Source organism: Pseudovibrio sp. Alg231-02, from assembly GCF_900143565.1.
In the GTDB taxonomy this organism is placed as follows: domain Bacteria; phylum Pseudomonadota; class Alphaproteobacteria; order Rhizobiales; family Stappiaceae; genus Pseudovibrio.
This window is the reverse complement of record NZ_FREX01000002.1, coordinates 1-57,671: the sequence shown is the minus strand read 5'-3', so window position 1 is coordinate 57,671 and position 57,671 is coordinate 1. Positions and strand designations below refer to the sequence as shown.

Sequence of the window (57,671 nt, the reverse complement as noted above, 5' to 3'; positions counted from 1 at the left end):
GTTCCTGCGTGTAAGCTGTCTCCGGTGTAGAGCTTCGCATCGCTTCCACATCCATCACCTCAACAACCTCACCATGCTGCATCACGGCAATCTCATCACACATATGCGCAACGACTGCCAGATCGTGCGTCACCATCACATAGGTAAGGTTATGTTCCTTCCGCAGATCAGCAAACAGGTTCAGAATTTCAGCCTGTACAGATACATCCAACGCTGAAGTTGGCTCATCCAACAATAGAATCTCCGGCTCCAACATCAACGCGCGTGCAACAGCCACACGCTGTCGCTGACCACCGGAAAGTTGGTGCGGATACCGAAAGCGGAAATCTGCCCCAAGCCCTACGTCATCCAGTGCCCGAAGCACACGACCATCAATATCATCAAAGCCATGTAATTTAAGAGGTTCTGACAAAACTCGGTCAACGGTATGGCGGGGATGCAAGGACGCGTAAGGGTCCTGAAAAACCATCTGAATCTTGCGGGCAAAAACCTTGTCACGCTTATGCGAAACAGGGGCGCCGTCAATATCGATCTCACCATCCCAGCTCTCAACCAATCCACACACAGCGCGCAGTACAGTTGACTTACCTGAGCCAGATTCACCGACAATACCAAAACTACCACCTTGCTGAACCTTGACGCTCACGTTTTTGACAGCCTGAAAGCGATCCGGTCCCTCACCGAAATAGACGTTGAGGTCTTTGATCTCGAGGCGAGCGTCTTTTGTTGCTTCCGCAACCCATGGCTTACGTTCCATCACAGCACTATCAGACCCGGGCATCGACACTGACCTCCTGTTTCCAGCTGTCCTGACGTTGCAGTGCTTCAAGGCGCCCCTTGGGCTCCTCAATGCGAGGCAGCGCATTCAGCAACCCACGTGTGTAAGGATGCGTCGCATTGTGCAGCTCGCTGGCCTTACAGGTCTCTACAATACGTCCTGCGTACATAATGATAATTCGGTCACAGAAGGATGAGACAAGATTCAGATCGTGACTGATGAAGATCAGCCCCATTCCGCGCTCCTGCACCAACTTGTCCATGATCGCCAGCACCTTCATCTGCACAGTCACATCCAGAGCAGAGGTCGGCTCATCAGCAATCAGCAGCTTTGGATCAGTGATCAGCATCATCGCGATCATCACACGCTGCCCCATACCGCCTGAAAGCTCATGCGGATAAGAATTGAACACACGCTCAGGGTTGCGGATCTGAACAGCCTCCAACATCTCCAGAGCGCCCTGACGAGCCTCACGGCGAGAAGATTTGGTGTGAAGGCGCAGAGCCTCACAGATCTGTTTGCCAACCGTGTGAACAGGGTTCAGCGAAAACTTCGGATCCTGCATCACCATGGAGATCTGGTGACCACGGATTTTCCGCATCTGCCGTTCCGAATAGTCCAGCAGATTCTCACCATTGAACTTAATCGACTTGGCTTCCATCTGACCCGGAGACCGGATCAGACGCAAAATACTCCGCCCGGTCATAGATTTACCGGAGCCACTTTCGCCCACAATGCCAACGCGCTCACGCCCAACAGAGAACGAAATACCACGAACCGCATCAACGGTACCGCTACGTGTTGGGAAACGAACCCAAAGGTCCTCAACGCTTAAAAGCGTATCACTCATGGTTCTCTCCCCTAGCTCTGGCTCTTTTTCGGATCAAGAATATCGCGCAGACCATCACCCAGCAGGTTGAAGCCTAAGGACACGATAAAGATCGCCATACCCGGCATGGCAGCAACCCACCAATGGTCCAGAATAAACTTGCGACCAGCAGAGATCATTGCGCCCCACTCAGGCTCTGGAGGCTGAGCACCAAGACCAAGGAAACCAAGGCCGGCAGCTGTCAGAATAATCCCCGCCATATCAAGCGTCACACGCACAATGATGGAGGACAGACACAGCGGCCATACATGTCCAATAATGATATGCATGACACCGGCACCCTGCAAACGCACAGCGCTGATGTAATCCGCATTGCGAATAGTCAGAGTTTCCGCGCGAGCAATACGCGCATACGGAGGCCATGCCGTCAGGCTGATCGCGATAATCGCACTCTCGATACCCGCCCCAAGCGCAGCAACGAAGGCAAGCGCCAGAATAAGCTTGGGAAACGCCAGGAAGATATCAACCAGACGCATAAGTGCCTGATCGACCCAGCCGCCCAGATACCCGGCAACAGTTCCAATCAGCAAGCCGAACACTGGTGCTGTGAACGCTACAATGCCTACAATCAGAAGCGTAATGCGGGAACCATAAACGAGGCGGCTCCAGATGTCGCGGCCAAGCTCATCAGTTCCAAGCAGATGACCATCCACCCCCGGCGCGGTCAAACGTTTGGCAAGGTCTTGCGCATTTGGCTCTGTTGTTGCCAGCAGTGGCGCAAAAATCGCCATCAGGACCAGGCTCAGAATAATCAGGAACCCGAGAAACGCGAGCTTGTTTTCATAGAGTTTCATCCACCCCATATAAAACTGCACAGCGCGCGCATGTCCGCGGGAGGTAGGTGCATCAGAGGAGAGCCATGCTTTCAAGCCAGCTCTGTCAGGCACGTTAGATTTTACAGGTGCTGTTGTCATCGTGCCCTCGGATCAACCACTTTGTACATGAAGTCAGAAAAGAGATTGAGGCCCACAAAGATAGCACCAACCACAACTGTTCCACCCAGCACCGCATTCATATCGGCAGAAAGCAGAGCATTGGTGATGTAGTTGCCCAGACCCGGCCATGAGAAGATAATCTCTGTCAGCACAGACCCTTCCAGCAGGTTCGCATAAGAAAGCGCGATCACCGTAATAAGCGGGATCATCACATTGGGCAGCGCATGACGCCAGATCACAGCAGTCTCAGAAACACCCTTCACGCGCGCAGTGGTGATGTACTCCTGAGAGAACTGTTCCAGCATGAACGAGCGGGTCATACGGGAAATGTAAGCAATAGAATAATAGCCAAGAATACTTGCAGGCAGAATGATGTGGCTCACCGCATTCCAGAAGATCTCGATCTCTCCTGCAATCAAGCTATCGATGAGGATCATGCCTGAGACAACAGGAACAATGTCTTCATAATAGATGTCGATACGACCCGGGCCACTAACCCAGCCAAGAATACCGTAGAAAATCAAGAGGCCCATCAAGCCAAACCAGAAGATCGGCATGGAGTAGCCAAACAGGCCAACAAGGCGGATCAGCTGGTCCGGCCAACGGCCTTCATTCACTGCAGCCAAAACCCCCATCGGCACACCAATACCAACACCAGCGATCGTCGCCAGAGTTGCAAGCTCCAATGTAGCCGGGAAAACGCGGGCAATGTCCTCAACAACGGGCCGCGCTGTCAGCGTCGACATCCCGAAGTCGCCCATCGCCACCTGCTTCAAGAACAGCATAAACTGCACGTAAAGCGGCTGATCAAGACCCATGGCCTTGTACGCAGCTTCGTAAATTTCCTGAGAGGCACGCTCACCAACAACCGCGAGGACCGGGTCGACTGGCATAACACGCGCAATAATGAAGGTGACGAAAAGAAGCCCCACCATAGTGATGGCAATGGAGAAAAGGCCAGCGATTAAACCTTTTAAAATCTTGTAGAGCGGCGAGGTAAACCCTCGCCGCGCCACAGTCGCTGTATTTTCAGCGATGCTCATTTATATTTAGCCAATCTATTTTTTTACAGGCCAGTAGTAAACAGCGGTCACAGCGCCTCCAGGATTAAACCCGGTCACGTTTGCACGCATAGAGTTCTGTTCAATCTTCTGGAACATAACTGCAAACGGAGCTTCTTTCTGGAAGGTCTTCTGAGCTTGCACGTACATGCGAGCACGCTTTTCGCGGTCACTTTCCTGTACAGCCAGATCGGTCAGCTTGGTCAGCTCTGTTGCTGGGTAAGCGTTACGCCATGCCAGTTTACCAACATGCTTACCTTCATCGGAATTATCCGGATTGTTTGCGAAGGTATCAGCATTTGTGTGTGGATCTGGGTAATCCGGACCCCATGCACCTACGTAGATCTGGAAGTCACGAGCGCGGTAACGACCAAGGATCTGCTTGCCAGTTCCCTGTGTGATAGAGGCGCGAATGCCAGCCTGAGCAAAGGTGTTCTGCAAGCTCTGAGCAATTTCAACACGCTCAGTTGCATTACGAACGATGAACTCAACATCGAAACCATCGGCATAACCAGCCTGATCGAGCAGCTCTTTAGCTTTCTCAACGTTCAGTGAGAAGGGAGTGTCCTTCAGTTCGCCCATATAGGTCTGCGGAAGGAACGCCTGCTGGATGGTGTACTGGCCCTTCAGGAAGGAACCGGTCATGCCTTTGTAGTCAACGAGATACTTAAGAGCTTCCGCAACCTTTGGATGGGACAGCGCCTTATCCTTCTGGTTGAAGGAGATGTACATCAGACGACCACGGAGCGTGTCTTCAACCTTCAGGTCTTCATTGGTGGAGATCGCAGTAATATCTTCTGGAGACAGGTGACGTGCAACATCAACATCGCCTTTTTCCAGCATCAGGCGCTGAGAAGCAGATTCCATCACGTGACGCACGATAACGCGCTTCATCGCAACTTCACCACGCCAGTAACCTGGAACAGCAGTCAGAGAATAAGACTCATTTGGCTTCCAGTTTTGAAGTTTGAAAGCGCCAGAACCTGCTGAATTTGTTTTCAGCCAGCCGTTACCCCAGTCGCCATCAACTTCGTTAGATTTTACCAACTCACTATCAACAATAGAAGCAATCGCAGCTGTGAAACAGTTCAACACAAAAGAAGGTGCGTACTTCTTATCTGTTGTGATCTGGAAGGTGTTGGCATCAACTGCCTTAATCGTATCTTCCATGTTCTCAGCTGTAAAACCAAACTGAGTAACAATGAAAGATGGCGTCTTTTTCATAGCAACAGCACGACGTAAGCTGAATTCAGCATCCTTCGCAGTTACCGGATTACCTGAGTGGAACTTGATGCCTTCACGCATTTTGAAGGTGAAGGTTCTTCCGTCCTCAGAGATTTCCCAGCTTTCCGCAAGACCTGGCTGATAACCTTTGGAAAGATCGGAAGGATCAAGATCTACGAGTTTGTCATAGATGTTATTTGCCATGTCGGAGCCAGAGAACTCAAACATTTCTTGCGGATCAAGGGAAATGAGGTCATCAATGCGGCCAGCAATGATGAGCATGTTAGGTGGTGTTGCAGCACCAGCCTCAGAGATGATAGCGCCGGAAATTGGCATCGCCACGCTTGCAGCAAGCGCCAGCGAGAGAAGACTACGCTTAAATTGCATTATAAAATGCTCCCCTATTTATAAAATGCCTTCACATCGTTAGTCGCGCGAAGGCGAAAGAATTGTAACCGCATCTAAGTGCAATCACTGATTAAATTCTTTCACTTTTTAAGAATGGGAACAAGTACCCTTGGTTGAGCTCAGCCAAAGAATGCCATGCGCCAGCTCAATCCTTGCTTGATTCTGGACTGCTAACCTTGCGGTTTCTGCCAGTAATCAAACCTCCCCTAACGGACTAGTCAATTGGTATGATCAAGCCTGATTCAGTCTAAAAAAATCAGCTATTTAATCGTTTTAAGAAATGAAGAGGCGTCTCAGAAAAAGTAAACGCTGCACACAAGGTGCAGCGTTGGAACTCTATGCCAAATTGGAGTGAGCCTGTGAGCAATTTTATTTATCACGCACCCTCAAGAGTTGCAGTATTTTCATGTTGACCTAACGTCCCCAATTTAGAAAACGCGAATCCGTCACCGCCAAACACATGCGCATGGCTGCAATCCAGCTTCACTTTGCAGCTCTCACCAGCCTTCGCAGTAGCATCACCCCTGCCCTGAACGGTGATCAAAGAACCGTCGGTCAAGCGCACATGCAGGAAGTGGCTCTCACCAAGTTCCTCAATAACCTCGACCTTCCCGGAAAGCTCGCCTTCCGTTCCGCTGCCCATGTGCTCGGGACGAATACCAAACTCAACCTTATCGCCAACAGCAAGGCCAGTCGGATCAACGACAACCTTCACAGGATCAGAGCCGATAACCGACAGCTCAACACCGTCTTCAGCAACACTTGTCACCTGCGCTTCAATGAAGTTCATCTTCGGCGACCCGATGAAGCCAGCCACGAACTTGTTGCGTGGACGATGGTACAGCTCAAGCGGGCTACCAACCTGCTCAATCCGGCCAGCATTCAGCACCACAATCCGGTCTGCAAGTGTCATTGCCTCCACCTGATCGTGGGTCACGTACACCATGGTGGCGTCCATGTCCTGATGCAGCTTGGCAATCTCAATACGCATCTGCACACGCAGCGCCGCATCAAGATTGGAAAGCGGCTCATCGAATAGGAAGACCTTAGGATTACGAACAATCGCACGGCCAATCGCCACACGCTGCCGCTGACCACCGGACAGTTGCTTCGGCTTGCGTTCCAGCAACGGAGTCAGCTCAAGGATACGAGCCGCCTCCATCACCTTCTCTTTGATATCCTCTTTTGAATGCTTGGAGAGTTCAAGGCCAAATGCCATATTCTCATAAACATTCATATGCGGATAAAGAGCATAGCTCTGGAACACCATGGCTATCTTGCGTTCCTTAGGAGAGCGCTGGTTCACCAGATCTCCATCAATGAACATGTCACCATCAGTGATGTCTTCAAGCCCTGCAATCAGGCGCAATAAAGTCGATTTACCGCAGCCGGATGGCCCGACAAACACGATCAACTCGCGATCTTTGATCTGCAAGTCAACGCCGTGGATGATGCGGGTTGACCCGAAGTCCTTGACGATACCCTTGAGTGTTACATCTGCCATGGTGTTGCCCTCAGCTTAGTTCTTTGAGATTTGCAAGTAAGCCACTTGCCATGCAGGCAGGTTGAGTGCCTCGTCGTCCATTTCCGCACTAAATCCATGCCCCTCCAGCAACGCAGCAGAGCTGTACGCACCCAGAGCAACACGCATATCATCATTTGTCAGATTGAAGACGCAAAGTACTTGTTCACCTTCATGCTCACGCACAAACGCCAGAACGTCTTCTCCCAGATCAGCAAAGTCCAAAGACCCCTTTTGCAGAACCTTCTGGTCTTTACGCCACTGCAGGTATTTCGCTGTCCGGCGAAGTGGAGAAGCCTCATCTCCAGCCTGAACTTCCGCACTGTGATCCAGATGGTCCTGCGCCATCGGCAACCAAGGCTTGCCAGTGGTAAAGCCACCGTCCTTGGTCCATGCAATCGGCGTCCGGCACCCATCACGGCCTTTATATTCAGGCCAGAACTCAATGCCATAAGGATCTTGAAGGTCTTCCAGAGCCACATCAGCTTCTTTAAAGCCCAGTTCCTCACCCTGATAAATGCATGGGCTACCACGCAAGGAAGCGCTCAGCGCCATCAAAGCTGGTGTTGCCACCTGAGGATCAACATCAGCAGGAAGCCGTGATCCCATACGCTTCACATCGTGGTTGGACATCGCCCAGCTCGGCCAGCCCTCAGTCACAATGTTCTGCAGGTTGGTCACCCGCTCACGCACATACTTTGCAGTTGGCGTATTGGAAAGCAGATCAAAGCTGTACGCCATGTGCAGGCGCCCCTCGCCAGAGGTGTACTGCTTCATGATCTCACTGGCTTCATGCCCAGCACCGATTTCACCAACTGTGGTGGTGTTCGGATACTCGTTCATCACAGCCCGTAAGCGCTCAAGGAACGGCAGGTTCTCTGGCTGCGATTTGTCAAACTTGTGATCCTGGAACGCATAAGGGTTCACACCGGTCACATCTGCAAGGCTATCTGGATCCGGATAAGGTGGGTTGTCACGCAGCTGTTTGTCATGAACGTAAAAGTTCACGGTATCCAGACGGAACCCGTCAACACCCAGCTCCAACCAGAACCGACCTGCATCAAGCACGGCCTGCTGCACTTCCTCGCAATGGAAATTCAGATCCGGCTGAGAACGCAGGAAGTTATGCAGGTAGTACTGACAACGGCGACTGTCCCACTGCCAGGCAGAACCACCAAAGATGGAAAGCCAGTTGTTTGGCGGAGAACCATCAGCTTTAGGGTCTGCCCAGACATACCAGTCAGACTTGCTGTTGGTCTTATTGCTCCGGCTTTCCTTAAACCACTCATGTTGCTCAGAGGTGTGTGAAATCACCAGATCGATCAGAACACGAATGCCCTTACCATGCGCTTTAGCCACCAGCTCTTTGAAATCATCCAGAGAGCCGAACATTGGATCAACGTCTTCATAATCAGAAACGTCGTATCCAAAGTCATCCATTGGCGACTTCATGAAAGGCGAAATCCAGATCGCATCAGCACCAAGATCGGAGATGTAGTCCAGCTTCTCTGTAATACCTGGAAGGTCACCAATGCCATCGCCATTGCTATCTGCGAAAGACCGCGGATAGATTTGATAAATGACTGCGCCCCGCCACCAATCCGGATCGTTCGCCAGAACGCGATGGCTTGTATTTTCGTTTATTGGGGTAGAGAGGTTCATTCCAGTTATCCTTTAACCGCACCAGCTGTAAGACCAGCGACGATTTTTCGTTGAAACACCAGGACTAGGACCACGATCGGGACGGTCACTAGTACAGAAGCAGCCATGATATTGCCCCATGGCAGCTCGTATTCAGTTGCGCCGGACATCAGGGCAATCGCCACTGGCACGGTGCGAACTTCGTTGGATAGAGTAAAGGTGAGCGCGAACAGGAACTCGTTCCACGCACCGATAAAGGCAAGCAGACCAGTGGTCACCATCGCTGGCCACATCAGCGGCAGGAAGATCCGGCGCACAATGGTCAGCGGAGAAGCTCCGTCAACAACCGCAGCCTCTTCAAGCTCCTTCGGCAGCTCCTTCATGAAGGTCGTCAGCACCCACACAGTGAACGGCAGGGTCAGCACCGTGTTCGGGATAATCAAACCCGGCAGAGAGTTGTAAAGCCCCATGGAGCGGATCAGCTCATACATGCCTGAAAGGATCGCCACCTGCGGGAACATGGAGACAGACAGGATCGTCATCAACAACAAGCCACGGCCGCGGAAGTGGATACGAGCCAGCGCATAAGACGCCGTCACTGCAATAATCAGCGACAGAACCACAACAGATGTCGCAACAATCACCGAGTTTAGAATATTGAGCCCAAACGGCTGCTCTTTGAAGATGGAGAAATAGTTCCCCATCGTGAAGGATGTTGGGAATACGGACGGATTGAACAGCTCCTGCCCGCTCCGGAAACTCGTGACAATCGCGTAATAGAACGGGAAGACCGAGAAAATCACGACCACAACAACCAGCGAGTAAAACAGAATAGACTTCATCTGCCTGTTCATGATTGTTCTCCTTCACCGGACTTCAGCCCGCCGGCCACCACGGTAATGGTCGTCAGCAAAGCAATAACAATGAACAGCAGCGTTGCAGCGGCAGAGCCGTAGCCAACTTCCTGGAAATCAACCAGTTGCTGCCTCGCATAAACTGACATGGACATGGTCGAGGTGGAGCTGGACGTCAGCACGTAAATCAGATCAAACACACGCAGCGCATCAAGACTGCGGAAAATCACTGCAACAATGATCGCCGGGCGGATCAGCGGCAACGTTACCTTGAAGAACACGCGGATCGGGTTGATGCCATCCACGCGGGCAGCCTCATAGATATCACCCGGAAGCATCTGAAGGGCAGCAAGGGTCAGCAGTGCCATGAACGGTGTTGTCTTCCAGACATCCACCATGATCACAGCCCACATCGCAGTGGAAGGATCAGCCGTCCAGGCAATCGGCTCAGACAGAATGCCGACACTCAGCAGAATTTCGTTGATCACACCAAACTGATCATGAAGCATCCAGCCCCACATCTTGGCGGAAACAATAGTCGGGATCGCCCAGGGGATCAGAACCGCAGCACGCACAAGGCCGCGTCCTTTGAACTCCGCATTCAGGATCAACGCAATGAGAAGCCCGAATAGAGTTTCAAAACCAACAGAGATGACAGAAAACCAGAGAGTATTCCAAACCGCATTCCACCACTCGGCATCAACGAGAACGCCATAGGCCTCTCCGTCATAATACGAGAGATAGTTCTCAAAGCCGATGAATTGAGATTGGCTGAGATCTGTGAGGTTTGCGTCGGTAAAACCCAACCAGATGGTGCGAAGCAACGGCCAGCCTGCAACAGCAGCCAATGCAATCATCATGGGGGCGAGAAAAAGCCACGCGGCGCGCAATCTGGCAGAGCTCAGATTGGAGCGTTTTGCCTTACGAGTGGCTGTACCATCCTGCTGAAGAGCAAGGGTCATCCTCTGATCCTTGGTTTCTTTATTTCAGGGAAACTCCAAGGAACCACCCAGGAGCTCGGTTCAGTGTTGCGGCCATCGGGAGGCCGCAACACAGATCGCAAGTCTAGGGAGGAGACTTACCAGCCTTTACGCTTGATGCGTTTCAGGTTCTTTTCAAGCTTCGCAAGGGATGCCTCTGCTTCGGTTTTACCGGAAAGCACGTCATGCACTGCATTGTAAAATGCATTGGAAACTTTGTTGTAGTTAGAGCCAGTTGCACGAGATGGACGTGCCACAGCATTGGTGAAGGTGTCTTTCAACTGACCCATGAACGGGCTTGCTGCAAGAACATCCGCATCAGAGTACAGCTCAGCAATGGTTGGGTTGTAAGACCCTTCGATAGCACGCTGTTTCTGGCTCTTTTTGCTGGTCAGATGCATAACAAGGCTTGCAGCTGCTTCTGGGTCTTTGGAGTATTTAGAAACAGCAAGCTGCCAACCACCAAGAGTACCGGTCTGCTTTCCGTCTTCACCACCCTTAGGCAAAGCCATCACACCAATTTTGCCTTTGATCGGGGAATCGTCAGCCTGACCGAGAGACCACGCATAAGGCCAGTTACGCATGAACACTGCATTACCGGACTGGAACACACCGCGTGCATCTTCTTCCTGATAGGAAAGAACACCAGAAGGTGCAATTGTACCGGTCCAGCTTGCTGCGAGAGACAGAGCTTTTGCAGCTTTTTCGTTGTTGATGGTGATATCGCCATCAGCATTCACAACATCGCCACCACCAAAGCTGTCGACCCACTCAAGAGCGTCACAGGTCAGACCTTCATAAGCCTTCGCCTGATAAACAAAGCCCCACATTTTATTGTTGCCAGCTGCGCGTTCAGCATCCTGAATTTTTTTCGCGCTTGCGGTCAGATCACCCCAGGTTTCAGGAGCCTTTTCACCATGCTTTTCGAGCAGGTCTTTGCGGTAGAACAGCAGGCCAGCATCAGTGTACCAAGGCATAGCAACCAGCTTGCCCTTGTAGGTGTTGTTCGCAACGATTGGTTGGAAGTGCATGTCTTCTGCGCCATTGGAATATGGCTTCAGATCAGCAAGGTGGCTTCCCAGAATACCCGGCCAGATAACGTCAATCTGGAAAACATCAATATCAGAAGAACCAGAGCTCAGGATCTGCTGGTACAGCGCCAGCTGCTCGGTAGATGATGCAGGTGCAGCGAAAAACTTAACGGTGTTGCCAGTTTCTTTGGCCCACTCGGTTGCAGCACCTTTACAGAGCTTAGCGCCCTGACCAACGCTACCACAAACAACGGTAACTTCAGCAGCCATTGCATAACCCGCAACGCCAGCCATACCAGCAACAGCAACAGCAGAACCTAATAATGTACGACGGATACCCATAATGGGACGCCTCCCTGTTTCGTCCATGGCCCTTGGTTCAACGAATTCCCAATCGTTGTCCGGCCATTAATTACCCCTCCAGAGCGAAGGGCTCCCCAAACACTGGTCATCTTTCAAAAGATTCCCAAAGCGCTTTGAGACAAGCAAAGTTTAGTCACCGGTCTAAGTCAATAGTAAAAATCCGTAGGAACTTTTGTGAGGCTGTCTATCTGGCGTCATATTTTGCAACGCAGCACCCACAAAATAGCTGAATTCTCCTAAGTTTAGAGCCCATCATATGTGGTATTTTACTGCACCTCTGAAAAATATCAGTTTTCCACTGTCTCCGTTACCGTTTCCAAAGCGCTTTGGAAAAGACAAAGGTCCTACTGGATTTTAGGCAGACTTCTGGGCTAGATTTCATCCAAGCATGCGGGAGAAAAAGGGGCTATAAACAAGGCGCACAGCAAGTTTGAGCCATTGAATTATTATGAATCTTAAGAGTTTAGCCAATCACCTCGGTCTTTCACAAACCACAGTCAGCAGAGCTCTGAACGGGTATTCTGACGTGTCTCTCGCCACCCGAAACCGGGTTTCGGAGGCAGCAAAGACCTATGGCTATCGTCCCAATGTCAACGCACGCCGTCTGGCTACCGGACGCTCCTGTGTGATCGGCATCGCCTTCCCCACTGACATGAACATGTTTCTCGACCCGCATTTCATCGAGTTTCTGACAGGTCTTTCAGAGAAGGCATCCGAGCTTGACTACGACATCATGATCTCCTCCTCGCAGAGTGAAGAAGTGGACGTCTACCGCCGCTTTGCAGAAAAAGGCACTGTTGATCTGGTGATCCTGTCCAACGTGGATCTGAGTGAAGAACGCATCCGTCTGCTGCAAGACCTCAACATGCCATTCATCGTGCATGGCCGCACTGCCACCTGTGATAGCTACTCGTACATCGACATCGACAACTACGGCGTCTTCCACGAGCCCACAAAGATGCTGCTGGAAATGGGCCACGACAAGATCGCGATCCTCAACGGCCATCCAAACCGTGTCTACGCCATTGACCGGCTCAACGGCTGGCAGGATGCGTTGAAGGAAAGAGGCGTCATGCCGAACCCGGATTATATGCGTGCAGGCGCCATGTCAGAGGAAAACGGCTACACCTTCGCCATGGAGATCTTGCAGCTCGAAAACCGCCCGACTGCCCTGCTCTGCTCAAGTGTGGTCATGGCAAAAGGCGCGTACAGAGCCTGTAACGAGCTCGGCATCAAGATCGGTTCGGAAGTCTCCATCGTCGCCCACGATGACAACGTGCCCCTCGCACAAGCATCTGACATGAACCCGCCACTGACCGTCACCCGCTCTCCACTGCGCGACGCAGGCCGGGAGATCGCGATCATGGCCATGAATTATCTCAAGGGCACAGACATCAAAGAGCTGCAATGCCTGTGGCACCCGGAACTTATTTTCCGCAAATCTGTAGGCGCACCGCCACGCACGGACATCTAGCCTAGGGAATTTACTCAGTTCCTTGAGTGGGATCATTGCCATACAACTTGAGTCTGAGGCTATAGTGTAACGTAGCTGCACATTCAGGTTGGGGCCCCTATGCCGACGCCAGTATTTATCGCTGAAAACACGACCAAAACCTATGTCACCAACGAGGTTGAGGTGCACGCACTTCGCGGTGTCTCCATGACACTCTTTGAAGGCGAAATGGTTGTGCTGCTTGGACCATCCGGCTCCGGCAAATCCACATTCCTGAACATTCTCGGTGGCCTCGACAATGCCACTTCCGGCACAGTCTCGTTCATGGGCAAGAACCTGACCGATTTCAGCGAAAGCGAACTGACCCGCTATCGGCGCGATTACGTCGGCTTCGTCTTCCAGTTTTACAACCTCATTCCCAGCCTCAACGCATGGGAAAACGTGGCTCTGACAACCGAAATCGCCAGGAACCCAATGGACCCGCAGGAAGCGTTGGAACTGGTCGGCCTCGGCAACCGTTCCTCTCACTTCCCGGCGGAAATGTCCGGCGGTGAACAGCAGCGCGTCGCCATCGCCCGCGCCATCGCCAAACGGCCAGAAGTCCTGCTTTGTGATGAACCCACTGGCGCGCTCGACACCAAAACCGGCACGCTGGTTCTGGAAGCCTTACAGCGCATCAATCTGGAACTTGGCACGACCACCGCAATCATCACCCACAACACGGCAATCCAGCAAATGGCAAACCGTGTTTATGTCTTCAAAGACGGCGCAATCGAGAGCACGCACGAAAACGAGAGGCCCAAGCAACCGTCGGAGGTTGCATGGTAGCTCTGCCCGTCCTTGACCGAAAAGTAATCCGTGACTTGAAACGCCTGTGGGCGCAAGTGCTCGCGATTGCTTTAGTCATGGCGTGCGGAGTGATGACGCTGATTCTCGCGCAAGGCGCCTACCGCTCTCTCAGCCAGACACAGAAAACCTATTACGATCAGTACCGCTTCGGCCACATCTTCGCACAAGCCGTCCGTGCACCTGATCACCTGAAAGACCGCATCGCAGCCATTGATGGCGTAGCAGCCGTCGAAATGCGCATTGTCCGCTCCGCCATCCTCGACATTCCGCAGATGGCAGAACCTGCCGCTGGCATTGCGCTTTCCTTGCCCTCAGGCAGAAAGCCCGCCGTCAACCGCCTCTACTTACGCGCAGGCCGCTTGCCGGAAGGCTCCCGTACCAACCAAGTCGCTCTGGATTCCCGCTTCGCCAAAGCACATGGCCTCAACCCTGGCGACACGTTCAGCGCAATATTGAACGGCAAGAAGCTTAACCTCGAAATCACAGGCATCATCCTCTCCCCCGAGTTCATCTACGCCCTCGGCCCCGGAGATCTGGTCCCCGATGACCGCCGCTTCGCCGTCTTCTTCATGGCCCAATCCGCTATGGAAGGCCTGTTCGACATGAAGAACGCGGCCAACGATATCTCCCTGAGACTGCTCAGGGGCGCCTGCACACCTTGCGTACTGGAGCAACTCGACCGCCTGCTCAAGCCATACGGAGGCACCGGCGCGTATAAACGCAAAGACCAGCAATCCCATGCCTTTCTGGATGCGGAGCTCACCCAACTTTCCGCTATGGCGAAAGTGCTGCCTCCCATATTCCTGCTGGTCTCCGCTTTCCTCGTCAACATGATCCTGTCTCGCCTGATCGCTCTGGAGCGGGAGCAGATCGGCCTCCTGAAAGCCTGCGGATACTCCTCATGGTCCGTCGCAGGTCACTACGCCAAACTGGTCTCTTTCATTGCGCTTCTGGGTGTTGGAATCGGCTCCATTGCTGGCAATTACATGGGCAAGTTGATGACCCAAATGTATGCGCAGTACTTCTCATTCCCATTCCTCGTGTTCGATGAAAGCCCGGACATCTACCTCATCGCCGCCGCCATCTCTTTGTTCGCTGCTTTGGGCGGTGCGCTGTCCTCCATCATGAAAGCTGCCCGCCTGCCACCCGCAGTCGCCATGCGTCCACCTGCACCGCCACGTTTCCGCAGTTTCCTCTCGCTCAAGTCAAAGCGCGTGCGCATCTTGTCCCAGCTCAGCACCATGGGCCTGCGCCATCTCATGCACAATCCGGTGCGCAGCCTGCTCACCAGCATTGGCGTCTCCTTCGCGCTGGCCCTGCTCGTCTCCGCGCTGTTCCTGACCAATTCCATGGACCACATGATCAACGTGGCCTTCAACAAAGCAGAAACCGCAGATGCCCGCCTGACACTGGCAGATGACAAAGCACCAAGCGTGCTCGATGACATCCTGCGCCTGCCCGGCGTTCTCACCGCAGAAGCCTACAGACAAGAACCCGTCATCCTGCGCTTTGGTCCCAAAGAGAAGCGCGTCGCCATCACAGGCCGCCCAACCAACGCCAACCTCTCCCGCATTCTGGACCTTGATGAACGCGTTATTGAAATGCCCCGCACTGGCCTCATGCTGCCAACTCACCTTGCCAATCAGTTGGGTGTAAAGCCGGGCGAGATGGTTACGGTAGAGCTTACCAGGCACAACTCGATCCTGCAGCAAGTGCGTGTCTCCGGCACCGTCACCAGCTACATGGGCATCTCCGCCTCCATGCACATAGACGCGCTGAACGCCCTTGTGCCCACAGGCCCGCGCATCTCTGACTTGGCGATCAACATCGACCGCACACGGCTTGATGATCTCTACGATGCTGTCAAACAAACACCGGGCCTCGGCGGCATCGCCATGCAGATGCTCTCACGCGAAAAGTTCCGCGAACTCATGGACCAGAGCTTCACCTCCATGCTGGTGGCCTACATCACCATCGCCGTCATCGTAGCCTTTGGCGTGGTCTACAACGCCGCCCGCATCCAGCTGTCAGAACGGGGCCGCGAGCTCGCCAGCCTGCGCGTCATCGGCTTCTCTAAGCAGGAAGTGTTCCACGTCATTCTGGTGGAAATGGCGATGATCGTCCTGCTGGCACAGCCCATGGGCTGGCTTATCGGCTATGGCATGGCAGCAGGCATGATACAGGGCTTCGCCAGCGATCTCTTCCGCGTGCCGCTTGTGGTGCTGCCAAGCACCTACGCCATTGCCAGCTTTGTCATTCTCACTGCTGCCCTGGCCTGTGCGCTTATCGTGCGCCGCCGTGTGGGCAAACTTGATCTCATCAAAACCTTAAAAACGAGGGAATAGGAATGAACGATAAATACGTCAAACGAGGCGCATATATTGCTGTCGCCCTGCTCGTTCTTCTCCTCATTGGTTGGGCCTTGCAGGAAAAGCCAATCTCCGTTGAAACAGCCAAAGTCACCCGTGGCGACCTGATTGTCACCGTGGAGGAAGACGGCAAAACCCGCGTCAAAGAGATCTACAAAATCTCCGCCCCAATCGCCGGACGGGTCGACCGTTCCCTGCTGGAAGTCGGCGACAAAGTATCCCGTGGAGAAACCACAGTCGCCACCATCAACCCGCTCACCACTCCGTTCATGAACGCCCGCACCAAGGCAGAAGCCCTCGCCGGAGTTGAAACCGCCAAAGCTGCCATCTCATTGGCAGAAGCTGAGCTCGCCTCCGCCAAGGCAGAACACAAACTGGCCAAGTCAGAACTCATCCGCGCCCAACGCCTCAATCGCTCCAAAACCATCTCCGATGCTCAGCTGGAACGGGTGGAAATAGACGTCACTCTGAAAGCTGCCAAGGTCCAAAGTGCAGAGGCCCAGATCGCACAACGGGGCAGCGACCTGCAAAGCGCCAAAGCCCGCCTGATCGAGCCTCACATCGCACAGGACCCAGAGCGTTCAGAGGAACTTGCCGTACGCATGATCACACCCATCAATGGCGTCGTCCTCAATCTGGCAGTTGAAAGTGAGCAGACCATCCAGTCTGGCGCACTCCTGATGGAACTGGGCGACCCTGCTGATATCGAGGTGGTTGTTGACTTGCTCTCCACCGAAGCCGTGAAAATCACAGAAGGGGCAAAAGCAACGCTGGTCGACTGGGGTGGCAACACCTTGAAGGCGACCGTCCGCCGCATTGATCCCGCAGGTTTCACCAAGGTCTCAGCCCTCGGCATCGAAGAGCAACGCGTCAACGCCATTCTGGATCTGGACACCCCAGCTCTGGAACTCGGCCACGGCTTCCACCTGCGCGCTGCCATCGAAACATGGCACGGCCAAAACGTCCTGCGTATTCCGATGACAGCCCTCTTCAGAGAAGGCAACGACTGGGCCACCTTCAAAGTCGTGGGCGGCAAAGCCCAACTCCAACTCCTGACAATCGGAGCCTTCAACCAGGACATGGCCGAAGTCACAACGGGACTAGAGCAAAACGACATTGTGATTCAGTTTCCGGGAGATACTGTTTCTCATGGTACAGCGGTGGTGGCGGAGTGAGCATGAAAGGGGAGGCAATGCCTCTTCCCATCAATAAAAGATATCTTCGACAAATTTGTAGATCAGATAGAGTGCCAGATAAGCAAGGAATGAGCTGGAAACACCAGCAACGAGTGCCATGTATCCATTTCCTCGGAACATGCCTGGATCAGAAAAACCATAGTTAAACAGAACCCAGAACATCGTTCCGAGCGATACGCCCATGGCCCCTATAAACAGCAACACCCGCGCGAGTTTGTTCGAGCGGAAATACACCTCAGCATTACGCCCAATAATAAGAATCTCAGCCAACACCGTGTAGACATAGGCGGTAGCGAGTAACATCAAGCTGTTCCAAATGACGTAATTCAAAATGCGTTCCGCACCTGTTTAAAGGCAACATCAAAACACAACCATTATTACCCACAAAACAAACTATAACAACCTTAGGGAGCGTCACTTACATCTTAAGAGCCGCCTTCTCTGCCTCTCTCCCGCCGGGCCAGTTCCATCTTCCACCAGCGTTCTCGCAGAGTGACGCGGTTTTCGCGGTAGCGGTCTTCCAGCACCTCCATGTGCTCCACGCGATCGGTCCGGAAAGCGCGGAAGTCCTTGCGCAGTTCGCACCACGCCACGATCATTCGAGAATGTGCAAAGAAAGTCAGGCTCAGCGGCCATATCAGGCGCTCGCTCATCTCGCCCTGCGCATCTTCATAAGTCAGCCGCAACTTGTTCTGCCCGCGAATAGCCCGTCGCACATCCTTCAGCTCAATCCGTGCGGTGGGAATCGGCTCCACCCCGAAATCCGGCGCATAAAGCGGCGCTTCAATGAACTCATCCCGCGCTTCGGGAGACAGCACCGCCGCAATCTTGGCAATCACATCGCTGGCTGTACGGATAAGCTGCTCATCTCCGCGCACTTGCACATGGCGCAGGCCCATCATCACCGCTTCCAGCTCATCACTGTTGAACATCAACGGTGGCAGATCATACCCTTCATCCAGCACATAACCGATCCCCGCCTCCCCGCGGATCGGCACACCAGTCGATTGCAGGCTGACAATGTCGCGGTAAAGCGTGCGAACAGAGATCTCCAGTTCCTCCGCCATCGCATCACCGGTCACCGGCCCACGATGACGTCGCAACAACTGAACGACCTGCAGCAACCGATCTGCCCTGCGCATGTAATCCTCCGGAAAGTTTCGGCCAGAAATTTTGGGAACGTCAAACACTCCTGACACAATGCTGTCAGGAGCACCTTGCTACCAATCCCCCACGAAACACAAGCGGAGAAAGCAAATGCTCACACATCACAAATTCAGCGCCAAACTCGATGGCGTCAGCGCAAGCCCGTTTTGCCTGAAAGTAGATATCCTGCTCGCCATGGCAGGCCTCTCCCACGATATTCTGGAAGGCCCGGCAGCCCTGCAAACCGCCCCAAAGGGCAAGCTGCCTGTCATGAAGGACAACGAAGAGCTCATTGCCGATTCCGAGTTCATCAGACGGCATTTGGTGGTCAATTATAACGCTGATTTTTCAGGAGGTTATTCTGAAGCCGAACTGGCTGTTGGGCACGCCTTCATGCGCATGGCAGAACATTCTTTGTACTTCGTAACCGTCTGCACCCGCTGGCTGCCAGATGAGAACTTCGCAGTTATTGAAGACCAGTTCTTCGGTATCTTGCCACCAGAAATGCGCAGCTCTCTTGCAAACGAGTCTCGCAAAAGCGTCATCGCAAAAGTCAACAACCACGGCTACGGTCAGCACACATGGAAAGAACGCCTCGCATTGGGCCGTGCAGACTTGCAAGCCATCTCCACCCAGCTCGGTGACAAACCATTTCTGCTCGGCGATCGCCCCTGCTTTGCTGATGCCGCCATCGGCGCACAAATCCTCTGCACCCTCTCCAACCTGCCCTTCTCCGGCTGGAAGGAAACCACCGAGCAGTTCCCCAACCTCGTCGCCTACGCCAGCCGCATCAAAGAAGCCTACCCGGAGAAAGCAACCGAAGCAGCCTAATCAACACCCCCGCCGGATTGGTGCGTCCGGCGGGGGCTTGTCACATTCACTGCGACTGCTTCAAATACGCAATCACACCCTCAGCATTCTTCGCCGGATCATTCACCGGATACATAACGTGTTCCATCACACCATCCTTGATGATCATGGTGAGCCTTTTCAGCAGAACCATGCCTCCTGCCTCAAAAGTCGGCAGCTCCATCGCTTTTGTCAGTTCCAGTTCCTCATCAGAAAGCAAAGCAAACGGCAAATGCAGACGCTCAGCAGCTTCAGCCTGAAATTCTGTCGACTGAGTAGAAAGCCCAAACACCGCTTGCGCCCCAACCGCTTTTAACTCACCAAAGTGATCCCGGAACGCACAGGATTGAGGCGTACATCCACGAGCACCGGGAATGAGATCCCACCCTTCAATCGGCCTTTCATTCGGAGGGCTCGTTCTAGGATAGGCATAGACAACAGTGCGGCCCTGTAACGCTGACAAATCAATCATCTCAGCATTCGTTGTCCGCAGTTTCAGCACCGGAAGCTTCATGCCAAGCAAACTCTTAATGTCAGTCACGATCAAACAAACCTTCTCCAACAAAAAACCCGCCGAACATTCTCATCCGGCGGGGCTGTCTCACTCATAAAACATCGCCGCTAAGCATCTTGCGTCATCAGCTGTTGGTTCTTGCGTGCCATCACTTGCCGCAGCACAACAGGCAGCATCAACACTCCACCGATTGCCATGGTTTGCAAGCCCGGCGCGACGAAGAACATCGCCGCAAAGGCTGTCCAATACCGCTCCAGCTTATTCAAACCAGCCAGCATGTAACCAGAGAACGCCACACCCAGCAGACCAATGCCACACATGGCACCCACCAGAGTTACGGTCAGGTCGTACCAGGTGAACTCCGGCGTCACCAACAGCAGTGCTGGAGAGTAAACGAACACAAACGGCACCAATGCTTTTGCGATGCCAAGACGGAAAGCCGTGTTACCTGTCTTGAACGGGTTCGCACCAGCAATCCCAGCACCCGCATAAGCAGCCAGTGCCACAGGCGGCGTGATATCCGCCAGCACACCGTAGTAGAACACAAAGAAGTGCGCCACCAGCGGCTGAACGCCCAGCAAGGCAAGCGCAGGTGCAGCAATGGAAACCAGAATGATGTAGGTCGCCGTTGTCGGAATACCCGCACCCATGATGATGCAGGCAACTGCCGTAAACAGCAGGGTGAAGAACAGTGTCAGCCCATTCTGCGTCACGTACTCTGCAAGCATGCCGGACGCAATAAACCCGCCCAGATCAGACGCCGCCTGTGTCACCACAAACGAAAGCCGGAAGCCCGTTCCTGTCAGCGTCACCACGCCAACAATGATGCCAACAGCCGCAGCAGCAGCCCCAACAGCCAGCGAGTACTTGGCACCCGTTGCCAGTGATTCAATCAGGTCTTTAATGCCCATCCGATTATGCGGGTTTAAAATCCCAACAACCACACAAGCGGTAATACCCCAAACAGCTGCAAAATCTGGCGTTTTACCGGAGATGATCAGATAAACCAGAATGCCCAGCGGAATGACAGAGAGCCAGTGCTGCTTCATCACCACCAACGCTTTCGGCAGCTCATCCTTGGTCAAACCGCGCAAACCAAGGCGTTTGGCTTCCAGATGCACCATCACGAAGATGCCGAAGTAATGCAGCATCGCCGGGAACATTGCCGCAAGCAGCACCTCGCGATACGGGATCTCTAAAAACTCCACCATGATGAAGGCAGCAGCCCCCATAATCGGTGGCGTAATCTGCCCGCCCGTTGATGCCGTCGCTTCAACAGCCCCTGCAAAGTGTGGCGGATACCCAACCTTCTTCATCGCGGGAATGGTGAGTGACCCTGTCGTCACCGTGTTAGCAATGGAACTGCCGGAGATCGTTCCCAGCATGGCAGAGGAGAAGATCGCAACCTTCGCAGGCCCGCCTGCATAGCGTCCGGCAATCACCGAGGCCAGATCGATAAACAACTGCCCAAGGCCAATGCGCGTGGCTAAAACCCCAAACAAAACAAACAGGAACACATACTTGGCAACCACACCAATGGCGATGCCGTAAATGCCCTGATTTGTCATATATAGGTGATTGATCAACCCCGTCCAGCTCGCCCCCGGATGCCGCAGAGCGCCCGGTGCGTACATGCCAAACACGGCATAGCCAACAAAAATCAGCGCAATCAGCGGCAGCGTTGGCCCGACGGACCGGCGCGCTGCTTCCAGCACCAGCACCAACAACACGGTGCCCATGAACACGTCAATCGGCGCAGGAGCCCCAACACGGGAGGCAACCGCCTCAGCTGGCAACAATGGCAAATACATTGCCGCTGCCACAGCCATCACCGCCAGCACGATATCCCACAGATGCACACCACTGGGGCGCCACCATGTGGACGGTGCAGGTTGGCTGCTCGTGCTCTTGATGAAGCTGAAAAGAACAAACACCAGCCCCAGCACAAACGAGAGGTGAATGCCACGATGGACAAGCTCTCGAATAAGCCCGAAGCCGGACGCGTAATAATGATAGAGCGACATGGCAACAAGTGCCGCTGTTATAACAACAGCAAGCACCGGACCAGCCGCTCGGAAGGTAAGGTCTGGATCGTATTTCCGTTCCAGATCCTCAAGGGATTGATCTGTCGTATCCTGAGACATCAGCCCTGCGTTTCGTTGAGATTGAAAACAGCAGCGCCCGGCAGATATCTACCGGGCACCGCAAAATCATCAAAGGTGACCAAACCCTACTTGATCAGGCCAGCTTCTTTGTAGAAACGCTCGGCACCCGGATGCAGCGGCACACCAAGACCATCCGTTGCAGTTTCCATGGTGATGGTTTTGCCTTTGGAATGACCAACATCCAGCAGCTTGCGGGTCTTGTCGTTCCACATCGCTTTGGTGATGTTATAGATCAGCTCGTCGTCTTCTTTCGCGCTGGTGATCCACTGTGCACCAACAGTCAAAGTGGTTGTTGCATCAACACCCTGGTAGGCACCAGATGGAATGTCAGAGCTTGCAAAGAAGCCGTACTTCTCAACCAGACTTTCAGCTTCCGGACCTGTGATCGGAACGATCTTGATGTCTTCAGCAGACGCCAGCTCAACCACAGCACCAGTTGGGAAACCAGCAACCACGAAGAACGCATCAACCTTGCCGTTACGCAGTGCTTCCGCCGCAGCAGAACCCTTCAACGCTTCAGCAGTGATGTCAGAGGTGGAAAGGCCATAAGCTGCAAGGATCAGGTTCGCATCCGTGTATGTGCCAGAACCCGGCTCATCCAGAGACACGCGCTTGCCTTTCAGGTCAGCAACAGAGTTGATGCCGCTGTCAGCTTTTGCAATCAGATGGATATGCTCAGGGAACAACGCTGCGATGGAACGCAGATCCTTCATCGGCTCTTTGCCTTCCATGGTGCCGGTACCGGAAAACGCCCAGTAAGCAACATCAGACTGTGCGAAACCAGAGTTACGCAAGCCGGAGTTGATCGCATTCACATTATCAACGGAACCACGGGAAGAAACAGCAGAAGCAATCAGACCCGGTACACCGCAAGACCCACCAGCATCACAGGCACGAGAGCCCGGAGGATTGGAGATCGCATTGGCGATCATGCCGCCAACCGGGTAGTAGGTGTAAGCTGTACCGCCTGTGCCAATGGTAAAGAACTTAAGGTCCTGCGCCAAAGCCTGGCCAGAAAACAGCGCCGCGCCGCCAACAATAGCTGCAGCTGTCGCCAATTTAGTAATGGAAGATAGAAGCGTCATAGCCCCCCCGGGAAATATACGAGAGACAGGATACTCTACGGCGTAGAAGCGCCATAAAATCGTCTGCCCCAAACACTATGAGAAGTCTGAGCAGTCACCGGAAAATCAAAAAGGACGCTCGACTGGTGTAATGAAGTGAACAAGAAATATTCACGCGAATTAGAAAACACGCTTCAACCAGAGATCGCAAGCGAAATACGAGATTTTTCGTAGGCAAGCGCAAGAAAATGTAATTTCAGGTCATTCCAAACGCGATTGACGCATGAATATGTCAGACAAAGTCTGATTTCAGAACAAAAGCTACAAAACCCATTCATGAGCCAAATTCCGCAAGAATTGCGAAGCACGTGCAAATTCAATTGAGTACAGTCCTGATACTACAAATTTGAGCGTGCACGTTCTCTTCGCTATAGACCGGATGGGTGCACATATGATTCATTGGGCTCCGCTGCAATGAAGGAGTGATTTTATGAGGGTAAGTGGCAAAAAGATGCTTCTGTTACTCGTTGTTCTGGTTGGCTTGCTGTTTGCAATCGGTGGCGCTGTTGTCTGGTGGATGATGCAACAACCCATGTTCAAGCCGGGCACCGTTGCCCAGCGCACAGACCTGACACCCGTCGGCATCTTCGACGACTTCTGGGAAGTCGCACCAGATGTGAAGCTGAAACACTTCTCAACCGGCGAAGGCCGCAACATCCTCTTCATCCATGGTGGACCCGGCATTCCAACCATGGCAAGCGCACCGGGTTTTGACCTGCTCTCTGACGAGTACCGCGTCAACTACTACGACCAGCGCGGTGTAGGCCGCTCCACACGCCCCTTCGACCGCTTCCCGGCAGAAGACAGCACATGGACAAAGATCCAGCTGCTGGAAAGCACCCTCGGCATCTCTCAGCAACTGGCAGATATTGAACGCATCCGCAAACTGCTGGGCGATGACAAACTCATCTTCATGGGCCACTCCTACGGCGCCCTGCTTGCCTCCCTCTATGCCGCCGAGTTCCCTGAGAATGTCGATAAGCTCGTCTTGCTCAATCCGGCAGACCTGCTCATCTTCCCCTCTGGCAACAAAGGCTTGTTTGAGAACGTTCGTGAGCTCCTGCCAGAGCGGGACCACAAAGCCTACGACAAATGGCAGCGCCGTTATCTGGATCTCGGTCAGGTCTTCAAAGAAGATGAAGCCAGCCTGCAACAGCTGGATGCAGACTTCCTGCCATACTTCATCAAGGCCACAGGTGACACCATCAAAGGTGCCCCGCCAATCTCACAGGATCTCTTCGGCAGTTGGTACACCCGCGCTCAGTTCTTCGGCCTTGGCAGACGCCATGACTGGAGCAAGCATATGGGCAACATCACAGCTGACACGCTGATCATCCATGGCGACAAAGACTTCCAGCCACTCGCAGTCTCTGAAATCTATGAGGACGCGATCCCAAACGCAAAGCTGGAACGCATAGAAGAAGCCGCCCACTTCCCACACTTCAACAACCCAGAAAAACTGGCCGGCAAGCTACGCCCGTTCCTGAACAAGTAACCATCACAATATGCATGCTCCCGGTCGATCTGGGAGCGTGCTGCAAGCTCACTCAAAGCACGTTTGCGCAACATCCTTCAATTAGTCCGGTGCCGCACAATCATCACACCGGGTGTCGTCCTGTCAGGATCTCCCCAAAAATCAACCTCCTGCAAAGGCTCCGCCCGAAAGGCGATTGGTGCATCATCGTAAGCAGATACGCTTACTGCCCATAACTCACAACTCAAAGAACGTGAAAGGTAGTTAGGGTTCTCGCGATATCTGCAAGGAACACCATCAAAGTAAGAGTGAGAGCTCAAGGCCACGCCTACATCATATTTATGCGCAGGTTCATTGACCTGTATAAAATTCAAATACCCAAAACGATCATACATCATAACGATGCGCCGGAAGAGGCGTTCATCCTCTCTAGACGTCCTGCCGTGCTTGATACGACCTTGAGAGTCTTTATCAATCACAGCATCTCTCGGAGAAAGAATAGTATACCCAAGCTGCACCATATCACGGCACTTTTCAAAATCTTCCCGATAGATACCCTTGTTATTGCCACCATCAAATCGCACAAGATCCAGTCCGTCTACATAAGTGTAATCCGCATTCGTTTTATAGATAATTTCGAGCAACAAAGGGATCTGACCGTCATAAGAAGTATTCAACCTCTGACGGCGCCCTTCATCATCAAAGCAGAAAATCGCATCAAGATTTGGTGCCGCAAAAAGCTCCTGCCTGACCTCACCGTTGTTCTTCCGAAAACCAGCAATCTCATCCCCGCCAGCAGTCTCAGAAAAGCCAAAAGGAATAAGAGCAACAATGCGCTCATCATTCTTCAAAATCTCCCAAGCCTCTCGCAGCGTTGGCTCAATCACACGCTCCGTCCCCTGCTGCTTATCAAAGGCAATAGAGTCCCTGGAAAGATCAGGATATTTCTCAATGAGCAGGTCATGAAGTTCAGCAACTTCATAATAATACTTCAAGCGTTCAAATCTTAGAGCTGAATATTTTACAGGCTTCCCAAGACCTGGAACATTAAACACTTGTTCTTTCTTGGTCCATAACTCGCTTTCGTCAGATGTCTCCAGCCAACCTTGACCAAATGCTGCGGAGCTCCAAACTCCCCAAAAAATCGCTAAAGAAATACTTAATCGCATGACTGACTTCCTTTCATGACAGTCACAACAACGTTCAAACGGAATCCACCATCCTTGATGTTGCCAAAACGATTTTTTGTGTCTGCTTCAATCTTCACCAAACCTTCCGGGCTCTGCCCCAGCGCTCTTCGGACTTCACAGGTAACATCCATTTGCATGATAGGCTGGTTGATGGGGATCGGTTCAGAAATTCCGACTTTCAGGAGAACCATATCCTCACCGTTTTCAATGGCTTTCTTAAAATTTCCATCATAATCCGGGGTGACACGAACAATAACGTTTTGATCTCTGTTAGCATAAAAGTCATCACGAAGGATGTGGCGGTTCCTTCGCATAAACTCACCATTATCGTCTTGTTTAGCCTCACCGCTCTCAAAAATGATGGACCGATCAACTTCAAGCTTAATGACTTTTACCGCATCAACCTTGTTGTTTACCGTGCCCTCCAGGATCTTGTATTTAGGCGGGTCAAGGATGTGTTCAATCAAATTCTCTGTCTTATGATCCGTGAGGTAAGCGTCAACTAAATCACTTTGATCACCGGACAACGCCAGAAAAACATTCCTCTTATGCCATTCTGAATGCTCTTGCTTTTGAAGCTCTAGCTTCACTTCTTCAATTAGTTTTGGCTTAAGATAATAGGTCCAGCCAATTGTAAAAACTGCAGCAAGCGTCGCAAGAATGAACAGAACAGCTTTTAAGAAATCACTCCACTCTCGCGTGGTTTGCATCAACCACTTCCTGCTTTTAACAACCGAGCCACCATCTGTAACTGCCATGCTCTCCCCCACACGCAATTAGAACTTGCAAACATCATTCAAATTATTATCAAAATATTCTATTCTATTCTTAATATGCCCTAGAGTTTGGCGTCAACAGCCATAAAAATTCACCCAGGCCTGAGCAGCGATAGTAACTAGAAGTTGCGGTAAACGATCACTTCAGAAAAGCAGCGATCAAACCAACCTAGCGCAGCGCAGAGTGAGGGGAATAACTTTTCGGGCGGTCAGCAAAATGGGCTGCCCGTCTACCGTGGGACCAGAAGCCCCAAACAACGCAGAAGAAACGCATTCAACGCAAACGAACGCACAAAATAACGCAAAGCAGATATCCCCGCTTCAGAGGCCCTCGCCTAAAGGTAGGGAACCAGAATATCTGAAAGCACAGAGCCCTTCGGGTAGGTGTAGACGCTGCCCTGTTCATAAACGTAAGGCCCAACCTCAAGACCCGCCTCAGCGCAAATGAGTTGGCCGCCCAGCACATCCCAGCTGTTCACGCAGCCATTGTAGGCGCCATCCACCTGTCCCGTCGCCGCCTGACACAACGCCCACGCTGCAGACCCGCAAATACGGATTTGATGCTGCTCTGACACCAGCCGATTGACCTTGTTGAGGAAATCGAGGTTATTCTCCTGCTTGTAGTTAAAGCACAAGTTCACCACCAGCTCATGGTCACAGGCTTGTCTGGGTCGCAATCTCTTGCCATCCTCAAACGCCCCTATCCCCCGCGCCGCATAAATCGTCCGGCGGTGAAAAGGCGCATGGACAACGGCAATCGCAGGGCCACTCTCATCAACAAAAGCCATGGAAATACAAAAGTCTGGCCGCCCGTAAAGGTAATTGGTCGTGCCATCGATCGGGTCAATCACCCAGCAGGGCGGTTGCAGCTCGCCACCCGTTTCTTCCCCCTTGAAACCATGTTCCGGGAAGGCATCACTCAACGCCTGCTTGATGCGCCGCTCAACTTCACAGTCCGCTTCACTCACGTAATCCAACAAGCCTTTGCTGCCAATCTGCAGCTTGTCTCGGTCATGAAAGACCTCAAGAGCATAAGCACCAGCCTCCTCTGCAATCATTCGGGCTGTGGTGAGTATCTCTTGCTGCATGTCGGGCACCTTCGCTGGTTATGACCGTCTGGTTGTGCCCTTAAGGTATTGAGCAGTTCATTCAAAAGAGCAACTTCGTATCAGGACTACCTTCAGCCTTAGCCGCTAGCCTTTATCAGGAGTAGAAATGAGCTGGACTGAAACCTGATGAACCGAGAACTGCCCCTGCTCTACGCGTGCCTTGCTCTGGCCGGAACCATTCCGTTCATCGCCGGAGCCATTGGTTTATCAGTGGGTTACTCATTTCTGCCACTGGTGGGCGCAACTGTCATAGCAGTCAGTTTATATGCCCTTGTCATCCTCTCCTTCATGGCGGGAAGCCAATGGGGCATGTTCTTCATCGCTCCTCACCCAAGGCGCGCATGGCTGCTGTTATGGAGCAACTTTGTCGCACTGTCCGGCTGGTGCCTGTTCCTGTTTACCGCTCCGATCATCTTCATTCTCGGACTTATCATCCTCTTCTCGGGCATGCTGTTTGTTGATTTCTATTTGCAGAACCTGGAAATCACATCGCGAAACTACCTCGGCGTACGCATCACAGCCACCATCATCACGCTCATCGCACTGGGCGTCATCGCGCTCAATGTCTGAGGCTTATCCCCTCTCGACAACCTAAAACCCACCCACAAACGAAAAATGCCAGCAAGGTCTCCCTCGCTGGCATCATAAAATCTAACTGTTTGGCAACGCTTACATATTGATAGAGCGCCACAGCATGGTAGACCGGTTCCCACTCCGGCAATACGCCAAAACAGGCCTAGGCGCTTTCGCAAGAAAATCAATCAATTCCTGACCAGCCTCGGCAAAATCTGTCCCCGGTCCAATCGGAATGTAAATGTGCTCCAGACCCTGCTCTTCAGCTGCCCCAGAAACCTCCAGATAAGTCGGCTGGTTCGGTGCTTCATCATCCGGTCGGTTACAGACGATAGACCGGAAACCCTGCTCACGTGCCTTCTCCATGTCCTCAGGATAGAGCTGCCCGGCAACCCAGTAATCCTCGGCAAGTTGACGCGCACGCAGCTGGCCACCACCACCGCCTGAAATTTTCTGAAGTAGATTAGAGAACATTGACTGGCACTTTCAAATAGGTTTGACCGGTTTCGTTTTCTGCCTCAGGCAAACGACCGGCTCTCATATTCACCTGAATGCTCGGCACAATCAGGTTAGGCACATCAAGCGTTGCATCCCGAGCTTCGCGCATTTCGACGAACTTTTCACGACTAGTACTATTACCTACGTGAATGTTCTCCGCTTTCTCAGCAGCAACGGTTGTTTCAAACAAAATCTCACGCCCATTCGCACCATAGTCATGGCACATGAACAAACGCATTTCGTCAGGCAAACTCAACACCTTATGGATAGACGCATACAGCACGGACGCATCCCCACCCGGGAAGTCAGCGCGCGCAGTGCCGCTGTCCGGCATAAACAACGTATCCCCCACAAACGCCGCATCACCAATCACATGCACCATACACGCTGGCGTATGCCCCGGCGTATGCATCGCAAAGCACTTCAGATTCCCGATCTGGTAGGTATCCCCGTCCTGAAACAGCTTATCAAACTGGCTGCCATCGCGTGCAAACTCAGTGCCTGCATTAAACACTTTACCAAACACGCCCTGAACAACTGTCACCTGCTCACCAATACCAATCTTGCCGCCCAGCTTCTGCTGAATATACGGCGCAGCAGACAAGTGGTCAGCATGCACATGGGTTTCAAGCAGCCATTCCAGCTTCAGATCATTTTCGCGGATGTACGCAATGATTTCATCGGCATGCTCAAAGCTGATGCGCCCTGCCGGATAGTCGATATCCATCACACTGTCGATGACCGCACATGCCTTTGTTTCCGGGTCTGTCACCACATAAGTGATGGTGTTCGACACCGGATCAAAGAAATCCTTGATCTCCACTTTCTGATCCATCTGCACAGGATAGCTGCTCATAACCTTCTCCCACCTAAATCCATGATTTATCAATGAAACACATGACAGATCAGGCCTCTTTCAACGCTCTTCGCATTGAGAGGCCGGCAACCAGTCTCGCGACCAGCATCCCCGCCGTCATGCACAAAACAAACACAATCGCCTGAGGCGACAGCAATGAAACTGAAACCAGTGCAGGACCTGGACACAAACCGATTAATCCCCATCCCGCACCAAATGTAGCTGACCCAAAAATCAACCGTTTATCGATCTGTTGAAACGTCGGAATCCGAAAGTCATCCGCCACAAACGGACGCGGTAGAAAGCGCGCCAGACGGAAAAACGGAAAAGCCACCAGAATGGCGCCACCCATCACAAAGGCGAGACTTGGATCCCAATTTCCAAACACATCAAGGAAGTTTTGCACCTTCAAAGGATTGCTCATTCCCGCAACAACCAGCCCCGCCCCAAAGGTCAGGCCAGCCAAAAAACCAGCGATGATCCGTTGCATGTTATCCCCCCACCACGTGGCGAAGGACGAACACAACGGCAATGCCGACCGACATAAAGGTGATCGTCGCGGCCAGTGACCGAACAGACAGGCGCGACAAACCACAAACACCATGCCCACTCGTGCATCCGCTTCCAAACACCGAGCCAAAGCCAACAAGAGCGCCTGCAATAGCAATCAGCGTCAGGTCTCCTGTAAACACCTGCTCAATCTCAAATCCCCCTTCCATCAGCAGCAGAGGCGCAAGAACGATCCCAACAACAAACGACAGTTGCCAGCCCTTCTCGCCATGCACCCAGGCCGACTTGCCATTGGCAAGTGTACTGGACTCAAACAAGCGGCTGTAAATGCCGCTAATCCCCGCAATCCGCCCATTGGCGAGCAACAGGATGACAGTAGACAAGCCGATTAAAACGCCTCCGGCTAACGAGGCAAATGGGGTAAACTCAGTCATATTTTATACTCGTTCTTTCCCCTGCAGAGGAAAGTTCGGTTGATGGAGAAACTAACCAGGGCATGCGCGATACCGTGATCAAAATGTATGTTTTCTAATTTAGTTTTCTCTAATATATAAGTCGCTTTTGGAGAGTCAAGTCACAACCGGCAGCAATTATGCCAATCGCCTAATACTCATCGCCAGTTGCGCAGATTGATCACCTCCCTTAGGCTTGCCGTATACGTAAAGAAACGACCCTAAATCGCTGTTGGGAGATGAATTTGGGAGAGCGTCGTTTCTGCTTGAAATACAAAGGGATGGATATGATTGACGAAGACCTGAAAGGTGAACTTGAGCTTTTTCGCGATAATGTAAAGCGGTTCATCGAAGCAGAGATTCTCCCGCACTACGACGAATGGGAGAAGGCAGATATCTTCCCGCGTGACATCTGGAACAAGATGGGCGAACAGGGCCTGCTCTCTGTAGACACCCCGGAAGCATATGGCGGGTTCGGCACCAACTTCCTGTTCTCCATGGTCATCATTGAAGAGTTCACCCGCGCCAACTGTTCTGGTCTGGGCGTTTCTCTCAGCGTGCATTCCGACATTGTTGCCCCTTATATCCTCAATCACGGCAGTGAAGAGCAGAAGCAAAAGTACCTGCCAAAGATGGTGACAGGCGAGTGCGTCGGCGCCATTGCGATGACTGAACCAGCAGCAGGTTCTGACCTTCAGGGCATCCGCACAATCGCACGCAAAGACGGCGATGATTACATCATCAACGGCAGCAAAATCTTCATCACCAACGGCCAGCATGCCGATGTTGTGATCGTTGTGGCTCGCACAAATCTGGACGTCTCCGGTTCCAAGGGAACCAGCCTTTTCCTCGTTGAAGCTGACAACCCGGGCTTCAAACGCGGTCAGAACCTCGACAAGATCGGTCTGCATTCCTCAGACACATCTGAGCTCTTCTTCGAAGACCTTCGCGTCCCGGCCAGCGCTTGCCTCGGTAGAATGGATGCTGGCTTCCACATCATGATGAACGAGCTCCCACGCGAACGACTTACTCTCGCTGTTGGCGCTGTTGCAGGTGCCGAAGGCGTACTGGCAATGACGGCTGACTACGTCAAAGAACGTCAGGCCTTCGGTCGCCCGGTTGCTACCCTTCAGAACACCCGCTTCAAAATGGCAGAAATGGCAACCGACGTCCGCACCCACCGCGCATTCGTTGACGAATGCTGCCGCCTGTTCCTGGAAGGCAAGCTCGACAACACTACCGTCAGCATGGCCAAACTCGGCACAACAGAAATGCAGGGCCGTGTTGTAGACGGCTGCCTCCAGCTCCACGGCGGCTACGGTTACATGAGAGAATACGGCGTTTCCCGCGCCTTTGTAGACGCGCGCGTCCAGCGCATCTACGGCGGTACTTCAGAGATTATGAAGGAACTGATCAGCCGCGAAGTGCTGGCTTAAACGTCTTCAGGGGGAGGCTTTGGTCTCCCCTTTTGCTTATTGCACCAGCTTGTTGCGCACAACGCGCAGCTCATCAAACTGCATCACATCGTTTTCGGATGTCCAAAGATGCTTGCCTTCCCCTCTAAGGATGGTTCCAAGCTCAGGGCTGTAGGCATATTTGGTAACAATATCCTCACCCTCTGCGCTAACGGTTTCAAGCGTCACATCAAGCACATCATAGGCGCAACTGCCAACCTGCAAGCGGTCAGGCTCACCGACGGAAAACTTGTAGGGCACGTCTCTGCGTACAAGGTCTTCGTTCTCAAACACATCAATGGATGCTGTCCAGACCTTACCAACTTCCAGCGGAAAGAACTCAGCAAACGGTATATCTGGCACGTAAGTCCGATTGATGTGAGCCCCTCGTTCATAGGAAAGGAACAAGCCCTTCTCATGAACATGTATCTGGTCACGCACCACCACATATCGCTCATTCAAATGCAGCTCTGTAACCTGTCCGTCCTCTTCAAGTCGAACAAACAAACGTACGGGAATACTGCTGTTTATGAGGACCATTCCGGTTCTCATCGTGTCTGCGGTTGGGCACACTTGTGCAACAGCCGCGCCACCAAAGAGTACGCTTCCCAGAAGTCCTAAAATTGTTTTGCTTATAACGCCGGAGCTTTGCATCGATCTATCATGTAGATTTATTCTTCTATTTATGGACGCTTATCTAGCAGCATTCTGAAAAAAGAGGATTGATATATACGTTATGCCCATTAGTCACTTTGAACTACGTATATCAACATAACACTTTGGTTAGTGCACTGATCTTACTGCTTAATTACAAACCAAGACGTTCAGTAATCCTCAATGCGTCGGTGTTGCGCTTTGACGCATGCAGCTTCAGGTAGGCTAAAATAGCGCTGATCCGGATACCGCGGTTCGCAATCCAGCGGTTTCTATTGGATGGATGAGAAATACTGCGGTGGTGCAAAGCCACCGGCAACCATTGGTCATTTAGCACCGGCGCACCCGAAGACCCAGGCAGGGTATCACTTGAGTAAGTTATGAAGTGATCATGAACGCTTAGGATTTGGCTGTTGCGAAGAGAAAGGCTCTTCAACCCGCCATTGGGATGATGAATGATTGAAACAGACTCACCTTTCACCGCCTTGCCAGATTGAGGCAACAACTTCAAAGAACCGAAGTCAGAGAGTGACCTGGCCTCTTTATTCCCCTCTTCAACAGAGACAAAACTGAAATCCAGATTGTTACTCGCGCTGGTAAAGAAGATCTCATCCGTAATCGAGAACTCGGCAGACCGCCCAAGCGAAAAATCCTCATCCATCTCATATTGAAAGATAGCCGAGGCCTGCGCCGCTGATTGCCGCGACCGGATCACATGGTTATTGGTCAGAAGCAGGTTCGGCCCAACCATAAAGCCAGACCCAGCCCCTGCCGGAATGCGTCCCCCCCGATAAAGCTGAACCTTGCAGATAGACCGCGCAGCCGCGACCCCACGGCTAAGGTAGTTGATTGGGAAGATATCAGAAACACCCATGATCCGCTCAAAGGCAGTGTTATCCCCCTCCGGGATCAAACTCTTGCGCACATGCAGGCGTTCCGGCTCATCCCAAACAGCATCACCAAACTCGCTTGTCCCACGTTCACCTGCCGAGCCGCAATCACATCTATCCTCACGCGAGTTCGCCATTATGAAATCTCACCTTATCCAACATCATCCTTCCTGAAGAAGACCAATCCAGACAGCTGCTGTGAGACCTCAGAGTTCATTCACCAAAAAACCAACTAAACACTCGCATTTTGGTCAGTGTCATTTTCTGCAAATCCAAAAAACTTTAGCTTACCCTCTTGAACAATCATAAATTGCAATTACATTAGAACTACATTTGTAATGCAAAGGTGCTACATGCCATCAAGATCCATTTCGCTAAGCGTGCGATTAACGCAAGAGGAATCGGAGCGCTTGGCCCGGTTGAACTTTCCGGAAGCCAAAACGCCAAGTGATAAAATCCGGGCGCTCATAGCCGCACCGGAAAGCAGCTTCGCATCACTGGGCGATGGTACGCACACATTTGCGGCGCGGAAACTGGTAAAACCAGCAAGCGACATGCTGGACCAGAGTGATCGCCAGTCAGACGTTCTGCGGTTACTGACTGACCGCCTTCCGCTTCTTTTAGGGGAGCTGGCTGGCAAAGCTGGCGAAACAGACCTGAAAGATGCAGAAGCTGCAATTACAGAAGATTTTTTTGAGCTCATTGAGCTGGTGCTTCAGGCCGGATTGAGACGGAATCCACGCCTACAAAATCCGGAACTCTTCAAAGAGCTTGTCGATGATATGCGCAGCTCCACTGAACTTTTGCGCAACCGTTTAAACTCGAAGTAATACTGGAGGACTCAATGTCTGAATCTCTTTTATCTCGCGTCGGTCGTCTGGTCTCCGGAACTGCCAACTCCATTGTAGATGCCGTCGAAAGCACTGCACCTGACATGGTGATGAAACAGGCCATTCGTGAACTCGACAACGCTGTTGAAGACGTCCGCGACGCTCTTGGCAAAGCAGCCGTCAAAAAGCACGTAGCAAGCCAGCGGCTCGCAGAGACCAACAAGTCTCACGAAGAACTCTCCGAGAAAACCGCCATTGCCCTGCGCGCTGGCGAGAAGGATCTAGCCCGCGCGGCTGTTGCCCGTCAGATGGATCTGGAAGCGCAAATTCCAGTTCTGGAAAAGACAATTGCCGACGCTGGTGATGAAGAACAGGAGCTCAACAACTCCATCCTCGCTCTTCAGGGCCGCAAGCGCGAAATGGCAGACCAACTGGACGCTTACATTGCGCAAAAAAATGCTGCAACATCACAAAGCGCAACAGCAGATGGAGGCAGCGATCACAAGCTCAATACAGCCGTTGACAATGCCAACTCTGCATTTGATCGCGCAATGAAAGCAGCTACAGGAGTACCGGGTGTCGTAAACTCAGGAAGTATGGGTGACGATGCAAAGCTCGCAAAGCTGGATCAGATGACCCGCGACCACCGCGTAGAAGAGCGCCTTGCTGCGCTGGAAGCTGAACTGGAATAACAGCAACCGGCAATCATAGTGTTCATTGGGGGATGAATTGGCACAACTACTTTTTTCAAGCGAGACCTATCTCTTCACGCTCGCCATTTTCGTCATGCTCGCTCTGGCGCTGCTCGAAGTTGTCGGCATGGTATTCGGGCTATCTCTTTCCGGTCTGGTCGATGATGTATTGCCGGATCTGGATATCGATGCAGATGTCGATATGGATGCAGACGTCTCGGTAGACGCGGTCGGCCTTGGCCCCGTCGACGGGTTTCTGGCATGGCTGGCCGTGGGCAAGGTCCCGTTCATCGTCTTGCTGATCATCCTGCTTACCAGCTTCGGCATCATAGGCGTACTGATACAGTACACCGCTGCATCTGTCATAGGCTCATCAATCCCCTTTTGGATGGCGCTCATCCCGACAGTGATTGTCAGCTTCTGGTTCACCGCCACAACTGGTCATGCCATTGGCCGCATCATGCCCAAGGAAGAGACAGACGCACGCTCACGAAACAATTTGGTGGGCGAAGTTGCAGTCCTGACACTTGGCAATGCGACCATGGCTTTGCAGGCAGAAGCCCGCGTCACGGATAATTTTGGAACACGACATTACGTGCAGGTCATTCCAGACCAGCCAGACATCACTTTAAAACAGGGAGACGAAGTCTTGCTTGTCGGCTTAAAAGGCTCCCTTTTCACAGCAATTGCGAACCCACACAAAAATTTATCACCTCGCCCAGACACGCTTGCAGATTAATCTCTCAATTTGAGGCCCAATATGTTTACAGAAAATCAAAACTCCGCCTTGGAGTCAGCCACTGGACTGACTGAGATGCTCGTCCTGGCAGCCGTTGTCCTTATTGCTCTTCTCGCAATCGGCATTGTCTTCTCCCGCCTCTACACCCGCTCTTCAAAAGAGGTTGCGTTTGTACGGACTGGCTTTGGTGGCCAGAAAGTTATCATGAACGGCGGCGCAATTGTCTTGCCAGTGCTGCACGATATCATTCAGGTGAATATGAACACCTTGCGCCTTGAAGTGCGCAGAGCCGATGAAGCAGCACTGATCACCCGCGATAGAATGCGTGTTGATGTGGTTGCTGAGTTTTACCTACGCGCTCAGCCAACCATTGAATCCATTGCCAATGCTGCACAAACTCTCGGCGTTCGCACCATGCATCCGGAAGATCTGAAGCACCTCATTGAAGGTAAGTTCGTTGATGCTCTGCGCGCCGTGGCTGCTGAAATGGCAATGGAAGAACTGCACGAGCAACGCGTCTCCTTTGTGCAGAAGGTACAGGCAGCCGTCTCCGAAGATCTGCTGAAAAACGGCCTTGAGCTGGAATCAGTCTCCCTGACCGGTCTTGACCAGACTCGCATGGAATACTTCAATCCGAACAACGCGTTTGATGCAGAAGGTCTGACCAAGCTCACGCAAGAGATTGAAGAGCGTCGCAGAAAGCGCAACGACATTGAGCAGGATACAGAAGTCCTGATCCGCCGCAAAAACCTAGAAGCCGAGCAACAAAAGCTCGAAATCGCCCGTGAGGAAGAATACGCTTCACTGGAACAGCAACGTGATCTGGAAATTCGCAAAGCCAAGCAACAAGCATTGATTGCCACAGAACAGGCAGAACGTCGCCGTGATGCAGAGCAGGCAGATATCACGTCAAAGCTGGAAATCCGCCAGTCAGCAATCGCATCCGAGCGTCAGGTCAAAGAGCAGGAAATTCTCAAGGACCGCGCACTGGAAGAAACGCGCATTGAAAAAGAGAAGGTTCTTGAGCTGACCCAACAGGACCGCTCAATTGCAGTCTCCGAGAAGTCCAAAGCGCTTTCAACTGCCGATGCTGCAGCAAACGAAGCCCGCGCTATTGCGATCAAGGCAGAAGAACAGGTCATCACAGCGCGTGAGATCGAAGTAGCCGAACGTCACAAGCAGGTCGATTTGGTTCAGGCAGCTCAGGATGCAGAACGCTCCGCTATCGCCGTTACAGTTGGTGCGGAAGCAGAAAAGCAAGCTGCAGAAGACCACGCAGAAGCTGTACGACTGAAAGCCGGCGGTGATGCGGATCAGATCCGTATTGCAGCAAACGCGGAAGCAGACGCCGTCACGACCCGTGCAGAAGCAGACAAGCTGCGCCTCGCGGTAGAAGCAGAAGGTCAGCGTATCCTAAACGAGGCATCCAACCTCCTATCACCTGAGCAGATCAATATGCAGGTCAAACTGGCTTTGATCGAAGCTCTGCCACAGGTCATCAGCGAGAGCGTGAAGCCAATGGAGAACATCGACGAGATCAAAATCCTTCAGGTCGATGGTCTGGGTGGTGCAGCACCAGCAGCAACCGGAACACCAACAGAAGGGTCTGCCGGTCTCTCCGATCAGTTGGTCAACTCAGCTCTGAGATACCGCTCTCAGGCCCCACTGGTCGACAGTCTCCTCGGAGAGTTGGGCATCTCCGGCGCAACGCCAAATGAGATGGCACAATCAGTCTCTAAAGAAACCGTATAAACCACAAAAGCCCCGCTCAAAAGCGGGGCTTTTTCATTCAAAACAAAACACTTAGATACCCATCTGCCGACTGGCCAGATCCTTCATGATCTCTGAAGAACCGCCACCAATCGTCATCACCTTGGTCTCACGGTAAATGCGCTCAACCTTGGTTCCGCGCATGTAACCTGCACCACCAAGGATCTGCAGACACTCATTGGCCACATATTCCAGTGTGCTTGTTGCAAGGTTCTTCGCCATACAGATCTCGGTGATCGGGCTTTCTCCCAGCTGCAACCGCTGCGCCAGCTCTTCCAGCACGGCTCGAACTGCCTGCATCTTCATCGCCATATCAACAAACTTGTGCCGGATGACCTGACGATAAATGAGCGGTTTGCCAAACGTCTCGCGTTGCTTCGCCCAGTCAAGCGCCTCCTCGAACACACCAAGCATATGCCCATAACAAGCAGAGGCCAGGAACAGGCGCTCATTGTTGAAATTCATCATGATGCCCATGAACCCGGCATTCTCGCCGCCAATCAGGTTTTCGACAGGCACCTTCACATTGTCGAAATGCAGCGTAGCGGTGTCAGAGGCCCACCATCCCATCTTGTGCAACGGCGTCTGAGTAAAACCTTCCATGCCCTTTTCAACCAGCATCAGCGAAATACCGCCCATGCCCGTATCACCCGTCCGCACAGCAACCGTATAGTAGTCTGCACGCATACCGGAGGTGATGAAGGTCTTCTCACCATTCAGGACGTAATGACCATTCTCGCGACGGGCAACCGTCTTCAGGTTCTGCACATCCGATCCACCACCCGGCTCGGTGATCGCAAGCGCCGAAATCTTCTCGCCTGCCAAAACTGACGGGATCACCCGTGCCTTCAACTCATCAGACCCAAGGTGCGCAATTGGAGGCGTGCCAATGGTGTGGCTCATCAAGCCCGCATTGATACCCCCGCTCCCCGCACGTCCAAGCTCAACGGCGGAGAGATAAGACAACGGATAATCGATACCCGTCCCACCATACTCCTCAGGAAACATGATGCCGAGCAGCCCAACATCCGCCGCCTTTTTGTAAAGCTCACGAGGAAACTCGTTGGCTTCATCCCACTGGGCGACGTAAGGAGTAATCTCCTTGGCAATGAAACGGGAAAGCACATCACGAAAAGCCTCATGCTCCTCGTTGAACATGGTGGACTTGCGCTTCAATCCGAAGTCAGGAAGACTCAAACTCATCATATTCTCCTCCGCAAAACCTGCGGGTCATTCACAAAATCACTGGCGGAAGATCTCAGGCGGTCTCTTCTTCCAGACGAACCAGCACGTCACGGCTGTTCACCTGCGCACCTTCCTGCGTCCCAAGTTCAGCAACAACACCATCACGCGGTGCCGTCAGCTCGTGCTGCATCTTCATCGCTTCCAGAACCAGCAGCACATCTCCTTTGGAGACCTGTGCGCCCTGCTCTGTCTTCAAAGCAACAACAGCTCCCGGCATCGGTGCAATAATCGAGCTGGATGCAGCCGAATTATCTTCTTTCTTGGAGCTGAAACTCTGCTCTTCGAAGAACTGCGTCTGCCCTTCCAGCGAGATCCAAAGCCCACCTTCAGGCGCTTCACTCACAAAGGCAGAGCGACGAACGCCGTCCGCTTCAAAAACAATGTTGCCGCGATCTTCACCCGCAAGAACCCGCAGGTCCTCCCGCGCAGAGACCTCCTCACCATCCAGCTTGATCCTTACAGGTAGAGGGGTCGCGGTCGTCCAGCGGCTTTGGCCTTTGCTGCGAGCAAACAAACACACGGCAAGATCCCGCATAAGCTCTCGCGTTGCATCAGCTGCAACAGAGCCAAGTTCACGATCATTAAGGAACGCCGTCGTAGCCTTGCCAGCTGCAAACACATCATCCTGCAAAACGCTTTTCAGGAAGGAGCCATTGTGAACCAGCCCTTGCAGAACCAACTCATCCAGCCCACGCAGTAGCTTGCGCCGTGCTTCATCCCGATCACTGCCATGTGCAATCAACTTGGCAATCATTGGATCGTAGTAGGATGAAATCTCGCTACCCTGTTCAATGGCACTATCAACGCGCACAGAAAGGTCATTGCCATTCCACGCCAGCACAGTCCCCGTTTGTGGCAAAAAGCCAGCGTCCGCATCTTCTGCATAGAGACGCAACTCCATGGCGTGACCACTGAAGGAAACATTCTCCTGGCTCAACGGCAAAGGCTTTCCAGCAGCAACATCCAGTTGCCACGCAACCAAATCCTGACCAGTGATCTCTTCCGTCACCGGATGCTCCACCTGCAGGCGGGTATTCATCTCCATGAAGTAGAAACTGCCATCAACAGCCAACAAAAACTCAACGGTTCCTGCCCCGCGATAGCCAATGGCCCGTGCCGCATCAACAGCAGCCTGCCCCATTGCTGCGCGGATTTCCGGCGTAACCGATGGCCCCGGCGCTTCCTCAATCACCTTCTGGTGGCGACGCTGTACAGAACAGTCCCGCTCACCCAGATGCACCACATTGCCATGATTATCAGCAAACACCTGAATCTCGACGTGACGCGGATTGATCACCGCCTTCTCAAGAATAAGCTCGCCATTGCCAAAAGCATTCTCAGCTTCAGAAGCTGCAGCCGCCAGCTTGTCTTCAAGCCCGGCCAGATCTTCAACAAGGCGCAGGCCACGTCCGCCGCCGCCAGCAGACGCCTTGATCATCAACGGCACGCCAATACGCGCTGCTTCTGCAGCCAATGTCTCCGTAGACTGATCCGCACCAGAATATCCCGGAACACACGGCACACCCGCCTCAATCATCCGCAGTTTGGAAAGCCGCTTGGAGCCCATCAGCTCAATCGCTTCCGCTGGTGGGCCAATGAAGACCAGTCCAGCATCCGCACAAGCGCGCGCAAACTCCGCGTTTTCTGCCAGGAACCCATATCCCGGATGCACAGCCTGTGCGCCGGTTTTACGGGCCGCTTCCAATATAGCTTCAATATTCAGGTAGGAGTGCGCTGGTGTTGCCCCGCCAATACACGCTGCAATATCAGCATCTTCAACATGAGGAGCCGTTGCATCAGCCTCGGAATAAACAGCAATACTCCGATAGCCCTTTTGCCGCGCAGTGCGGAACACTCGGCGAGCAATCTCCCCCCGATTGGCGACCAGGACGCTATCAAACATCGAAAATTCCCTTCACAGTGCCAAGATATAGAGCGTATCCCCGAAAAGTGGAAACCGGTTTTCGGGGATACGCCCTCAATAAATGACTGAGAAAGCAGCTTATTCAGCCGCTTCCTTCTGCATTGCACGGTTCTTCTTTGGGTTTGGCAAAGTGCCATCCAGCTTGGAGATGATGGAAAGCATCACTTCATCTGCACCGCCACCAATGGACGTCAGGCGACTATCCCGCAGGAACTGGCTCACAGGGCTGTCCCACATGTAACCCATGCCACCCCAGAACTGCAGACAGGAATCCGCAAGCTCACGAGACAAACGGCCAGCCTTCAGCTTCGCCATGGAAGCAAGGCGCGTCACGTTCTCACCACGCACCATGGATTCAACGCACTTTTCAGAAAGCGCACGCAACAGCTCCACTTCAGTGCGCAATTCACCAAGGCGGAAGTGCACCACCTGAAAATCCAGAATGCTCTGGTTGAAGGCTGAACGCTCACGGCAATAATCTTCCGTCAGCTGAATGATGCGGTCCATGCCATCAACAAGCGATAAGGCACACCACAGGCGCTCCTCCTGGAACTGCAGCATCTGGTACATGAAACCAGCACCCTCAGTTCCAATCAGGTTGCGCTGAGGAACACGCACGTCATCAAAGAAGATCTGCGCCGTATCAGAGGAGCGCTGACCCAGCTTATTCAGGCGATCCGACTTGGTGATGCCAGCAGTGTCCATCGGCACAACAATCAGCGATTTGTTCTGGTGCTTATGTCCCTCACTGGTGTTCACCAGCATGCACATATAGTCCGCCTGCGTGGAGTTGGTGATCCACATCTTGGAGCCGTTGATGATGTAGTCATCACCATCCTTCACCGCGTTACTCTTGATGTTCGCCACATCAGACCCGGCATGGGCTTCAGAAACGCCAACACAAGCCACCATGTCACCAGCAATCGCAGGGGTCAGAAACTCCTTGCGCAACTCATCAGATCCAAAGCGGGAGAGCGCCGGGGTCGCCATGTCGGTTTGCACGCCAATTGCCATGGGCACACCGCCACAGGCACACGCGCCCAGCGCTTCAATGGTCATGGCCTGATAGGAGTAATCAAGACCCATCCCGCCATACTCTTCTGGCTTGTTGACACCAAGAAAACCGAGATCACCCATTTTCTTGAAAAGCTCATGAGCTGGAAAGATTCCTGCCTCTTCCCATTCCGGCACATGCGGGTTGATTTCGGCCTCGACGAACTTGACCACCGCACTTTTCATTTTCCGATGTTCTTCAGTATATTCCATCGTGAAACCCTCATGTTGAACTGGACTCAAAGAGTCGAATGGCGCTGCTCTGCCTAGCCGCGCGCGACCCCGAATGCTGTTGGATTAAGCTGACGTTTCCTGGCATCTGCACAAACAGATAGGGCCAATGAAACAACGCGGCGCGTGTCTCTTGGATCAATGATCCCATCATCCCAAAGCCGCGCCGTCGCAAACAGCGCTGTGGTCTCTGGTGACATCTGGTCAACGATCTTCTGCGCCATCTGGTCAGTCATGCCATCTGGAATCTCTTGTCCCATCTTCGCAAACTTCTCTTCAGTGATGATCTTCATCACCGTCGCCGCTTGCTCAGGTCCCATCACACCAACTTTGGCCGATGGCCAAGAGAAGATGAAATCAGGGTCAAACCCACGGCCACACATGCCGTAGTTACCAGCGCCCCAGGCACCACCAACCACAATGGTCACTTTAGGAACTGTGGCATTGGCAACCGCCTGGATCATCTTGGACCCATGCTTGACGATCCCGCCCGTCTCTGCATCCCGGCCCACCAGATAGCCAGTGGTGTTCATCAGGAAGAGCAGCGGTGTATTGCTCTGGCAGCAAAGCTGAATAAACTGAGCCGCCTTCACCGCACCTTGCGGATCAATCGGGCCGTTATTGCCTAAGATACCAACCGTCTGCCCATCAATGCGAGCATGACCACAAACCGTGGCTCCGCCAAATTCCTTCTTGAAATCAAGGAAGTCAGAGCCGTCCGTGATGCGAGCAATAATCTCGCGCACATCATACGGTTTCTTGGCATCCTCAGGCACGATGCCCAGCAGATCCGTGGCATCATAAAACGGCTGTTTGCCGCCTTCCGCCTCGACCGGGGCATCCCAAGGCAGGTGGTCAACAATCTCACGCGCGGTCTCGACGCCGTGCGCATCATCCTCTGCCATGTATTCCGCTGTGCCAGCTGTGTTGTAATGCAGCTCCGCACCACCCAGCTCTTCATCTGTCGCAATCTCACCCGTTGCCGCTTTCAGCAGCGGCGGACCGGCCAGAAAGATCTTCGACTTGCCGCGCACCACAACAGTGTAGTCCGACAGCCCTGGCATATACGCACCGCCAGCCGTCGAGGACCCATGTACCACCGTCACCTGCGGAATGCCTGCCGCAGACATACGCGCCTGATTGGCAAACGCCCGACCGCCCTCAACAAACAGCTCGGACTGATACATGAGGTTTGCGCCAGCACTTTCCGTCAGCGCAACAATCGGCAGTTTCTGTTTCTTGGCGATTTCCTGCAGGCGAAGCGTCTTCTTCAGGCCCATCGGTGAGATAGAGCCACCTTTGATCGCAGAGTCCGTCGCCACCACAAGACAGCGTTTGCCAGCAACATAACCGATACCGGCAATCGAGCCGCCGCCAGCAACATTCTTCTTGCCGTCATCGTCATGCATCTTCAGGCCAGCCAGCGTGGAGATTTCCATAAACGGAGATCCACGATCCAGCAGCAGGCTCACACGATCCCGCGGCAACAACTGACCACGCTTCTCGAACTTCCCACGCTTGCTCTCGGAGTTCTCCCGAACCTTTGCCTCATACCCACGGAACTCCTCAATGAGAGCTTCCATAAAGGCCTTGTTCTGAGCAAACGCAGCACTGCCGCTATCGACTGAGGAGGTTAACTTGGGCATTTGTCTTTCTCCCAAGCTTTAAGGGCCCTAGGCTTCTCATAGCGATGAAACCCTTGGTATTCCTTCATGTTTGCATTGTCACCAACCGGCATCAGGTTGGTCCAGAGCGGCGCTCCACCATCCACGCCAATACACTGTCCAGTCATGAACGCAGCCCCCGGAGAAAGCAGGAAGTTCACCAGAGAGGCAACCTCAGCTTCCGTGCCCAGACGACGCGCGAGGTTGTTGTCCGCCATCCGCGCAAACATGGTTTTGATGAAGTTTTCGTCGTAGGTGTCAAAGCCGGAAGATGCGATCCAACCCGGCGCAACCGCATTCACCCGCACACCTGCTTCGGCCCATTCAACGGCCAGCGTCATGGTCAGGTTCTGCATACCAGCCCGTGCCACACCAGAGTGCGCCATGCCCGGCATACCGCGCCACATGTCTGCAACGATGTTGACAATGGCACCACCTTTGCTCTTGCGCATACCCTGGTTGTAAACCTCACGCGCCATCAAAAAGCCGCCTGTAACGTTGGTCTCTACAACCGCGTCAAAGCCCTTCTTCTTGATTGACGCCGCAGGGCTTGGATACTGCCCGCCCGCATTGTTCACGAGGCCATGGATCACACCACGCTCCGCAACAATCTTGGCGACGGTTTCACCAACAGCGTCCTCATTGCGAATGTCCAGCGAGTGCGTAGAAACCTCGCCGCCATCCTCACGAATTTCATCAGCCACCGCATCAAGCTTTGCCTGCTTGCGGCCAAGGAGAACGGTATGGGCGCCCAACGCTGCAAGTTCGTGGGCGATACAGCGACCAATGCCACTGCCTCCCCCAGTCACAATCATTGTTTGTCCATCAAACAACCCATCTCGCAGGACTGATGCGTAACGGGACGGTTCATTGCTCATTCCAAATTCTCCCTGCCACTCACGCGGCTTATTCAAACAGAGGCCCTCGCCTCAAAATTCCCGGTTTGGGGTGACCGCGTCACCCCAAACCATTGTCAGTCTTTCAGGCCGGCGCACCAGCCGCAGCACCGCATTCATCTTCCCAAACCACCGGACGATCAGGCATACCTTGCACCACCTCTTGGTAGCGATCTTCAAGGCGTGTTCTTTTGATCTTCATGGTCGGGGTGAGATAACCATTCTCAATGGTCCACATGTCGTTTGCGACAATGATGGAGCTCAGTTTCAAATGGCTTTCAACGGCACTGTTGATGCTGTGATAGGTCTCTTCAAGGCTGGTACGCACCTCTTCGCGCGACAGGCCATGGGTCATCTCACTGGAGAGGAACACCACCGCTGCAGGCTGCGCCAAATCGGACCCCATCACACAGGCTTGCTCAACATACGTGTTGTCAAACAGCATGGCCTCAATCGGCACGGGTGCAATGTACTTGCCCTTGGAAGACTTGAAGATTTCCTTCACACGGCCCGTAATACGCAAGAACCCATCTGCATCCTGCTCAACCTTGTCACCAGTATGGAACCAGCCATCTTCAATGGTTTCAGCAGTCAGCTCAGGATCCTTGTAGTATCCCTTGGTCACAGCGTCCCCGCGAATGAGAAGCTCACCTTCATTGGTGATCTTGATCTCAAGCCCTGCAAGCGGCGTACCGATTGTGCCAACCTTATCCGCACGGAATGGGAAGTGAGAGGACGCAAGACCTGCAGTCTCGGTCATGCCCCATCCCTCAGTAATGTTGATGCCCAGCTTCTGGTACCATTCCAGAACAGCCTTGGAGATTGGTGCTGAACCACTCCCGATGAGCTTTGCGTTGGTCAGGCCAAGCTGTCCGCGGATTTTCCGCTTCACATACCAGCTCAGGATCGGAATGCTCAAAAGCCTGTCCAGCTTCTTCTGCGGGACCTTGGCAAGGATACTGGACTGGAATTTCATCCAGAGACGCGGAACAGAAATGAACATGGTCACTTCAGCTGCCCGCAAGTCCTCTGCAAAGGTGTCCAAAGACTCCACAAAGCTCACGACCACACCTGCATAAAGGCTCACATGCTCAACAAGAGCACGCTCGGTGATATGCGCCAGCGGAAGATAGGAGATCAGGCGTTCTTCACGGCCCAGTTCCAAAGACTGGGTTGGAGACCATGCGCCATAGGCAATATTGCGCCAGGTGACTTCCACCCCCTTCGGGTTCCCGGTGGATCCAGAGGTGTAAACAATGGAAAACAGCTCATCCAGCTCTGGCTTGGCCAGCTTATCTTCTGGCAACGGATCATTCGTTTTGACCAGCTCCGTCCAGCTGTGCTCACAATCTATCGTGTTATAGGGAAGCGCGATCTTGACCACGCCCTCAGGAATACCCTGCTGGCTCGGCGCAAAGTCATCCAGCTTGCCCATAAACAGCGCTTTGATATCTGCATGATTGATGATGTAGCTGATCGTATCCGCTGAGGCAGTGTAATAAATTGGTGTTGAGATATAACCAGCGGCCTGAATTGCAAAGTCAGCCAGAAACCATTCAGCGCAGTTCTTAGAGAGAATACCAATCCGGTCTCCCGGTTGGAAACCCATTGACTGGAGCGCAGCAGCCACACGCCGGACGGTGTCGTAACACTCCTTCCAGGTGAATTCTATGAACTGCCGGTTCACGGGTTGTCGCAGATAAACCGAGTTTGGTTTATCTGTGGCCCATTTTTGCAGCATTTCAATTGGCAGTGCGTACTGTGTACCCATGTTCCCTCCTCTGATGTGTTGGTTCAGCCTCCCCGCTGGTTCCAACACTATCGTTATTGCGCGATAGACTTCGGCATTATAGTCAGCTCATATGAATATGAGCATACCCTGCATTTCTTCTTCCTTCACCGCATTCGAACATCTGTTATCGGGTAAACGCATACCCCAGAATTTAAGGGGTCACCTAAGGAGCCCAGGAAGGTTTGCGTTTTTGTAAAAACGACTTCACACCTTCCTGTCCCTCTTCCCCAACGATAGCTCTTGCAAAATGAGCAGCCGCGCTCTGGCGCAACTCTTCCTGTTCAAGGAAAAGCGTCTCCTCAACCACCTGTTTGGTGGCCGCAACAGCATCTGGCGCACAAGCCAGAACTTGCTGTTTCAGGTCCGCTTCTGCTGTCTCAAGCGCTGCCTGATCTGCAACAGCTTCATCGACCAGACCGATGTCAAAGGCCTCAACACCGGTCAGTTTGCTCCCCAACACGAGCATTTTCTTGGCTTTCTGGTAGCCCAGACGTTTGGTCACGTACTGAGCAATCTGAGCAGGCGGCAAGCCAATCCGCGTCTCAGTAAATGCAAATTTGGCATCTTGCGTGGCGACCACAAAATCGCAAGCGCTGGCCATACCAAGGCCACCAGCCATGGCGGCCCCCTCCACCAAGGCAATGGTTACTTGCGGCTGATTGGCGATCATTCCAAAAAACGCTGCAGCTTCCAGACTGATCTTTTGCGCAATCACCTCGGTCTCATCACCACCAGCCATGATCTGCTGGAAGGACTTCAGATCACCACCAGCACAGAACACACCGCCAGCACCAGTGAACGTGATGCCACGCACGCTGCGATCATCCTGCACATCCCGCAGAACCCTGGAGATTTCAGCAATCACCTCACCTGTCAGCGGATTGCGCTTCTCGGGCTGGTTCAAAGTGATGGTCATCCAACCATCTTTTTGAACCACAAGAACGGGGGAAGTTGTTGAAGCTTCACTCATCACATCACCTCCTGCGCAATGGACTGCGGAACCGGAACATTCTGCGTCAGCAAGATCTGGCTGTACGCCTTTGCTTGCGGATCCAGCCTCAGGCTGGCAATGCCGCCGCCGCCAAGCACATCATCAATCAGGAAATTAAGCGCATGACAGCCCGGCAGATAGAAACGAGCCACCTTGCCCGGATTGAAATGCGCAAAGGTCCGCGCAACAGCCTCTTCACTCAGTGCAGCTGCAATCCACGGCAACCACTCTGCTTTCCGCGCAATCACGCCAATGTTCGCTTTATCGCCTTTGTCACCACTACGCGCATAAGCCAGCTTGATCAGCGGAACCTCAATCAGCGCATCATCAGAGGCAGCTACTTGCGGAACCTCGGCACTCTCAGCTGCCGCTGCCGCACCTGTCGCAATCACAGACTCAAACGGAACAGGCGCTCCTTCCAGAGAAACCTGAGGCGAAACCGCCGACTGCTCAACAAGGAACGAGAACAACCGCACAACAGGCGACGGCTTAGGCCGACCACCGTTAAACGTTGTCATCCCCGGAGCAACCGAAAGGCCCAATCCAGTCAGCTCACGCAACAACAAACCAGCAGCACGCTGGTCCACATGCCGCGCGGCAATCTTCAGGACAACCTCTTCATAGGTGCCCCGGCTCACAGAAGCCGCTCCAACCTGAGATCCTGCCCCCACAATCTCAACGGACACCTCTTGATAGCCGGGTGCACCAAGCTTTTTCATCACCGTCTCAGCGCGGCCAAGCGCAAGGTCAGCAAACACCTGCGCCTTCTCACCAGCATCAAAGCCCACATAAGGGATCATCAAACCAATGCGAAACCCATCCGCCCAGGTTGCTGAAACCTTCAGGCTCTCAGGCGCTGAACGCCCTTTTGCACCAGATACATGCACACAATCCGCTGCTTTCGCCTCAACCTTCACCTGGGAAAAATCGCAGGTCACATCAGGAAGCAAATAAGCCTGCGGATCACCAATCTCATAGATCATCTGCTCAGCAACAGTGCCAACGCTCACAAGCCCGCCACTGCCATCCGGTTTACTCAGATCACAGCTGCCATCTTCATAAACTGTCGCAATCGGATAACCGATCTTCTTCACATCCGGCACATCCCGCCAGTCCGTAAAGTTGCCACCAGTAACCTGCGTCCCGCACTCCAGCAGATGGCCAACGAGGCTACCTGCTGAAAGGCGGTCATAGTCCGCCCAATCCCAGCCAAAAGCATGCGCGCATGCAGCAAGGGTCAACGCACTGTCAGCACACCGCCCTGTAATGACGATATCTGCACCAGCGTCCAGAGCCGCAACAACAGGCTGCGCACCAAGGTAAGCATTGATGGAGGCAACCTTCTCTGACTTCGGGTAGGCCTCATGAGAGAACATCTCTGTCACACCAGCGGCCTGATAGGTTCCAGCCTCCGCTAACAGATCATCACCAGTGACAACGGCAACCTTCAGATCCAGCTTCTGCGCAGCAATCAATTCACGGATCTTGGAGGCACAACTCTCAGGATTAACACCACCAGCATTGCTGAGAATTTTCGTCTTGGATTCGGCAATAGCCTTCAGGTTCAAGCCAAGCACCTGCTCAACAAAATCCGTCGCATATCCAAGATCAGGAGATTTCTGACGCGCCCTTGCCATGATGGAAAGAGTGATCTCTGCCAGATAGTCGTAAACAATGTAATCGAGCCCTCCAGCGCGCAACAACTGCCCGGTTGACGCACTAGAGTCACCCCAAAAGCCGCAAGCCCCCCCAATGCGAATTGGCTGCTTACGTTTACTAGAGCTTTGATTTTCCGTGGTTTTCATGGTCATTTTAACGGAAACCTCTTTTACATACCAAACGTACGGTATATACTAGTTCCCAATACGTCAAGTGTTTCAGAGAAAACCCCTTCCTAAGGCTAAGGTTGATCATGGTAAGCAAGTTAGACAAGAAGAAGCAGCGCGGTGAAAACACACGCAAAGCCCTCATTAAGTCGACCATCGATTGCCTCGACCGGCTCGGCTATGCAGAAACCTCAATCAATCGCGTGCTGGAAGGCGTTGATGTCAGTCGCGGTGCCCTGATGCACCACTTCCCCTCCAAGGAAGATCTGGTGATTGGAACGGTCGACTTTCTGCTCTCAAGAATTTTGCGCCACTACCAACAGGAAAGCCCAAACTCTTTCCCCTTCGCGCAAGTAACGCATTCTGGTAACGGGACACTCGCCGACGCACTCGTAACCTATTGGAAAAACATCATCGACACACCAGAGGGGCGCGCCTTCTCTGAAATCATCATGGCAACCCGCACGGACAAGGCATTGTCCCTGCGCATCTCCCCCAAACTGGAAGACTGGAACGAGCAGCTCAACCAGTTCTTTCTGCCACCGGGTTTAGATAAAGAGACCATTGAAGACGTAACTCTAACCCTCCTCATCTGGCGCTCTTTCATCCGCGGCATGATTTTCCAGCAGGAGTTCCACAGCGACCCGGATTACATCGAAAAGATCATCCGCAAGTTCGCCATGATCATGGAACCGCATCTGAAGCTGGCTCAAACGCAAAGCGACACATAATAAATGAGAGCCAGATCGCTCTCCATGGCCAACAGACAATCGCTCTTGGCAACTTGACCCAAATGCCCTCATTTCCATTAAGTTCTGCCTAGTGATACTGCCAAGTCCCACGGAGCTTTAATCCTTTAAGGCACTGCAAAGGCATATGATCTGCGCTGGTAGAACGCGTGCGCGCTGGATCAGGGAGCCTTTTGACCGATGGACGAGGCATCAAACACACCACAACCCAATGCCACCTCCCCCACGGAGCAGGATCCGGTCTGCGGCATGTCCGTAACAGTCACAGCCGACACCCTCTCAGCTGATTTTTCAGGAAAGCCCTACCACTTCTGCTCCGACAAATGCTTCAATAAGTTCGACAGCGATCCCTATTACTACGCCTCTGGCAACAGCAAAAAGCAGCAGGACACACAGACGCAGGATGTCGATTACACCTGCCCCATGCATCCGGAGATCGTCAAGAAAGGCCCCGGCGAATGCCCTATCTGCGGCATGGCATTGGAGCCCATGACAGTCACCAGCAATGACGAACCCAGCCACGAACTGGTCGACTTCACAAGACGCTTCTGGCTCAGCGCAATCCTCTCCGTTCCCCTGCTCGCCATCACCATGGGCCCCTTCATCGGCCTCCCGTTCCGCGAATGGATCGGAGAACCCACAGCCATCTATGTTGAATTTGTCCTCGCAACACCTGTTGTTCTGTGGGCGGGCACTCCATTGTTCGAGCGCGGCGTCAAATCCATCACCACATGGAACCTCAACATGTGGACGCTCATCACCCTGGGCGTCGGTGCCGCCTATCTTTACTCTCTGGTGGCAACATTCCTACCCGGCCTGTTTCCCCCAAGCATCCGCGCTGCCACAGGCCATCCGCCGGTCTATTACGAGGCCTCGGCTGTCATCTTGGCGCTGATCTTTATGGGGCAGGTGCTGGAAATGCGAGCCCGCGAGCGCACGGGTGACGCCATCCGCGCCCTGCTTGACCTTGCCCCCAAAACGGCACGCCGCGTGCTGGACGACGGCACAGAGTATGACGCCCCCCTCGAGAACATCATGACGGGCGACAAGCTCCGTGTCCGCCCTGGAGAGGCAGTCCCTGTCGATTCTCGCGTCGTCGATGGTCAATCCTACCTGGATGAAAGCATGATCACCGGTGAGCCCATCGCCCTTGAGAAAAACGTCGGAGACACGGTCACAGGTGGAACACTCAACAAAAACGGAACGCTGATCATTGAGGCAACAAACGTCGGCGCAGACACCATGCTCTCCAAGATCGTCACCATGGTCTCCTCTGCCCAACGCTCACGCGCGCCCATTCAGGGCATGGCAGATAAAGTCTCGTCTTACTTCGTCCCCACCGTGGTCAGCATCTCCATTCTCTCATTCTTCATCTGGTTGGTTGTCGGCCCGGCACCATCCCTGTCTTACGCCGTCATCGTCGCCGTATCAGTGCTCATCATCGCCTGCCCGTGCGCCCTCGGCCTTGCCACGCCCATGTCCATCATGACTGCCAGTGGCCGGGGTGCGCAGGCAGGCGTGCTCATCAAAGATGCCACCGCGCTGGAGCTCATGTCCAAGGTCGATACGCTCATTGTCGACAAGACAGGAACCATCACAGAAGGCAAACCGACCGTCACCTCAATCCAGTCTTTCTCTGAGGGTTACACCGAGGACCAACTCCTCCACATCGCGGCCTCCATCGAAAAAGGCTCCGAGCATCCGCTGGCGGAAGCAATCGTCCATGCTGCCTCAGCCAGAAAAATGTCGCTGTCCAACTCCGATGATTTTGAGGCCCACACCGGAAAGGGCGTTAGCGCGAAGGTAGAGGGCAAGCTCTACGCCATCGGCAACCCGGTCATCTTCAACCTCACCGATAAGATCTCTGAAGACATGAAGCAAAAGCACCAAGCTTTGAGTGCTGCAGGCAACACCAGCATCTATATGTCAAATGAGCAAGAAATCATCGGCTTGATCGCCATCTCCGACCCGATCAAAGAAAACGCAGCCGAGGCCATCCAGCAACTGCATGAGGCCGGTATCAAAGTCGTCATGGCAACCGGAGACAATGCCCTGACAGCCAAAGCCGTGGCCAACTCCGTCGGTATTGATGAGTTCAAGGCAGAAGCCTTGCCAGAAGACAAGAAGACACTGGTCGACCAGCTCCATGCATCCGGAGCAATGGTTGCAATGGCAGGCGACGGTGTCAACGACGCACCCGCTCTTGCTTCTGCCGATGTAGGGCTGGCAATGGGAACGGGCGCAGACGTCGCCGTCGAAAGCGCGGGCATCACATTGCTGAATGGCGATCTCACAGGCATTGTGCGTGCCCGCAAGCTCGCCATCGGGTCGTTGCGCAACATCCGCCAGAACCTGTTTCTGGCGTTCGTCTACAACTCCGCAGGTGTCCCCATCGCAGCAGGCATTCTCTACCCCTTCACCGGAGCGCTGCTCTCACCCATGATTGCAGCACTGGCCATGAGCCTGTCATCCTTCTGCGTGGTGATGAACTCCCTGCGTCTGAAAAACCTGAAGCTCTAATCCGCTACAGTCAGGATTTCAGAAAGAGGCTTCTTCAGCTTCGCCACAGCAGGCACCTTGGCATCTTCAGCCGGGTGACCAACTGCAATGATCATGATTGGTTTTTCGGAGTCAGGGCGATCCAGCATGCCATTCAAAAATTTCATCGGGTTGGGCGTATGGGTCAGCGAAACCAGCCCTGCATGGTGCAGCGCCGTCAGCAGAAAACCACAAGCAATGCCAGTGCTTTCAGGCACATAGTAGTTCTTGTAGCGCGTCCCGTCTTCAAACTGCCCCCAACGCTGTGCAAACACAACAATCAGCCACGGCGCGTCTTCCAAGTGGGGCTTGTCGTCATTAGTGCCAATTGGCTCAAGCGCTTTGATCCACTCATCACCCGCGCCGCCGTCATAAAACCGGCGCTCTTCTTCTTCCGCACCATCCCGAATACGCTTCTTAAACTCAGGTTGAGAGATCGCCACAAAATGCCAGGGCTGATGGTTCGCACCAGAAGGAGCTGTACCAGCCGTGCGAATGCACTCTTCAATAACCTCTCGGGCAACAGGACGATTAGAAAAATCCCGAACCGTATGGCGACGCTTCATCTTGTCATAAAAGCCTTTCACAGCTTCAAGCATCTGCTCATCGCTCAGGTCCAGACGATCCGGCAAATCCACTGGCTCATAGGTAATGTGTTCTTTGGCAAACATCCTGTTCCCCCGCTTTTCAGGTATTCTTTTGCTTTCCCTCACAAGCCAAACCGACGACAGCCTCCCAGCGTCCTACAGCCCATGTAAGGTCTCAGCGAAAACTAACGGAAGAATACGGCTAAATCTATTGAACTTGCCTCCAGAAAGCTGAACCGACCTCTAAAACCCATCACAACGATCCATCCGGCACCCAACGGCGAGACACCTCCGTGCTGTTCTCATAACTGGCCTCAAAGATTGGCGCAGCCAGTGTCGCCCGCACATGCAGCGTTCCATCACCCACATTACAAAACCCATGCAAACGTCCGGCAGGGATCAGGACACTCTGATTACCTGTCGCGACATACTGTTCGTCTCCGCAAGTGATCTCCGCAGTTCCGTCAATCACCTCCAAAAGCTCTTCCACCGCATGCAGATGCAACGGGGCCCCACTTCCGGGCTCACACCACTGATCAAAAATACAAAGCTGATGCGCACCATTCACAGCAGAGACCCTCATCCGCGTCACCACCCCACCCCGCCACTCTTCCAGTTCCTGCGCATTATGATCAATTAGAGCCATCACAGACCTCCATCTTCCAAACCTGCTCTGACAAGAAACGTAATCACCAAAAGCAAACATCTTCGAAATCGGGTTCAAGTCACCGTCCGTGTCTTGATAAAACAACGCAACGAATTGAAAGAAAAACCAAAACCTATCTCACACGTCTTCAACCTATCTTGGCTGAAGTGCTTTTCAGGCATGACTGGAAACGTCAGCGAGTGAGGATATGTTTCTCAGCGACAGAGCAAAGGATTCAATTAAGGTTGGGTTAGCAATGGTGATCGCTTACGCCATTGCGCTCTACATGGATTGGGACCGCCCGTATTGGGCTGGTCTGGCCGTTGCATTTATCTCGCTGGAAACATCAGGACAATCCTTCAACAAAGGCGCGCAGCGCATTGCCGGGACATTCATTGCGGCGGTCGCAGCACTCCTGATCCTCTCCCTTTATCCGCAACAACGCTGGATGTTTATGATTGTCTTATCCAGCTTTGTTTTAGTTTGCACCTATATGAAGAGCACAACACGAAACGCCTATTTTTGGAACGTGGCAGCTTTCGTAACAATCATTGTGGTTGTGGATTCATCAACAAGCAATGAGCCTGCCTTCTATACCGCAATGCTGCGGATTGAGGAGACTGCTTTAGGCGTGATCACCTACAGTGTGGTCTCAGCTGTCCTTTGGCCTAAGACATCAGCGAAAGCGCTTTACAGCACAGCCAGCCACCTGAGCCACGCTGCCCTTGGGATTTTTCAAGAAACATTGGACAACGGGTTCTCACGCGCTCCCCAACAGTACCTGAAGCAACAAGGCGACTTCTCATCATTACAGGCCAGATTCGAGGAGCTTTCCAATATTGCCCAACTCGAAAACTATGAAATCTGGGAAGTTCACGATTTATGGAAAGATGCCGCGAAACTGTGGGTTGATTACGAACGGGCAATAGAAGCGTGCCGGCAAAACATAGGTGACGTTCAAACAATTGAGCTTAAAAAACACCTGCCTTGGCGCTCCCAATACATCAATGAAGTAGAGCAGCGCTTAACGGCTATCACCAAGATGTCTTTGGGAGAGCATTCGGACTACACCAGCCCACAACGCGAACTTCATATCAATAAAACCAATACTGCAGGTCTCAAGCAACTCGAAAAAGCAGCCCTGTCACTTTACGTCAATCAACTCAGAAACATCGAACATATTACATATCAGCTATATGAGATAAACGCCGTCATATTTGGCTTGCGCCAACGTACTGACACCACCTTTAAAGTCGCGCCTACGCCTAAAAAGCACATCATAAATATCGGCGCTTTGAAGGGGGCTTTTCGCGCCTTCCTGTGTCTTTGGATCGCTTATATCGCCTATATCTATTCCCCAAATCTTCCAACTGGCCCCGTACTTTTGATCTTAGTAGGCGTGTATAGCATCTCCCTATCAACCGACCCGTATATCAGGCCTCTCAGGTTGTTGAAGATTGGCGTTTCATCAAACATATTCGCAGCCAGCATCTACCTTTTGATAATGCCGCATTTGCATAGTTTCTGGTCTCTTGGGGCTGTCATTTTCATATCAGTATTTTCCATCTCCTATTTCTTTCATTCACCTGAGGCAACTTTGGGAAGAATGTTTGGCCTGGCGAATTTCGTAATGACAACAGGCATAAGCAACACCCAGACATACAGCTTCAATTATGCAGTCGATCAATTGCTCGTTTTCATCATAGTCGTGGCAATTTTTGCGTGTGTGTCCACATTCACATTTAACCTGCGCCCAGAAGTTCAATATCTCAACCTGCTACGCCGCTTCTTTAAAGGTGCAAGCTATCTTTTGTCAGATCAGAAAAACAAACACACGACAAAGGACTCCCGCTGGCAACGCTACCTCAGACGACACTACATCAACGAGATCGAAAGCATCCCTCATATCATTCGAGGCTGGATACCGGAGATCTCTCAAGACATTGAGAAAAGTGAACTGATCAAGATCACCGTTGTTCTTGAGGCACTTTCCATTCGCCTGTCAGTCCTGATGGATGAGTTCAAAACTGCTGAAAACAGCCAACTTTATGAGACGCTAAAGCATGACATTCATGGCTGGAGCACTCAGCTGATGACTGACTTCACAAAACTGGTGGAAGAGCCCTCATGTGAAACGTTAGAAGCGACTTTAAAACTACGCGAAACAAGACTCCCGGAAATAGAAGATAAAATCTCAAAGGCAGAGCAAGAACAGAGTAAATATGATGGAGAGTTAGGGGAACGATTAAATATCTATCGCATTCTTGGAGGTATTCGCAGTGTTTATCAGGCATTAGAAGACTATGAAGAGCAATCTCAAAAAGTCGATTGGCCTTATCTGAAAGAAGCTCGTTTCTAAAGGAGTATGCGTCAATGAATGGATATCCTGGTGAATGGGCCATTGGGGCCGTTTATTTCCCCCCATTTCTGATCGCGTCTTTCTTAGGTTTGCTTCTCAGCTGGATCACATCACGTTTGTTAAACAGATACCGGCTTTCCAGATTCCTCCTCTATCCACCCGGCGTCTTCCTGGCTTTGGCCGTCATCTACACCGCAGTAATTGGAAGTTGGGTCATTCCGATATGAGAGCATTGAAACCCACACATAAAGCAATGATAACGGGCACGATCGTTGGCGTCGCAGTTCTCGCGTTCGCTTATAAATACTATGCCTACTTGCAAAACCCATGGACACGCGATGGTCAGGTCAGAGCAAACGTCATCCAAATCGCAACCCGTGTCTCCGGGCCGATCGTAGATCTTCCAATCAAAGACAATCAAAGTGTACAAGCAGGGCAACTGCTCTTCCGCATCGACCCAAGAACATTTGAAGCAACCTTTGCTGAGAAGAAAGCGGATCTTGATCAAACGATCGATCAACTCAACGCGCTTGAAAAAGAGCGCGAAGCTTCGGAAGCAAACGTTGCCCAGTATCGCTCGAACGTGGAGCAAGCCAGTTCAGAACTTCGCTCCTCCATCGCCACCCTGAAAAACATCAAGGGAAATCTGGACCGGAACGCCAAGCTACTCAAAGACGGTTATGTCACGCAGCGCACATATGATCAGATTGAAAAGAGCTATATCGTCGCCCTCTCAGACACCGAAAAAGCCCAGTCAGGCCTCGCTCAAGCAGAAGCAGCTCTTGTAGAAGCTCAAGCCTCCCTTGCCAAGGTCATTGCAACACTTGGCGCAACAGGCGATGAAAACGCGCAACTCCGCTCTGCAAAAGCAGCGTTACGCATGGCTGAGTTAGACCTTGGCTTCTCTCGTGTATCTGCACCTGTATCCGGCTACGTCACCAACCTTAACCTGCGCCTGGGCAGTCAAACCGTTGAAAATGAGCCAGCCCTTGCCCTCGTAGATATTACCAGCTTCTGGATCGACGCCTACTTTCCAGAAACAAAAATCAGCAGGATCAACATCGGCGATAAAGTCATCATGACCCTGATGGCCTATCCTGATCAGGTGGTTCACGGAGAGGTCGAAAGCATCGGCTGGGGCATTTCTCAATCCGATGGCAGCACAGGCTCCGACCTGCTCCCTAACATCAACCCGACCTTCGAGTGGATACGCCTCGCCCAACGCATCCCGGTCCGCATCAAAATCGCAGACATCCCCAAAGACATCCTCCTCCGCGTCGGCACCACCGTATCCGTCCTGGTCCTAACCAACACCGCCGCCGACAAAACCACCCCGGCTGAACCCCCAGCAC

51 protein-coding genes (1 of these 51 running past the window's edge) are annotated in these 57,671 nt (G+C 52.8%); 17 read left to right on the top strand and 34 right to left on the bottom strand.

Annotated features, from left to right (window positions below; all coding sequences use genetic code 11):
* From DHN43_RS05875 to DHN43_RS05830, 10 genes are all read right to left on the bottom strand, one after another.
* Window positions 1–781, bottom strand: the 5' portion of a protein-coding gene (locus DHN43_RS05875; RefSeq protein WP_063298390.1) for an ABC transporter ATP-binding protein. 50 nt of this gene lie to the left of the window's left edge; only the first 781 of its 831 coding nucleotides appear in the window; its start codon is at window positions 779–781; the stop codon falls past the left edge of the window.
* Window positions 768–1,628, bottom strand: a complete 861-nt coding sequence (locus DHN43_RS05870; protein WP_063290107.1) for an ABC transporter ATP-binding protein — start codon at window positions 1,626–1,628, stop codon at window positions 768–770. The genes DHN43_RS05875 and DHN43_RS05870 overlap by 14 nt, the downstream gene beginning before the upstream one ends.
* An 11-nt stretch (window positions 1,629–1,639) precedes the next feature.
* Window positions 1,640–2,581 carry an ABC transporter permease gene (locus tag DHN43_RS05865; protein WP_057461258.1) on the bottom strand — a complete coding sequence of 314 codons (942 nt, stop codon included), beginning with the start codon at window positions 2,579–2,581 and terminating at the stop codon, window positions 1,640–1,642.
* Entirely contained in the window at window positions 2,578–3,645 is a 1,068-nt protein-coding gene (locus DHN43_RS05860; RefSeq protein ID WP_063294054.1) for an ABC transporter permease, read from the bottom strand. The genes DHN43_RS05865 and DHN43_RS05860 overlap by 4 nt, the downstream gene beginning before the upstream one ends.
* 15 nt (window positions 3,646–3,660) lie before the next feature.
* Window positions 3,661–5,274 carry an ABC transporter substrate-binding protein gene (locus DHN43_RS05855; protein WP_063294055.1) on the bottom strand — a complete coding sequence of 538 codons (1,614 nt, stop codon included), beginning with the start codon at window positions 5,272–5,274 and terminating at the stop codon, window positions 3,661–3,663.
* Between the two features lie 397 nt (window positions 5,275–5,671).
* Window positions 5,672–6,799: an ABC transporter ATP-binding protein gene (locus DHN43_RS05850; RefSeq protein WP_063308108.1), complete on the bottom strand. Its 1,128-nt coding sequence runs from the start codon at window positions 6,797–6,799 to the stop codon at window positions 5,672–5,674.
* Between the two features lie 15 nt (window positions 6,800–6,814).
* On the bottom strand, window positions 6,815–8,479 hold the full coding sequence (locus tag DHN43_RS05845) for an alpha-glucosidase family protein (protein WP_108818045.1): 1,665 nt from the start codon (window positions 8,477–8,479) through the stop codon (window positions 6,815–6,817).
* Window positions 8,480–8,484: 5 nt separating this feature from the next.
* Window positions 8,485–9,312 carry a carbohydrate ABC transporter permease gene (locus tag DHN43_RS05840; protein ID WP_063294058.1) on the bottom strand — a complete coding sequence of 276 codons (828 nt, stop codon included), beginning with the start codon at window positions 9,310–9,312 and terminating at the stop codon, window positions 8,485–8,487.
* Entirely contained in the window at window positions 9,309–10,274 is a 966-nt protein-coding gene (locus DHN43_RS05835) for a carbohydrate ABC transporter permease (RefSeq protein WP_063294059.1), read from the bottom strand. The genes DHN43_RS05840 and DHN43_RS05835 overlap by 4 nt, the downstream gene beginning before the upstream one ends.
* Before the next feature lie 116 nt (window positions 10,275–10,390).
* Window positions 10,391–11,665: an ABC transporter substrate-binding protein gene (locus tag DHN43_RS05830; RefSeq protein WP_063298396.1), complete on the bottom strand. Its 1,275-nt coding sequence runs from the start codon at window positions 11,663–11,665 to the stop codon at window positions 10,391–10,393.
* A 469-nt stretch (window positions 11,666–12,134) separates the two neighbouring features.
* On the opposite strand from DHN43_RS05830, the gene DHN43_RS05825 reads away from it, so the two are divergent.
* The 4 genes from DHN43_RS05825 (at window position 12,135) to DHN43_RS05810 (ending at window position 17,532) form a co-directional block, all read left to right on the top strand.
* Window positions 12,135–13,160, top strand: a complete 1,026-nt coding sequence (locus tag DHN43_RS05825; RefSeq protein WP_108818044.1) for a substrate-binding domain-containing protein — start codon at window positions 12,135–12,137, stop codon at window positions 13,158–13,160.
* Between the two features lie 99 nt (window positions 13,161–13,259).
* Window positions 13,260–13,967: an ABC transporter ATP-binding protein gene (locus DHN43_RS05820; protein WP_108818043.1), complete on the top strand. Its 708-nt coding sequence runs from the start codon at window positions 13,260–13,262 to the stop codon at window positions 13,965–13,967.
* Window positions 13,961–16,333, top strand: a complete 2,373-nt coding sequence (locus tag DHN43_RS05815) for an ABC transporter permease (RefSeq protein WP_108818042.1) — start codon at window positions 13,961–13,963, stop codon at window positions 16,331–16,333. The genes DHN43_RS05820 and DHN43_RS05815 overlap by 7 nt, the downstream gene beginning before the upstream one ends.
* A 2-nt stretch (window positions 16,334–16,335) precedes the next feature.
* Entirely contained in the window at window positions 16,336–17,532 is a 1,197-nt protein-coding gene (locus tag DHN43_RS05810; RefSeq protein ID WP_108818041.1) for an efflux RND transporter periplasmic adaptor subunit, read from the top strand.
* Window positions 17,533–17,562: 30 nt separating this feature from the next.
* Here DHN43_RS05810 and DHN43_RS05805 read toward each other — a convergent pair whose 3' ends face one another.
* Window positions 17,563–17,856, bottom strand: coding sequence for a hypothetical protein (locus DHN43_RS05805; RefSeq protein WP_063303149.1), 294 nt, complete (start codon window positions 17,854–17,856; stop codon window positions 17,563–17,565).
* 122 nt (window positions 17,857–17,978) lie between these two features.
* Window positions 17,979–18,695, bottom strand: coding sequence for a helix-turn-helix transcriptional regulator (locus tag DHN43_RS05800; RefSeq protein ID WP_199914782.1), 717 nt, complete (start codon window positions 18,693–18,695; stop codon window positions 17,979–17,981).
* Between the two features lie 115 nt (window positions 18,696–18,810).
* Between DHN43_RS05800 and DHN43_RS05795 the strand changes: the two genes are divergently transcribed.
* Window positions 18,811–19,530, top strand: a complete 720-nt coding sequence (locus tag DHN43_RS05795) for a glutathione S-transferase family protein (protein ID WP_108818040.1) — start codon at window positions 18,811–18,813, stop codon at window positions 19,528–19,530.
* Window positions 19,531–19,576: 46 nt separating this feature from the next.
* Here DHN43_RS05795 and DHN43_RS05790 read toward each other — a convergent pair whose 3' ends face one another.
* The 3 genes from DHN43_RS05790 to DHN43_RS05780 form a co-directional block, all read right to left on the bottom strand.
* Window positions 19,577–20,062 (bottom strand): peroxiredoxin, encoded by a 486-nt coding sequence (locus tag DHN43_RS05790; protein ID WP_108818411.1) that lies wholly within the window; start codon window positions 20,060–20,062, stop codon window positions 19,577–19,579.
* A 107-nt stretch (window positions 20,063–20,169) separates the two neighbouring features.
* On the bottom strand, window positions 20,170–22,206 hold the full coding sequence (locus DHN43_RS05785) for a TRAP transporter permease (RefSeq protein ID WP_108818039.1): 2,037 nt from the start codon (window positions 22,204–22,206) through the stop codon (window positions 20,170–20,172).
* Between the two features lie 86 nt (window positions 22,207–22,292).
* The gene (locus tag DHN43_RS05780; RefSeq protein WP_057461241.1) at window positions 22,293–23,312 is read right to left on the bottom strand and encodes a TAXI family TRAP transporter solute-binding subunit; all 1,020 of its coding nucleotides are present in this window, start codon (window positions 23,310–23,312) and stop codon (window positions 22,293–22,295) included.
* A gap of 490 nt (window positions 23,313–23,802) precedes the next feature.
* Here DHN43_RS05780 and DHN43_RS05775 point away from each other — a divergent pair, with 490 nt between their 5' ends.
* On the top strand, window positions 23,803–24,846 hold the full coding sequence (locus tag DHN43_RS05775; RefSeq protein WP_208994940.1) for an alpha/beta fold hydrolase: 1,044 nt from the start codon (window positions 23,803–23,805) through the stop codon (window positions 24,844–24,846).
* A gap of 77 nt (window positions 24,847–24,923) precedes the next feature.
* Here the strand turns inward: DHN43_RS05775 and DHN43_RS05770 are convergent, their stop codons facing one another.
* The 3 genes from DHN43_RS05770 to DHN43_RS05760 all read right to left on the bottom strand — a co-directional run bounded on the left by DHN43_RS05770 (window position 24,924) and on the right by DHN43_RS05760 (window position 27,879).
* Window positions 24,924–25,994: a hypothetical protein gene (locus DHN43_RS05770; RefSeq protein WP_057461239.1), complete on the bottom strand. Its 1,071-nt coding sequence runs from the start codon at window positions 25,992–25,994 to the stop codon at window positions 24,924–24,926.
* Window positions 25,985–26,773 carry a hypothetical protein gene (locus DHN43_RS05765; RefSeq protein ID WP_057461238.1) on the bottom strand — a complete coding sequence of 263 codons (789 nt, stop codon included), beginning with the start codon at window positions 26,771–26,773 and terminating at the stop codon, window positions 25,985–25,987. Before DHN43_RS05765 ends, DHN43_RS05770 begins: the two co-directional genes overlap by 10 nt.
* A 353-nt stretch (window positions 26,774–27,126) precedes the next feature.
* Window positions 27,127–27,879, bottom strand: coding sequence for an inositol monophosphatase family protein (locus tag DHN43_RS05760; RefSeq protein WP_108818037.1), 753 nt, complete (start codon window positions 27,877–27,879; stop codon window positions 27,127–27,129).
* 147 nt (window positions 27,880–28,026) lie between these two features.
* Between DHN43_RS05760 and DHN43_RS05755 the strand changes: the two genes are divergently transcribed.
* Entirely contained in the window at window positions 28,027–28,470 is a 444-nt protein-coding gene (locus DHN43_RS05755) for a DUF3429 domain-containing protein (RefSeq protein WP_082826966.1), read from the top strand.
* Window positions 28,471–28,569: 99 nt separating this feature from the next.
* Here the strand turns inward: DHN43_RS05755 and DHN43_RS05750 are convergent, their stop codons facing one another.
* The 4 genes from DHN43_RS05750 to DHN43_RS05735 are packed head-to-tail and all read right to left on the bottom strand — an operon-like array spanning window position 28,570 to window position 30,771.
* Complete coding sequence (locus tag DHN43_RS05750; protein WP_108818036.1) at window positions 28,570–28,947, bottom strand: TIGR01244 family sulfur transferase; 378 nt, start codon at window positions 28,945–28,947, stop codon at window positions 28,570–28,572.
* Window positions 28,937–29,827 carry an MBL fold metallo-hydrolase gene (locus DHN43_RS05745; protein WP_082831039.1) on the bottom strand — a complete coding sequence of 297 codons (891 nt, stop codon included), beginning with the start codon at window positions 29,825–29,827 and terminating at the stop codon, window positions 28,937–28,939. The genes DHN43_RS05750 and DHN43_RS05745 overlap by 11 nt, the downstream gene beginning before the upstream one ends.
* Window positions 29,828–29,876: 49 nt before the next feature.
* Window positions 29,877–30,317, bottom strand: a complete 441-nt coding sequence (locus DHN43_RS05740; protein WP_108818035.1) for a DUF6691 family protein — start codon at window positions 30,315–30,317, stop codon at window positions 29,877–29,879.
* Between the two features lies 1 nt (window position 30,318).
* On the bottom strand, window positions 30,319–30,771 hold the full coding sequence (locus DHN43_RS05735; RefSeq protein WP_108818034.1) for a YeeE/YedE family protein: 453 nt from the start codon (window positions 30,769–30,771) through the stop codon (window positions 30,319–30,321).
* 305 nt (window positions 30,772–31,076) lie between these two features.
* Here DHN43_RS05735 and DHN43_RS05730 point away from each other — a divergent pair, with 305 nt between their 5' ends.
* Entirely contained in the window at window positions 31,077–32,225 is a 1,149-nt protein-coding gene (locus DHN43_RS05730; protein ID WP_063303218.1) for an acyl-CoA dehydrogenase family protein, read from the top strand.
* 36 nt (window positions 32,226–32,261) lie between these two features.
* Here the strand turns inward: DHN43_RS05730 and DHN43_RS05725 are convergent, their stop codons facing one another.
* Window positions 32,262–32,783, bottom strand: a complete 522-nt coding sequence (locus tag DHN43_RS05725; RefSeq protein WP_208994938.1) for a hypothetical protein — start codon at window positions 32,781–32,783, stop codon at window positions 32,262–32,264.
* 268 nt (window positions 32,784–33,051) lie between these two features.
* Entirely contained in the window at window positions 33,052–33,924 is an 873-nt protein-coding gene (locus tag DHN43_RS05720) for a trypsin-like serine peptidase (RefSeq protein ID WP_108818032.1), read from the bottom strand.
* 273 nt (window positions 33,925–34,197) lie between these two features.
* Between DHN43_RS05720 and DHN43_RS05715 the strand changes: the two genes are divergently transcribed.
* From DHN43_RS05715 to DHN43_RS05700, 4 genes are read left to right on the top strand one after another with little or no spacing between them, the layout of a single operon-like run.
* Window positions 34,198–34,617: a hypothetical protein gene (locus DHN43_RS05715; protein WP_208994936.1), complete on the top strand. Its 420-nt coding sequence runs from the start codon at window positions 34,198–34,200 to the stop codon at window positions 34,615–34,617.
* A gap of 14 nt (window positions 34,618–34,631) precedes the next feature.
* Complete coding sequence (locus tag DHN43_RS05710) at window positions 34,632–35,309, top strand: PspA/IM30 family protein (RefSeq protein ID WP_108818031.1); 678 nt, start codon at window positions 34,632–34,634, stop codon at window positions 35,307–35,309.
* A 37-nt stretch (window positions 35,310–35,346) separates the two neighbouring features.
* Complete coding sequence (locus DHN43_RS05705) at window positions 35,347–36,048, top strand: OB-fold-containig protein (protein WP_063303141.1); 702 nt, start codon at window positions 35,347–35,349, stop codon at window positions 36,046–36,048.
* 21 nt (window positions 36,049–36,069) lie between these two features.
* Window positions 36,070–37,800, top strand: coding sequence for a flotillin family protein (locus DHN43_RS05700; protein ID WP_108818030.1), 1,731 nt, complete (start codon window positions 36,070–36,072; stop codon window positions 37,798–37,800).
* A 51-nt stretch (window positions 37,801–37,851) separates the two neighbouring features.
* On the opposite strand, the gene DHN43_RS05695 is transcribed toward DHN43_RS05700, so the two are convergent.
* From DHN43_RS05695 to DHN43_RS05660, 8 genes are all read right to left on the bottom strand, one after another.
* The gene (locus DHN43_RS05695; protein ID WP_082826963.1) at window positions 37,852–39,024 is read right to left on the bottom strand and encodes an acyl-CoA dehydrogenase family protein; all 1,173 of its coding nucleotides are present in this window, start codon (window positions 39,022–39,024) and stop codon (window positions 37,852–37,854) included.
* A 52-nt stretch (window positions 39,025–39,076) separates the two neighbouring features.
* Entirely contained in the window at window positions 39,077–40,966 is a 1,890-nt protein-coding gene (locus tag DHN43_RS05690; protein WP_108818029.1) for an acetyl/propionyl/methylcrotonyl-CoA carboxylase subunit alpha, read from the bottom strand.
* Between the two features lie 99 nt (window positions 40,967–41,065).
* Window positions 41,066–42,253 carry an acyl-CoA dehydrogenase family protein gene (locus tag DHN43_RS05685; protein ID WP_108818028.1) on the bottom strand — a complete coding sequence of 396 codons (1,188 nt, stop codon included), beginning with the start codon at window positions 42,251–42,253 and terminating at the stop codon, window positions 41,066–41,068.
* 53 nt (window positions 42,254–42,306) lie between these two features.
* Window positions 42,307–43,917 carry an acyl-CoA carboxylase subunit beta gene (locus tag DHN43_RS05680; protein WP_108818027.1) on the bottom strand — a complete coding sequence of 537 codons (1,611 nt, stop codon included), beginning with the start codon at window positions 43,915–43,917 and terminating at the stop codon, window positions 42,307–42,309.
* Window positions 43,905–44,813, bottom strand: coding sequence for an SDR family oxidoreductase (locus DHN43_RS05675; protein WP_057461226.1), 909 nt, complete (start codon window positions 44,811–44,813; stop codon window positions 43,905–43,907). Before DHN43_RS05675 ends, DHN43_RS05680 begins: the two co-directional genes overlap by 13 nt.
* 103 nt (window positions 44,814–44,916) lie before the next feature.
* On the bottom strand, window positions 44,917–46,602 hold the full coding sequence (locus tag DHN43_RS05670; protein WP_108818026.1) for an AMP-binding protein: 1,686 nt from the start codon (window positions 46,600–46,602) through the stop codon (window positions 44,917–44,919).
* Between the two features lie 184 nt (window positions 46,603–46,786).
* Window positions 46,787–47,593 (bottom strand): enoyl-CoA hydratase/isomerase family protein, encoded by an 807-nt coding sequence (locus DHN43_RS05665; protein WP_108818025.1) that lies wholly within the window; start codon window positions 47,591–47,593, stop codon window positions 46,787–46,789.
* The gene (locus DHN43_RS05660) at window positions 47,593–49,425 is read right to left on the bottom strand and encodes an acyclic terpene utilization AtuA family protein (protein WP_108818024.1); all 1,833 of its coding nucleotides are present in this window, start codon (window positions 49,423–49,425) and stop codon (window positions 47,593–47,595) included. Before DHN43_RS05660 ends, DHN43_RS05665 begins: the two co-directional genes overlap by 1 nt.
* A gap of 101 nt (window positions 49,426–49,526) precedes the next feature.
* On the opposite strand from DHN43_RS05660, the gene DHN43_RS05655 reads away from it, so the two are divergent.
* Entirely contained in the window at window positions 49,527–50,171 is a 645-nt protein-coding gene (locus DHN43_RS05655) for a TetR/AcrR family transcriptional regulator (protein ID WP_108818023.1), read from the top strand.
* A 198-nt stretch (window positions 50,172–50,369) separates the two neighbouring features.
* Window positions 50,370–52,709, top strand: coding sequence for a heavy metal translocating P-type ATPase (locus tag DHN43_RS05650; RefSeq protein ID WP_108818022.1), 2,340 nt, complete (start codon window positions 50,370–50,372; stop codon window positions 52,707–52,709).
* Here DHN43_RS05650 and DHN43_RS05645 read toward each other — a convergent pair.
* Window positions 52,706–53,398 carry a nitroreductase family protein gene (locus DHN43_RS05645; protein WP_057461220.1) on the bottom strand — a complete coding sequence of 231 codons (693 nt, stop codon included), beginning with the start codon at window positions 53,396–53,398 and terminating at the stop codon, window positions 52,706–52,708. The genes DHN43_RS05650 and DHN43_RS05645 overlap by 4 nt on opposite strands.
* A gap of 169 nt (window positions 53,399–53,567) precedes the next feature.
* The gene (locus tag DHN43_RS05640) at window positions 53,568–53,960 is read right to left on the bottom strand and encodes a cupin domain-containing protein (RefSeq protein WP_108818021.1); all 393 of its coding nucleotides are present in this window, start codon (window positions 53,958–53,960) and stop codon (window positions 53,568–53,570) included.
* A gap of 208 nt (window positions 53,961–54,168) precedes the next feature.
* On the opposite strand from DHN43_RS05640, the gene DHN43_RS05635 reads away from it, so the two are divergent.
* From DHN43_RS05635 to DHN43_RS05625, 3 genes are all read left to right on the top strand, one after another.
* Complete coding sequence (locus tag DHN43_RS05635) at window positions 54,169–56,319, top strand: FUSC family protein (RefSeq protein ID WP_108818020.1); 2,151 nt, start codon at window positions 54,169–54,171, stop codon at window positions 56,317–56,319.
* Between the two features lie 14 nt (window positions 56,320–56,333).
* Entirely contained in the window at window positions 56,334–56,546 is a 213-nt protein-coding gene (locus tag DHN43_RS05630; RefSeq protein WP_082596670.1) for a DUF1656 domain-containing protein, read from the top strand.
* On the top strand, window positions 56,543–57,671 hold a 1,129-nt coding region (locus DHN43_RS05625; protein ID WP_108818409.1), incomplete at its 3' end, for an HlyD family secretion protein. The genes DHN43_RS05630 and DHN43_RS05625, both read left to right, overlap by 4 nt.

What these genes read in the sequence shown, in the direction of transcription:
- DHN43_RS05770 (WP_057461239.1), bottom strand. Translation starts at nt 25,994, where the DNA reads ATGCGATTAAGTATTTCTTTAGCGATTTTTTGGGGAGTTTGGAGCTCC.
- DHN43_RS05735 (WP_108818034.1), bottom strand. Translation starts at nt 30,771, where the DNA reads ATGACTGAGTTTACCCCATTTGCCTCGTTAGCCGGAGGCGTTTTAATC.
- DHN43_RS05785 (WP_108818039.1), bottom strand. Translation starts at nt 22,206, where the DNA reads ATGTCTCAGGATACGACAGATCAATCCCTTGAGGATCTGGAACGGAAA.
- DHN43_RS05750 (WP_108818036.1), bottom strand. Translation starts at nt 28,947, where the DNA reads ATGTTCTCTAATCTACTTCAGAAAATTTCAGGCGGTGGTGGTGGCCAG.
- DHN43_RS05695 (WP_082826963.1), bottom strand. Translation starts at nt 39,024, where the DNA reads ATGATGAGTTTGAGTCTTCCTGACTTCGGATTGAAGCGCAAGTCCACC.
- DHN43_RS05670 (WP_108818026.1), bottom strand. Translation starts at nt 46,602, where the DNA reads ATGGGTACACAGTACGCACTGCCAATTGAAATGCTGCAAAAATGGGCC.
- DHN43_RS05755 (WP_082826966.1), top strand. Translation starts at nt 28,027, where the DNA reads ATGAACCGAGAACTGCCCCTGCTCTACGCGTGCCTTGCTCTGGCCGGA.
- DHN43_RS05685 (WP_108818028.1), bottom strand. Translation starts at nt 42,253, where the DNA reads ATGGAATATACTGAAGAACATCGGAAAATGAAAAGTGCGGTGGTCAAG.
- DHN43_RS05810 (WP_108818041.1), top strand. Translation starts at nt 16,336, where the DNA reads ATGAACGATAAATACGTCAAACGAGGCGCATATATTGCTGTCGCCCTG.
- DHN43_RS05650 (WP_108818022.1), top strand. Translation starts at nt 50,370, where the DNA reads ATGGACGAGGCATCAAACACACCACAACCCAATGCCACCTCCCCCACG.
- DHN43_RS05775 (WP_208994940.1), top strand. Translation starts at nt 23,803, where the DNA reads ATGCTTCTGTTACTCGTTGTTCTGGTTGGCTTGCTGTTTGCAATCGGT.
- DHN43_RS05690 (WP_108818029.1), bottom strand. Translation starts at nt 40,966, where the DNA reads ATGTTTGATAGCGTCCTGGTCGCCAATCGGGGGGAGATTGCTCGCCGA.
- DHN43_RS05660 (WP_108818024.1), bottom strand. Translation starts at nt 49,425, where the DNA reads ATGACCATGAAAACCACGGAAAATCAAAGCTCTAGTAAACGTAAGCAG.
- DHN43_RS05665 (WP_108818025.1), bottom strand. Translation starts at nt 47,593, where the DNA reads ATGAGTGAAGCTTCAACAACTTCCCCCGTTCTTGTGGTTCAAAAAGAT.
- DHN43_RS05645 (WP_057461220.1), bottom strand. Translation starts at nt 53,398, where the DNA reads ATGTTTGCCAAAGAACACATTACCTATGAGCCAGTGGATTTGCCGGAT.
- DHN43_RS05655 (WP_108818023.1), top strand. Translation starts at nt 49,527, where the DNA reads ATGGTAAGCAAGTTAGACAAGAAGAAGCAGCGCGGTGAAAACACACGC.
- DHN43_RS05865 (WP_057461258.1), bottom strand. Translation starts at nt 2,581, where the DNA reads ATGACAACAGCACCTGTAAAATCTAACGTGCCTGACAGAGCTGGCTTG.
- DHN43_RS05830 (WP_063298396.1), bottom strand. Translation starts at nt 11,665, where the DNA reads ATGGGTATCCGTCGTACATTATTAGGTTCTGCTGTTGCTGTTGCTGGT.
- DHN43_RS05640 (WP_108818021.1), bottom strand. Translation starts at nt 53,960, where the DNA reads ATGGCTCTAATTGATCATAATGCGCAGGAACTGGAAGAGTGGCGGGGT.
- DHN43_RS05795 (WP_108818040.1), top strand. Translation starts at nt 18,811, where the DNA reads ATGCTCACACATCACAAATTCAGCGCCAAACTCGATGGCGTCAGCGCA.
- DHN43_RS05730 (WP_063303218.1), top strand. Translation starts at nt 31,077, where the DNA reads ATGATTGACGAAGACCTGAAAGGTGAACTTGAGCTTTTTCGCGATAAT.
- DHN43_RS05710 (WP_108818031.1), top strand. Translation starts at nt 34,632, where the DNA reads ATGTCTGAATCTCTTTTATCTCGCGTCGGTCGTCTGGTCTCCGGAACT.
- DHN43_RS05720 (WP_108818032.1), bottom strand. Translation starts at nt 33,924, where the DNA reads ATGGCGAACTCGCGTGAGGATAGATGTGATTGCGGCTCGGCAGGTGAA.
- DHN43_RS05635 (WP_108818020.1), top strand. Translation starts at nt 54,169, where the DNA reads ATGTTTCTCAGCGACAGAGCAAAGGATTCAATTAAGGTTGGGTTAGCA.
- DHN43_RS05725 (WP_208994938.1), bottom strand. Translation starts at nt 32,783, where the DNA reads ATGGTCCTCATAAACAGCAGTATTCCCGTACGTTTGTTTGTTCGACTT.
- DHN43_RS05630 (WP_082596670.1), top strand. Translation starts at nt 56,334, where the DNA reads ATGAATGGATATCCTGGTGAATGGGCCATTGGGGCCGTTTATTTCCCC.
- DHN43_RS05765 (WP_057461238.1), bottom strand. Translation starts at nt 26,773, where the DNA reads ATGGCAGTTACAGATGGTGGCTCGGTTGTTAAAAGCAGGAAGTGGTTG.
- DHN43_RS05745 (WP_082831039.1), bottom strand. Translation starts at nt 29,827, where the DNA reads ATGAGCAGCTATCCTGTGCAGATGGATCAGAAAGTGGAGATCAAGGAT.
- DHN43_RS05700 (WP_108818030.1), top strand. Translation starts at nt 36,070, where the DNA reads ATGTTTACAGAAAATCAAAACTCCGCCTTGGAGTCAGCCACTGGACTG.
- DHN43_RS05815 (WP_108818042.1), top strand. Translation starts at nt 13,961, where the DNA reads ATGGTAGCTCTGCCCGTCCTTGACCGAAAAGTAATCCGTGACTTGAAA.
- DHN43_RS05820 (WP_108818043.1), top strand. Translation starts at nt 13,260, where the DNA reads ATGCCGACGCCAGTATTTATCGCTGAAAACACGACCAAAACCTATGTC.
- DHN43_RS05825 (WP_108818044.1), top strand. Translation starts at nt 12,135, where the DNA reads ATGAATCTTAAGAGTTTAGCCAATCACCTCGGTCTTTCACAAACCACA.
- DHN43_RS05840 (WP_063294058.1), bottom strand. Translation starts at nt 9,312, where the DNA reads ATGAACAGGCAGATGAAGTCTATTCTGTTTTACTCGCTGGTTGTTGTG.
- DHN43_RS05835 (WP_063294059.1), bottom strand. Translation starts at nt 10,274, where the DNA reads ATGACCCTTGCTCTTCAGCAGGATGGTACAGCCACTCGTAAGGCAAAA.
- DHN43_RS05740 (WP_108818035.1), bottom strand. Translation starts at nt 30,317, where the DNA reads ATGCAACGGATCATCGCTGGTTTTTTGGCTGGCCTGACCTTTGGGGCG.
- DHN43_RS05860 (WP_063294054.1), bottom strand. Translation starts at nt 3,645, where the DNA reads ATGAGCATCGCTGAAAATACAGCGACTGTGGCGCGGCGAGGGTTTACC.
- DHN43_RS05790 (WP_108818411.1), bottom strand. Translation starts at nt 20,062, where the DNA reads ATGAAGCTTCCGGTGCTGAAACTGCGGACAACGAATGCTGAGATGATT.
- DHN43_RS05800 (WP_199914782.1), bottom strand. Translation starts at nt 18,695, where the DNA reads ATGCGCAGGGCAGATCGGTTGCTGCAGGTCGTTCAGTTGTTGCGACGT.
- DHN43_RS05845 (WP_108818045.1), bottom strand. Translation starts at nt 8,479, where the DNA reads ATGAACCTCTCTACCCCAATAAACGAAAATACAAGCCATCGCGTTCTG.
- DHN43_RS05855 (WP_063294055.1), bottom strand. Translation starts at nt 5,274, where the DNA reads ATGCAATTTAAGCGTAGTCTTCTCTCGCTGGCGCTTGCTGCAAGCGTG.
- DHN43_RS05675 (WP_057461226.1), bottom strand. Translation starts at nt 44,813, where the DNA reads ATGAGCAATGAACCGTCCCGTTACGCATCAGTCCTGCGAGATGGGTTG.
- DHN43_RS05680 (WP_108818027.1), bottom strand. Translation starts at nt 43,917, where the DNA reads ATGCCCAAGTTAACCTCCTCAGTCGATAGCGGCAGTGCTGCGTTTGCT.
- DHN43_RS05760 (WP_108818037.1), bottom strand. Translation starts at nt 27,879, where the DNA reads ATGCAGCAAGAGATACTCACCACAGCCCGAATGATTGCAGAGGAGGCT.
- DHN43_RS05870 (WP_063290107.1), bottom strand. Translation starts at nt 1,628, where the DNA reads ATGAGTGATACGCTTTTAAGCGTTGAGGACCTTTGGGTTCGTTTCCCA.
- DHN43_RS05780 (WP_057461241.1), bottom strand. Translation starts at nt 23,312, where the DNA reads ATGACGCTTCTATCTTCCATTACTAAATTGGCGACAGCTGCAGCTATT.
- DHN43_RS05850 (WP_063308108.1), bottom strand. Translation starts at nt 6,799, where the DNA reads ATGGCAGATGTAACACTCAAGGGTATCGTCAAGGACTTCGGGTCAACC.
- DHN43_RS05805 (WP_063303149.1), bottom strand. Translation starts at nt 17,856, where the DNA reads ATGTTACTCGCTACCGCCTATGTCTACACGGTGTTGGCTGAGATTCTT.